Source organism: Bacillus sp. YC2 (genome assembly GCF_019891195.1).
GTDB lineage: Bacteria > Bacillota > Bacilli > Bacillales > Bacillaceae > Bacillus.
This window is the reverse complement of sequence record NZ_JAHXDO010000001.1, coordinates 864068-921738: the sequence shown is the minus strand read 5'-3', so window position 1 is coordinate 921738 and position 57671 is coordinate 864068. Positions and strand designations below refer to the sequence as shown.

General features: G+C 42.3%; 52 protein-coding genes, 4 tRNA genes, 3 pseudogenes and 1 riboswitch (2 of these 60 running past the window's edge). Of the genes and pseudogenes, 47 read left to right on the top strand and 12 right to left on the bottom strand.

Annotated elements, in window-relative coordinates; all coding sequences use genetic code 11:
- On the bottom strand, nucleotides 1-1121 hold the 5' portion of the coding sequence (locus tag KY305_RS04575) for a glycosyltransferase family 39 protein (protein WP_223061534.1). Its footprint begins 949 nt before the window's first position; 1121 of the gene's 2070 nt are visible here — the first part of the coding sequence; it begins with the start codon at nucleotides 1119-1121; its stop codon lies beyond the left edge, outside the window.
- A 162-nt stretch (nucleotides 1122-1283) separates the two neighbouring features.
- Nucleotides 1284-1427 (bottom strand): YycC family protein, encoded by a 144-nt coding sequence (locus tag KY305_RS04570; protein ID WP_214800273.1) that lies wholly within the window; start codon nucleotides 1425-1427, stop codon nucleotides 1284-1286.
- A gap of 120 nt (nucleotides 1428-1547) precedes the next feature.
- Here KY305_RS04570 and KY305_RS04565 point away from each other — a divergent pair, with 120 nt between their 5' ends.
- Nucleotides 1548-1757: a hypothetical protein gene (locus KY305_RS04565; RefSeq protein WP_223061533.1), complete on the top strand. Its 210-nt coding sequence runs from the start codon at nucleotides 1548-1550 to the stop codon at nucleotides 1755-1757.
- Nucleotides 1758-1786: 29 nt separating this feature from the next.
- Here the strand turns inward: KY305_RS04565 and KY305_RS04560 are convergent, their stop codons facing one another.
- A complete protein-coding gene (locus KY305_RS04560) occupies nucleotides 1787-1984 on the bottom strand; it encodes a DUF2188 domain-containing protein (protein ID WP_223061532.1) in 198 nt (65 codons plus the stop codon).
- Nucleotides 1985-2158: 174 nt separating this feature from the next.
- On the opposite strand from KY305_RS04560, the gene dnaB reads away from it, so the two are divergent.
- The 13 genes from dnaB (at nucleotide 2159) to KY305_RS04495 (ending at nucleotide 13374) form a co-directional block, all read left to right on the top strand.
- Complete coding sequence (gene dnaB / locus KY305_RS04555) at nucleotides 2159-3523, top strand: replicative DNA helicase (protein ID WP_214800345.1); 1365 nt, start codon at nucleotides 2159-2161, stop codon at nucleotides 3521-3523.
- A 120-nt stretch (nucleotides 3524-3643) separates the two neighbouring features.
- On the top strand, nucleotides 3644-4057 hold the full coding sequence (locus tag KY305_RS04550) for a VOC family protein (RefSeq protein ID WP_223061531.1): 414 nt from the start codon (nucleotides 3644-3646) through the stop codon (nucleotides 4055-4057).
- A 236-nt stretch (nucleotides 4058-4293) separates the two neighbouring features.
- Nucleotides 4294-5586 carry an adenylosuccinate synthase gene (locus KY305_RS04545; protein WP_223061530.1) on the top strand — a complete coding sequence of 431 codons (1293 nt, stop codon included), beginning with the start codon at nucleotides 4294-4296 and terminating at the stop codon, nucleotides 5584-5586.
- Nucleotides 5587-5790: 204 nt separating this feature from the next.
- Nucleotides 5791-5866, top strand: a tRNA-Lys gene (locus tag KY305_RS04540).
- A gap of 9 nt (nucleotides 5867-5875) precedes the next feature.
- Nucleotides 5876-5947: transfer RNA gene (locus KY305_RS04535), tRNA-Glu, on the top strand.
- 83 nt (nucleotides 5948-6030) lie between these two features.
- A tRNA-Asp gene (locus tag KY305_RS04530) sits at nucleotides 6031-6107 on the top strand.
- Between the two features lie 39 nt (nucleotides 6108-6146).
- Nucleotides 6147-6219 (top strand) — tRNA-Phe (locus KY305_RS04525).
- Nucleotides 6220-6558: 339 nt separating this feature from the next.
- A complete protein-coding gene (gene walR / locus KY305_RS04520) occupies nucleotides 6559-7266 on the top strand; it encodes a cell wall metabolism DNA-binding response regulator WalR (RefSeq protein WP_004393104.1) in 708 nt (235 codons plus the stop codon).
- Between the two features lie 6 nt (nucleotides 7267-7272).
- Nucleotides 7273-9108, top strand: coding sequence for a cell wall metabolism sensor histidine kinase WalK (walK, locus tag KY305_RS04515; protein WP_223061529.1), 1836 nt, complete (start codon nucleotides 7273-7275; stop codon nucleotides 9106-9108).
- Nucleotides 9098-10456, top strand: coding sequence for a two-component system activity regulator YycH (gene yycH, locus KY305_RS04510; protein ID WP_223061528.1), 1359 nt, complete (start codon nucleotides 9098-9100; stop codon nucleotides 10454-10456). The genes walK and yycH overlap by 11 nt, the downstream gene beginning before the upstream one ends.
- Nucleotides 10443-11282: a two-component system regulatory protein YycI gene (locus KY305_RS04505; protein ID WP_223061527.1), complete on the top strand. Its 840-nt coding sequence runs from the start codon at nucleotides 10443-10445 to the stop codon at nucleotides 11280-11282. The genes yycH and KY305_RS04505 overlap by 14 nt, the downstream gene beginning before the upstream one ends.
- Before the next feature lie 14 nt (nucleotides 11283-11296).
- The gene (locus KY305_RS04500) at nucleotides 11297-12091 is read left to right on the top strand and encodes an MBL fold metallo-hydrolase (protein ID WP_214800266.1); all 795 of its coding nucleotides are present in this window, start codon (nucleotides 11297-11299) and stop codon (nucleotides 12089-12091) included.
- 86 nt (nucleotides 12092-12177) lie between these two features.
- Nucleotides 12178-13374, top strand: coding sequence for a S1C family serine protease (locus KY305_RS04495; protein WP_214800265.1), 1197 nt, complete (start codon nucleotides 12178-12180; stop codon nucleotides 13372-13374).
- Between the two features lie 519 nt (nucleotides 13375-13893).
- Here KY305_RS04495 and KY305_RS04490 read toward each other — a convergent pair.
- A complete protein-coding gene (locus KY305_RS04490; protein ID WP_223061526.1) occupies nucleotides 13894-14805 on the bottom strand; it encodes a PepSY domain-containing protein in 912 nt (303 codons plus the stop codon).
- A gap of 210 nt (nucleotides 14806-15015) precedes the next feature.
- On the opposite strand from KY305_RS04490, the gene KY305_RS04485 reads away from it, so the two are divergent.
- The 5 genes from KY305_RS04485 (at nucleotide 15016) to KY305_RS04465 (ending at nucleotide 19610) form a co-directional block, all read left to right on the top strand.
- Nucleotides 15016-15699, top strand: a complete 684-nt coding sequence (locus KY305_RS04485; RefSeq protein WP_223061525.1) for a response regulator transcription factor — start codon at nucleotides 15016-15018, stop codon at nucleotides 15697-15699.
- Nucleotides 15700-15701: 2 nt separating this feature from the next.
- Nucleotides 15702-17120: a sensor histidine kinase gene (locus KY305_RS04480; protein ID WP_223061637.1), complete on the top strand. Its 1419-nt coding sequence runs from the start codon at nucleotides 15702-15704 to the stop codon at nucleotides 17118-17120.
- 241 nt (nucleotides 17121-17361) lie between these two features.
- Complete coding sequence (locus tag KY305_RS19895; protein ID WP_262417548.1) at nucleotides 17362-17742, top strand: hypothetical protein; 381 nt, start codon at nucleotides 17362-17364, stop codon at nucleotides 17740-17742.
- A gap of 27 nt (nucleotides 17743-17769) precedes the next feature.
- A complete protein-coding gene (locus KY305_RS04470) occupies nucleotides 17770-18960 on the top strand; it encodes an MFS transporter (protein ID WP_223061524.1) in 1191 nt (396 codons plus the stop codon).
- Between the two features lie 83 nt (nucleotides 18961-19043).
- Complete coding sequence (locus KY305_RS04465; protein ID WP_223061523.1) at nucleotides 19044-19610, top strand: cupin-like domain-containing protein; 567 nt, start codon at nucleotides 19044-19046, stop codon at nucleotides 19608-19610.
- A 31-nt stretch (nucleotides 19611-19641) separates the two neighbouring features.
- Here the strand turns inward: KY305_RS04465 and KY305_RS04460 are convergent, their stop codons facing one another.
- Nucleotides 19642-21027, bottom strand: coding sequence for a sigma-54 interaction domain-containing protein (locus KY305_RS04460; protein ID WP_223061636.1), 1386 nt, complete (start codon nucleotides 21025-21027; stop codon nucleotides 19642-19644).
- A 237-nt stretch (nucleotides 21028-21264) separates the two neighbouring features.
- Between KY305_RS04460 and KY305_RS04455 the strand changes: the two genes are divergently transcribed.
- From KY305_RS04455 to KY305_RS04405, 12 genes are all read left to right on the top strand, one after another.
- Nucleotides 21265-22470: an ornithine--oxo-acid transaminase gene (locus KY305_RS04455; RefSeq protein ID WP_223061522.1), complete on the top strand. Its 1206-nt coding sequence runs from the start codon at nucleotides 21265-21267 to the stop codon at nucleotides 22468-22470.
- A gap of 223 nt (nucleotides 22471-22693) precedes the next feature.
- On the top strand, nucleotides 22694-24097 hold the full coding sequence (locus KY305_RS04450; protein WP_223061521.1) for an amino acid permease: 1404 nt from the start codon (nucleotides 22694-22696) through the stop codon (nucleotides 24095-24097).
- A gap of 75 nt (nucleotides 24098-24172) precedes the next feature.
- The gene (gene rocF / locus KY305_RS04445; RefSeq protein ID WP_223061520.1) at nucleotides 24173-25063 is read left to right on the top strand and encodes an arginase; all 891 of its coding nucleotides are present in this window, start codon (nucleotides 24173-24175) and stop codon (nucleotides 25061-25063) included.
- 135 nt (nucleotides 25064-25198) lie between these two features.
- Entirely contained in the window at nucleotides 25199-26314 is a 1116-nt protein-coding gene (locus KY305_RS04440) for a response regulator aspartate phosphatase (RefSeq protein WP_223061519.1), read from the top strand.
- On the top strand, nucleotides 26301-26435 hold the full coding sequence (locus KY305_RS19890) for a hypothetical protein (RefSeq protein ID WP_262417547.1): 135 nt from the start codon (nucleotides 26301-26303) through the stop codon (nucleotides 26433-26435). The genes KY305_RS04440 and KY305_RS19890 overlap by 14 nt, the downstream gene beginning before the upstream one ends.
- A 47-nt stretch (nucleotides 26436-26482) precedes the next feature.
- Entirely contained in the window at nucleotides 26483-26953 is a 471-nt protein-coding gene (locus KY305_RS04435) for a GNAT family N-acetyltransferase (RefSeq protein WP_223061518.1), read from the top strand.
- A 196-nt stretch (nucleotides 26954-27149) separates the two neighbouring features.
- Entirely contained in the window at nucleotides 27150-27902 is a 753-nt protein-coding gene (locus KY305_RS04430; protein WP_396021503.1) for a hypothetical protein, read from the top strand.
- A gap of 11 nt (nucleotides 27903-27913) precedes the next feature.
- Nucleotides 27914-29077, top strand: a complete 1164-nt coding sequence (locus tag KY305_RS04425) for a hypothetical protein (RefSeq protein WP_223061517.1) — start codon at nucleotides 27914-27916, stop codon at nucleotides 29075-29077.
- A 376-nt stretch (nucleotides 29078-29453) separates the two neighbouring features.
- Entirely contained in the window at nucleotides 29454-29624 is a 171-nt protein-coding gene (locus KY305_RS04420; RefSeq protein ID WP_004393147.1) for a CxxH/CxxC protein, read from the top strand.
- Nucleotides 29625-29704: 80 nt separating this feature from the next.
- Nucleotides 29705-30184, top strand: coding sequence for a 23S rRNA (pseudouridine(1915)-N(3))-methyltransferase RlmH (gene rlmH, locus KY305_RS04415; RefSeq protein ID WP_223061516.1), 480 nt, complete (start codon nucleotides 29705-29707; stop codon nucleotides 30182-30184).
- Between the two features lie 40 nt (nucleotides 30185-30224).
- Nucleotides 30225-31481, top strand: coding sequence for a reverse transcriptase domain-containing protein (locus KY305_RS04410; protein ID WP_223061515.1), 1257 nt, complete (start codon nucleotides 30225-30227; stop codon nucleotides 31479-31481).
- A gap of 109 nt (nucleotides 31482-31590) precedes the next feature.
- Entirely contained in the window at nucleotides 31591-33681 is a 2091-nt protein-coding gene (locus KY305_RS04405; protein ID WP_223061514.1) for an RNA-directed DNA polymerase, read from the top strand.
- 306 nt (nucleotides 33682-33987) lie between these two features.
- Here KY305_RS04405 and KY305_RS20315 read toward each other — a convergent pair.
- Nucleotides 33988-34145: pseudogene (locus KY305_RS20315) on the bottom strand (fructose-bisphosphatase class III); the annotation flags it as partial.
- A 319-nt stretch (nucleotides 34146-34464) separates the two neighbouring features.
- Here KY305_RS20315 and KY305_RS04400 point away from each other — a divergent pair.
- From KY305_RS04400 to KY305_RS04375, 6 genes are all read left to right on the top strand, one after another.
- Complete coding sequence (locus KY305_RS04400; RefSeq protein ID WP_223061634.1) at nucleotides 34465-35481, top strand: FUSC family protein; 1017 nt, start codon at nucleotides 34465-34467, stop codon at nucleotides 35479-35481.
- A gap of 68 nt (nucleotides 35482-35549) precedes the next feature.
- Nucleotides 35550-36575 (top strand): XdhC family protein, encoded by a 1026-nt coding sequence (locus KY305_RS04395; RefSeq protein WP_223061513.1) that lies wholly within the window; start codon nucleotides 35550-35552, stop codon nucleotides 36573-36575.
- Nucleotides 36572-37192: an NTP transferase domain-containing protein gene (locus tag KY305_RS04390; protein ID WP_223061512.1), complete on the top strand. Its 621-nt coding sequence runs from the start codon at nucleotides 36572-36574 to the stop codon at nucleotides 37190-37192. Before KY305_RS04395 ends, KY305_RS04390 begins: the two co-directional genes overlap by 4 nt.
- Before the next feature lie 5 nt (nucleotides 37193-37197).
- Nucleotides 37198-39528, top strand: a complete 2331-nt coding sequence (locus tag KY305_RS04385) for a xanthine dehydrogenase family protein molybdopterin-binding subunit (RefSeq protein ID WP_223061511.1) — start codon at nucleotides 37198-37200, stop codon at nucleotides 39526-39528.
- Nucleotides 39515-40357, top strand: a complete 843-nt coding sequence (locus KY305_RS04380) for an FAD binding domain-containing protein (RefSeq protein WP_223061510.1) — start codon at nucleotides 39515-39517, stop codon at nucleotides 40355-40357. The genes KY305_RS04385 and KY305_RS04380 overlap by 14 nt, the downstream gene beginning before the upstream one ends.
- The gene (locus tag KY305_RS04375; protein ID WP_223061509.1) at nucleotides 40350-40814 is read left to right on the top strand and encodes a (2Fe-2S)-binding protein; all 465 of its coding nucleotides are present in this window, start codon (nucleotides 40350-40352) and stop codon (nucleotides 40812-40814) included. Before KY305_RS04380 ends, KY305_RS04375 begins: the two co-directional genes overlap by 8 nt.
- A gap of 155 nt (nucleotides 40815-40969) precedes the next feature.
- Here KY305_RS04375 and fbp read toward each other — a convergent pair whose 3' ends face one another.
- Complete coding sequence (gene fbp, locus KY305_RS04370; RefSeq protein ID WP_223061508.1) at nucleotides 40970-42895, bottom strand: fructose-1,6-bisphosphatase; 1926 nt, start codon at nucleotides 42893-42895, stop codon at nucleotides 40970-40972.
- Nucleotides 42896-44503: 1608 nt separating this feature from the next.
- Here fbp and KY305_RS04365 point away from each other — a divergent pair.
- The 6 genes from KY305_RS04365 (at nucleotide 44504) to KY305_RS04340 (ending at nucleotide 50756) form a co-directional block, all read left to right on the top strand.
- On the top strand, nucleotides 44504-44794 hold the full coding sequence (locus tag KY305_RS04365; RefSeq protein WP_223061507.1) for an uberolysin/carnocyclin family circular bacteriocin: 291 nt from the start codon (nucleotides 44504-44506) through the stop codon (nucleotides 44792-44794).
- Between the two features lie 1150 nt (nucleotides 44795-45944).
- Nucleotides 45945-46433 carry a hypothetical protein gene (locus KY305_RS04360; protein ID WP_223061506.1) on the top strand — a complete coding sequence of 163 codons (489 nt, stop codon included), beginning with the start codon at nucleotides 45945-45947 and terminating at the stop codon, nucleotides 46431-46433.
- Between the two features lie 22 nt (nucleotides 46434-46455).
- Nucleotides 46456-47070 (top strand): ATP-binding cassette domain-containing protein, encoded by a 615-nt coding sequence (locus KY305_RS04355; RefSeq protein ID WP_223061505.1) that lies wholly within the window; start codon nucleotides 46456-46458, stop codon nucleotides 47068-47070.
- Nucleotides 47049-47552, top strand: a complete 504-nt coding sequence (locus KY305_RS04350; protein ID WP_223061504.1) for a hypothetical protein — start codon at nucleotides 47049-47051, stop codon at nucleotides 47550-47552. Before KY305_RS04355 ends, KY305_RS04350 begins: the two co-directional genes overlap by 22 nt.
- 742 nt (nucleotides 47553-48294) lie before the next feature.
- Nucleotides 48295-48525, top strand: coding sequence for a hypothetical protein (locus KY305_RS04345; protein ID WP_223061503.1), 231 nt, complete (start codon nucleotides 48295-48297; stop codon nucleotides 48523-48525).
- Nucleotides 48526-49178: 653 nt separating this feature from the next.
- Nucleotides 49179-49258: riboswitch (glycine riboswitch) on the top strand.
- A 151-nt stretch (nucleotides 49259-49409) separates the two neighbouring features.
- Nucleotides 49410-50756 (top strand): amino acid permease, encoded by a 1347-nt coding sequence (locus KY305_RS04340; RefSeq protein ID WP_223061502.1) that lies wholly within the window; start codon nucleotides 49410-49412, stop codon nucleotides 50754-50756.
- A 280-nt stretch (nucleotides 50757-51036) separates the two neighbouring features.
- Here KY305_RS04340 and ahpF read toward each other — a convergent pair whose 3' ends face one another.
- Nucleotides 51037-52566: an alkyl hydroperoxide reductase subunit F gene (gene ahpF / locus KY305_RS04335; protein WP_223061501.1), complete on the bottom strand. Its 1530-nt coding sequence runs from the start codon at nucleotides 52564-52566 to the stop codon at nucleotides 51037-51039.
- Nucleotides 52567-52579: 13 nt separating this feature from the next.
- The gene (ahpC, locus tag KY305_RS04330; protein WP_003326173.1) at nucleotides 52580-53143 is read right to left on the bottom strand and encodes an alkyl hydroperoxide reductase subunit C; all 564 of its coding nucleotides are present in this window, start codon (nucleotides 53141-53143) and stop codon (nucleotides 52580-52582) included.
- A 288-nt stretch (nucleotides 53144-53431) separates the two neighbouring features.
- Here ahpC and KY305_RS04325 point away from each other — a divergent pair, with 288 nt between their 5' ends.
- A complete protein-coding gene (locus KY305_RS04325) occupies nucleotides 53432-54118 on the top strand; it encodes a VOC family protein (RefSeq protein WP_223061500.1) in 687 nt (228 codons plus the stop codon).
- A 115-nt stretch (nucleotides 54119-54233) separates the two neighbouring features.
- Here KY305_RS04325 and KY305_RS04320 read toward each other — a convergent pair.
- Nucleotides 54234-54524: pseudogene (locus KY305_RS04320) on the bottom strand (MFS transporter); the annotation flags it as partial.
- A 76-nt stretch (nucleotides 54525-54600) separates the two neighbouring features.
- On the bottom strand, nucleotides 54601-54912 hold the full coding sequence (locus KY305_RS04315) for an ArsR/SmtB family transcription factor (protein ID WP_223061499.1): 312 nt from the start codon (nucleotides 54910-54912) through the stop codon (nucleotides 54601-54603).
- A gap of 164 nt (nucleotides 54913-55076) precedes the next feature.
- Between KY305_RS04315 and KY305_RS04310 the strand changes: the two genes are divergently transcribed.
- Together KY305_RS04310 and KY305_RS20230 are read left to right on the top strand one after the other, a co-directional pair.
- Nucleotides 55077-55499, top strand: coding sequence for a DUF5391 family protein (locus KY305_RS04310; RefSeq protein WP_223061498.1), 423 nt, complete (start codon nucleotides 55077-55079; stop codon nucleotides 55497-55499).
- Nucleotides 55500-55677: 178 nt separating this feature from the next.
- Nucleotides 55678-55944 (top strand): annotated as a pseudogene (locus KY305_RS20230) (outer membrane protein assembly factor BamB family protein); the annotation flags it as partial.
- Here the strand turns inward: KY305_RS20230 and KY305_RS04300 are convergent.
- A complete protein-coding gene (locus KY305_RS04300; RefSeq protein ID WP_223061497.1) occupies nucleotides 55873-57210 on the bottom strand; it encodes an aldehyde dehydrogenase family protein in 1338 nt (445 codons plus the stop codon). The pseudogene KY305_RS20230 and the gene KY305_RS04300 overlap by 72 nt on opposite strands.
- Nucleotides 57211-57351: 141 nt before the next feature.
- Here KY305_RS04300 and KY305_RS04295 point away from each other — a divergent pair, with 141 nt between their 5' ends.
- Nucleotides 57352-57671, top strand: the start of a protein-coding gene (locus KY305_RS04295) for a TetR/AcrR family transcriptional regulator (protein ID WP_223061496.1). The gene runs 838 nt beyond the window's last position; the window shows 320 of its 1158 coding nt (coding positions 1-320); the start codon lies at nucleotides 57352-57354; its stop codon lies off the right edge, out of view.

Below are 57671 nucleotides of genomic sequence, written 5' to 3'. Positions count from 1 at the left end.
AGCATCCAGCTGATTTGGCCTGACAATTCAGATTGGAAGAGCCGAAGCGGGCCTGCCGTGCCGTTGCCGTACATGTTCATGCTTTGGCCTCCGCCGCCGGGACCTCCCTTTCCGCTGCCGCCGCCGGGACCTTGTGAGCCTCCGCCATTTTGCGCTGGCGGGGTTCCATTTTGTCCGGAAGGCTGCTGCGGCATTTGAGCCTGTCCGTTTTTGCCGCTGCTTTCTTTCCGGGAATTGCCGCTTGCTGCGGAGCTATTTGCTCCCGGAGGCTGCATGTTCATGCCGTCTTGCGCCGTGCCTTTCCCTCTGGCGTTCATGGCGCCGTGGGAAAGGCCTGTCGTTTGTCCGAGCAGCCGCTCTGTTCCGTTATAGCCGAATGCAAGCTCAAGTACAGAGTTTGTCTGGCTGCTGCCGATATAAGGACGGCTGGATGCAGAGATGGAATCAACTGTTACTGCCCACGAGACGGACAGCGCTGCGAGGACAACAAAAGATGTGAGAAGAGAGACGATTTTTTTCTTGATAGATGCTGCTGATGCAATAAGATAAAACAGCAGAAAAGCCGGAAGCACCATGCAGGCTTGCATCATTTTCATATTAAAAGCAAGCCCGACAACAGCAAATGCGGCTAATAGCCAAATCATCCTGCCCCGTTTGACAGCGCGCATTAAGCACCATGAACCGAAAAGCAGTGTAAAGACGAGCATGCTGTCGATATTATTCGTTCGGCTGACGGCTGCCGCAATCGGCGTCAGCGCCATGACAAGAGCGGCAATTCGGGCCGCGCCTGTGCCAAACTTCGGTTTGATCATGATGTAAAGCAGAATCACCGATCCGAGCCCTGCGAGTGCCTGAGGAATGATCACGCTCCACGTATGTACGCCGAAGATCAGCGCGAAAATCGTTTGAATCCATAATGCAACCGGCGGTTTATCCACCGTAACAAATCCTGAAGGGTCAAAGGATGCGTAGAAGAAATTGCGGAAGCTTTGCGTCATGCTTTTGACGGCTGCCAAATAGTATTGGTTGGCGGCATCATCCTGCCAAATGCCGTACATATTCAAAAAAGCCGCTATAAACAAAATGCCGATAAGGACTGTGTCTATTCGTTTTATTTTCAATGTTTTCACCTCTTTTGTGTCCCCATTGTAAAAAACAAATATGAAAATGTTATGAATAAACGATAACGATTCAAAGAACGTTTTACCAGAATTTTCTCCATGTAAAAAAGAGGCGGAAAGCCATTGCTTCCGCCTCCCGCACATATATATGTGAGAGCAGCCTTAATTGTTATCATTCTCTTTTTGGATTTCAGCTAATTTGGCAAGCAAAATGTGCTGAGGCATGTGCATGATCTGCTCGAGCGGCAGATTCAGTGATTCTGCAAGCTTTTGAGCCGTATCGGCGGAAATTTGCAGCGGTTTCATGGATATCACTCCTTCCGTTTCTCCATTGTACTAAAATCAGAAATCAATCGTAAGAGGATATGACAAAGGAATGGAGGTTTATACAGCAGGGCTTTATAACTTAAATGGGGGAGGTTTCACATGCAATCGCCATTACTGTTATTACAGCAAAAGCTGGCTGACTATCAAAAAAAAGCCGCAGAACTGCGCACGTTAGACGAATTTATCATGCTGAAACAGACATTACAGGAAATGATGAGGGCGTTTGCCGCCTATGAAGAATGGGATCTTTATCAAAAAACGGCCGATCTCATGGCGCAAACGGTTTTGCATATTCGTTTCAAGGAATAAGAAAAGCCCTCGCGGGGCGAAGGCTTTTCTTAAAACGTCCGTTCTTCTTGTATGTTTTTATGCTGATCATAAATGACAAGCTTAGACGGGCTGTTTTCTTTTGCCGTCTGCTCGGCTTTCTCGATAGCGGCGTCCTTTGATGTATATAAAGCCGTCGGCGCCACATTTTCTACTTTTACAAACCAGCCATCCGCATCAATACTGGGTGTTACCGCATACGTTTTCATCCTTCTAACCTCCTATTTCTCTGATTACTCATCTGTTTTCCCGGCGGTTGGTACAGCGAAACACATAAACAATCGGACTGACAAAAACAGGGAAAACGAGATAATTCTATTTTTTTTCTTGAGAAATGGTAAAATGGAGTTTGGATATTTTTTAAGGAGAGGACGGTGCTTAGCATGACAGACCTTCTGAATGATCGGCTGCCGCCGCAAAATATAGAAGCCGAACAGGCCGTGTTAGGTGCTGTTTTTTTACAGCCGTCTGCGTTAACACTGGCTTCTGAAGTGTTGATTCCAGATGATTTCTACAGAATGTCACACCAAAAAATTTACAATGCCATGCTGGTGCTTGGAGACCGCGGCGAACCGGTGGATTTGGTGACGGTGACGTCAGAGCTTGCGAATACCGATTTATTAGAAGAGGTGGGGGGCGTCTCTTACCTTACGGACATCGCAAATTCGGTTCCGACAGCGGCTAATATAGAATACTACGCGAAAATCGTGGAGGAAAAATCGATTCTCCGCCGTTTAATCAGAACCGCCACAACAATTGCCCAGGATGGGTATACGCGTGAGGACGAAGTCGAGGATTTATTAAGCGACGCGGAAAAAACGATTATGGAAGTCGCGCAGCGAAAAAATTCGGGCGCCTTTCAAAATATTAAAGACGTCTTAGTTCAAACATACGATAATATCGAGCAGCTTCATAATCGGAAAGGTGATATTACCGGGATTCCGACGGGCTTTATTGAGCTTGACCGGATGACGGCGGGTTTCCAGCGGAACGATTTAATCATCGTCGCAGCCCGTCCTTCTGTGGGGAAGACCGCGTTTGCCTTAAACATTGCGCAAAACGTCGCCACCAAAACGGATGAAAGCGTCGCGATTTTCAGTCTTGAGATGGGCGCTGAGCAGCTTGTTATGCGTATGCTTTGCGCAGAGGGAAATATTAACGCCCAAAACCTCAGAACGGGTAATCTGACGGAAGAGGATTGGGGCAAGCTGACGATGGCAATGGGAAGCCTGTCAAACAGCGGTATCTTTATTGACGACACCCCAGGCATCCGTGTCAGCGAAATACGCTCAAAATGCCGGAGACTGAAGCAGGAAAACGGTTTGGGCATGATTTTGATTGACTACTTGCAGCTCATTCAGGGAAGCGGGCGTTCAAGCGACAACCGCCAGCAAGAGGTATCGGAAATTTCCAGGGCGCTAAAATCGCTGGCAAGGGAACTTGAGGTGCCGGTCATCGCCCTGTCTCAGCTCTCCCGCGGTGTTGAGCAGCGTCAGGATAAACGCCCGATGATGTCAGACATCCGTGAATCGGGAAGTATCGAGCAGGATGCCGATATCGTCGCATTCCTGTACCGTGATGACTACTATGATAAAGAATCCGAAAACAAAAACATTATCGAAATCATTATTGCCAAACAGCGTAACGGCCCGGTGGGCACCGTCTCACTGGCATTTGTGAAGGAATACAATAAATTCGTTAACCTGGAACGGCGCTTTGACGACGGCGGTGTTCCGGCAGGTGCGTAAAGCCTCAAGCTATGTCTTGAGGCTTTTTTCATTCGAAAGAATGAGGGATTGCCGTTCGTCTGGCAGGCGAAAAAATGAAAGCGTTTTTATATAATGGAAGAAAAGGAGGAGCGATATGATATGACGATTACATTTCCGCAATTTCAAGCTGCACAAATCCGGGTGGCGCGGCCGACCGGACAGCTCAACGAAATCATCAGGTTTTATGAAGAAGGCCTCGGGCTGAAAAGAGTCGGCGAATTCTCCGAACATAACGGATACAGCGGCGTGATGTTCGGGATGCCCGGTACGCAATACCATTTAGAATTTACGGAAGAAACGGATGCATCCGCCCCGTCCCCCGTCCCGCACGGTGACAGCTTGCTTGTTTTTTACATGCCGGACCAACAGGAGGTCATTCGCATCAGCACGAAATTGAAGCAGATGGGGTTTAAGGAGAAAGAACCGGAGAATCCGTATTGGAAGGAAAAAGGCGTGACGATAGAAGATCCTGACGGCTGGCGGATTGTTCTGATGAATACGAGCGGAATCTAAGAGTTTTCTTTGAACCCGGGATTCTGGGTTCTTTCTCTTGGTAAAGTGTGAAAGTTTCAGGGGTAATAGATAACAATTTAAAGAGAAAACGCTTTTAATTAAGGTTAAGGCGAACAAATATAGAATGATAAGATTTTAATGTTCGGTTTTACGATTGACTTTCTGTTTCTGCACTGATACACTTAATTTGTTTGAATGAGATATCGTTTGAAAGGTTAACGGAGGTGCACGGATATATGTCTTCAGTAGTCGTAGTAGGTACGCAGTGGGGCGATGAAGGAAAAGGTAAAATTACTGATTTCCTATCAGAAAATGCAGAAGTGATCGCACGTTATCAAGGCGGAAATAATGCAGGACATACCATCAAATTTGACGGAGTCACGTACAAGCTTCACTTGATCCCATCAGGAATTTTTTATAAAGAAAAAGCATGTGTCATCGGGAACGGAATGGTTGTTGATCCGAAAGCGCTCATAACGGAGCTTGCGTATCTTCATGAACGCAGCGTCAGCACGGATAACTTGAGAATCAGCAACAGAGCCCACGTGATTCTGCCGTACCATCTTAAATTGGATGAGGTAGAAGAAGAACGCAAAGGGGCCAACAAGATCGGCACAACGAAAAAAGGAATCGGACCTGCTTATATGGATAAAGCAGCGCGAATCGGCATTCGGATTGCAGATCTTTTAGATCGTGACGTGTTTGCAGAAAAGCTCGAACGGAACCTTGAAGAAAAAAACCGTCTGCTAGAAAAAATGTATGAAACAGAAGGATTCAAAATCGAGGATATTCTGGATGAGTATTATGAATACGGCCAGCAGATCAAACAGTATGTATGCGATACATCTGTCGTGCTTAATGATGCACTTGACGAAGGCCGCCGTGTGTTATTTGAAGGCGCGCAAGGCGTTATGCTTGATATCGACCAAGGAACATACCCGTTTGTGACATCATCCAACCCGGTTGCCGGCGGTGTCACTATCGGTTCAGGCGTTGGCCCGACAAAAATCCAGCATGTCGTCGGAGTATCTAAAGCATACACGACCCGTGTCGGCGACGGTCCTTTCCCAACTGAGCTGAAAGATGAAATCGGAGACCAAATTCGTGAAGTCGGCCGCGAATACGGCACGACAACCGGCCGCGCCCGCCGCGTCGGCTGGTTTGACAGCGTCGTCGTCCGTCATGCGCGCCGCGTCAGCGGAATCACAGATCTTTCTCTGAACTCAATTGATGTGTTAACAGGAATTGAGACACTGAAAATCTGTGTCGCTTATCGTTACAAAGGGGAAGTCATTGAAGAATTCCCGGCGAGCCTGAAAGCCCTCGCTGAATGTGAACCGGTTTATGAAGAAATGCCGGGCTGGACGGAAGATATTACAGGCGCGAAAACGCTCAGCGATCTTCCTGAAAATGCACGTCATTATCTTGAGCGTGTGTCTCAGCTGACAGGTATTCCGCTTTCTATTTTCTCTGTCGGTCCTGACCGTTCACAAACAAACGTCATCCGCAGCGTTTACCGCGCCAACTAGGGTGATGAAGCAGACAAGCCTCCGGTCACGGAGGCTTGTTTTTTGATCTAGGAAAAAAATAATAGATATTTTTTAAAAAAGTTATTGCCACTTTCGAATGTTCTATGATATTATAAATCTCGTTGTTACGGAACAGCTTCAATAGAGTACCGCAATGAAATGCCTTTGTCTGAATGCTCTATGATACATAATCCGACACATCAAGAGCCATTAGCTCAGTTGGTAGAGCATCTGACTTTTAATCAGAGGGTCGAAGGTTCGAGTCCTTCATGGCTCACCATTTTGTTATGGCCCGTTGGTCAAGCGGTTAAGACACCGCCCTTTCACGGCGGTAACACGGGTTCGAATCCCGTACGGGTCATTGATTTACTTTAGCGTTATTGCTAACTCCTTATTTGTCTCGGAGGGCTGCCACGATACAGCGCTCCGGACAAATTACTGTAAGGTCCGGTAGTTCAGTTGGTTAGAATGCCTGCCTGTCACGCAGGAGGTCGCGGGTTCGAGTCCCGTCCGGACCGCCATTTTACTTTACTTTATATAGTATAGAAAAAGAAACATCTGGCTCGGTAGCTCAGTTGGTAGAGCAACGGACTGAAAATCCGTGTGTCGGCGGTTCGATTCCGTCCCGAGCCACTTACCCAAACGCATCTGCAATAGTAGGTGCGTTTTTTTCTTTGTATATAAAAAAAGGGAGAGCCGGCTTTTCAGCCGGCCCCAGAAGAAGACGTCAATCACTAGACGGAGATTTTTTTGGTGAGGTTTCAAAGAAATAAAATTTTTTAAAAGAACATAAAAAACATGACAAAAGAATGGCAGTTCAATACGTTTTTGCGCTGTTCTCTTTAATTTTTTTATCTTTTGACCTGAAACCGTTATAATAGACAGGGAACGTTTTTAAGCGGTCCGTTTTAGATTAGCATGAAACATCAACAGATAAAATGAAGTCATTCTGGCAGGAGGAAAATCAAGATGATGGATAAAAAGATCCTTGTAGTCGATGATGAAAAACCGATTGCAGATATATTAGAGTTTAATTTAAGAAAAGAAGGCTATGACGTGCATTGTGCGTATGACGGAAACGAAGCCGTGGAAATGGTGGAGGAGCTTCAGCCTGATTTAATTCTTTTAGATATTATGCTTCCGAATAAAGACGGGGTTGAAGTATGCCGGGAAGTCCGGAAAAAATATGATATGCCGATTATTATGCTGACGGCCAAAGACTCAGAGATTGACAAGGTCATCGGCCTTGAAATCGGAGCAGATGACTATGTCACAAAACCGTTCAGCACCCGTGAGCTTCTGGCCCGCGTCAAAGCGAATCTGCGCCGCCAGCTCACAGTTGCGCCCGCAGAGGAAGAGTCGGCTTCTAATGACATTCATATCGGTTCTCTCGTGATCTTCCCTGATGCGTATGTCGTATCAAAAAGAGAAGAAACAATCGAGCTGACACACCGTGAGTTTGAACTGCTTCATTACTTAGCCAAACATATCGGCCAAGTCATGACCCGTGAGCACCTGCTTCAAACTGTGTGGGGCTATGATTATTTCGGTGATGTGAGAACGGTAGACGTCACGGTGCGCCGCCTCCGTGAGAAAATCGAGGATAACCCGAGCCATCCAAACTGGATCGTCACGAGACGCGGTGTCGGTTATTACTTGAGAAATCCTGAGCAGGACTAACCAACGATGAATAAGGTTGGTTTTTTTCGGTCGATTCAGTTTAAGATCACACTGATTTATGTGCTGCTCATTATCATTGCCATGCAGATCATCGGCGTATATTTTGTGAAACAGGTGGAGAATTCCCTTCTCAAGTCCTATGAATTATCGTTAAATCAGCGGATTGACAACCTTTCCTATTATATTGAACAGGAATATAAAGGTGACAATGACAGCACCGTGATCAAGGATGACGTCAAGCGCATTTTAAATGATTTTACGAAAAACAATGAAATCCGTGAGATTACGTTTGTTGATAAAAGCTATGAGGTCGTCGGATCATCAAGGCCTTATGGTGAAGAAATAGCAGGCAAACAGACGACAGATCCGATTTTTAAACGGATTTTCTCAACAAAGCAGGCCTATTCAAAAAAATACTATGACCCTAAAAGCAAAAACAGGGTGCTGATTTCGGCAAAGCCGGTCATCACCGAGAATCAAGAAGTCGTCGGTGCGATTTATGTCGTGGCCAGTATGGAAGATACCTTTAACCAAATGAAGACTGTTAACTCGATTCTTGCTTCCGGAACAGGCTTAGCCCTTGTCCTGACGGCTCTTCTGGGGATATTCCTCGCCCGGACGATTACCCATCCGCTTTCGGACATGCGCAAGCAGGCGATGGAGCTGGCAAAAGGAAACTTCTCCAGAAAGGTCAGAAAATACGGGCATGATGAAATCGGCCAGCTTGCGACGACCTTCAACCATCTGACAAGAGAGCTTGAAGATGCGCAAGCAATGACTGAAGGTGAGAGAAGGAAGCTTTCCTCCGTTATCGCGTATATGACGGACGGAGTCATCGCCACGAACCGAAACGGCGCTATTATTCTCTTAAACAGCCCGGCACTGGAGCTGTTGAATGTTTCACGTGAAACGGCTTTAGAGATGCCGATTACGTCTTTATTAGGCATAAAAGAGAACTTCACATTTGAAGATTTAGTAGAACAGCAGGATTCAATGCTGCTGGAAATAGATCGCGATGATGAAACAACTGTGCTGCGGGTAAATTTCTCCGTTATTCAGAGAGAGCACGGAAAAATTGATGGATTAATCGCAGTTCTTTATGATGTCACAGAACAAGAAAAACTGGATCGGGAGCGCAGAGAGTTTGTTGCCAACGTGTCTCATGAGCTTCGGACGCCGCTGACGACAATGCGCAGCTATTTAGAGGCGCTTGCTGAAGGTGCATGGGAGAATAAAGATATTGCTCCGCGCTTCTTAATGGTCACCCAAAATGAAACCGAGCGAATGATCAGGCTGGTGAATGATCTGCTCCAGCTTTCTAAGTTTGACAGCAAGGATTATCAGTTTAATCGAGAGTGGATTCATATGATCCGCTTTATGTCATTGATCATTGACCGTTTTGAAATGACGAAGGAACAGCATGTCGAGTTTATCCGAGAGCTCCCGGACAGAAATCTGTACGTGGAAATTGACCAGGATAAAGTGACGCAGGTTCTTGATAATATCATTTCAAACGCGCTGAAATACTCACCGGAAGGCGGGCATGTGACCTTCTCAGTTGATGTAAATGAAAAGGAAGAGCTGCTTTACATCAGCGTAAAAGATGAAGGAATCGGCATTCCGAAAAAAGATGTGGAAAAGGTCTTTGACCGCTTCTACAGAGTGGACAAAGCCCGGACGAGAAAGCTTGGCGGCACCGGCCTTGGCCTTGCGATTGCCAAAGAAATGGTTCAGGCGCACGGCGGTGATATTTGGGCGGACAGTGTAGAAGGAAAGGGAACGAAGATTACATTTACTCTTCCATATAAAGAAGAGCAAGAGGATGATTGGGATGAGGCGTGAAAATATAAAAACAGTCATACTATCGGTACTTGTCATCATTAGTCTTGTTTTAACATGGGGGATTTGGACGTTTCAGCCCAATTTTTCAGAAGGTACGGCCTCAACCAAATCGACTGTCCGGGAAAAGTATAAGATTGATAAGACCAGTCAAAAAATGACGCAAACGATCAAGCCGCGGGATATGTTTATTCATACAAACGGCGCCCATTACAAGGTGAACGACGAGACAATGTTTAATGATTTATGGTCCGATTTGCCGAGATGGGAAATAAAGGGCATGAAGGACATTTCAGACCAATACGACAAGCTCGGTTTTAAAAACTGGCTCTACGGAAGAAACGGCAATTCGGCGAAGCTGGATCTGCAATTCAATGACACCATTCCGATTGATATCTTTCAGACGATGTTTAAATGGTCGAGCCAGTCGATGGAATACAGCTCATTTGATCATATTGTCATTCCGTTTCATGAGAATAAGGCTAATAAGAAGATTTACTTGGTGTCTTACAGCAAGCAGCTGATTCTGGAAGTGACCGTGGAATCGGCCAACTACCGCAACATGATGAACGAGCTATACAGCAAAAAATCCAGCATGCCGTTGTACCATATCTATTCGGTCGGGAAAAGCAAAGAATTTCTCATGCCGAATGAGCCGTTTGAAATGAAGGAAAAAGAATTTATTACAGAAACGATTAAGACGAATCTGTTTAAACAGACGCTCTTTAATGATCCGAGCACTGTAAGAGAAGATCCGAATTATAACCGGAATGTGTTGACTGACGGAATCAGCCGTCTGGAAATCAATTCGACGCAGCGCCAAATTCAATTCCAGCACCGCAATTTGGCGCAAAGCACCTCCTATCAAACAGGTGAGCTTATCAAGAAGAGCTATAAATATTTAGAGGATACCGGAAGCTGGACGGATCATTATCAATTTTTCAATGTCAGTGATAACCAGCAGCTGAGCTTCTACATGTTTAAAGATCAAATGCCCGTCATCAACAGCACATCTAAACCTTTTGGAACCGGGCCTGTATTGAATCTGCAATGGGCCAATGAAGAGGTGCTCAGCTACAAACGGCCGAATTACGTTCTCGGGCCGAACCCGATCAAAACAAAAGATGTGAAGCTGATGAGCGGCAATGAGGTTGTAGCATTGCTGGAACAGCAGCACAAGTACGATGTGAATAAGATTGACCAAATCTTCTTGTCGTATCAGATGGTATCGTCGTCAACGAATGATCTGGTCGAGCTTGAGCCGGTGTGGAGTATGAAAATTAACGGAAAGATCGTGCCGATCACGAAGGACTTGCTGGCGAAGGAGGAGGACAATAATGGAGTGGAATAAAACAAAAACAATCTTCATCATTGCCTTCCTCATCCTCGATATTTTTCTTGGATTTCAGTTTTTTGAAAAGCGCTCCAGCAGTGAATATGAAGTGATTAAAACGTCAAATGTGGAAAACGACATGGAGATGGATCATATCGTCTTCGGTAATCTGTCTGCTGATTCAACTGCCGGTTACCGGATGACAGCGAGCCAAAAGGTGTTTACTGAGGAAGACATCAACGGCTTAAAAGATCAAAAGCCTTTAATGGACATGCCTGCAGGTGACCATAAGGTAACGACATTGAGAATGAAGTTCTCCAACCCGATCGCCTTGTCGAAGCAAAAACCGCAGGATGACGCAGAATCGCTTGTCAGCTCGAAAATAACCGGCGGCGAAAAATATAAGCTGTGGAAAACCGACAAGGATAAAAAGCAGATCACTTTTTATCAGACATATGACGGCCAATATATTTATCAGGATTATGATTCGTCCTCGGATGCTATCGGCGAGGTGATTTTGCATCTGAATGATAAAAACGAGGTTGTATCGTACGAGCAGACCATGCTGGAGTCATTCAAACGAATCCAGACAGAAAGCCTGATTCCTGAGCTTGATGCCGTCGAGTTATTGTATTCTCAAAACTACTTAAAAGCGAACTGCACCGTAAAAAGCGTGAAATTCGGCTACATTGCCCAATATCCGCTGACGAGCACGCAGGTGCTGGCGCCGGTATGGAGAATTACAATTGAAGACAAATCAAAAGGATCGAAGAAAAAGACGCTGGAAACTTACACTGTCAATGCAATGGAGAGCACAGTGATTGATAACAATCAAAATAAATAATGGAGTGAGACACAATGGGCTTGCAATTTAGCGTGCTTGCGAGCGGGAGTACGGGAAACGCGTTTTATCTGGAAACAGAAGAGCATTCTTTTCTGGTGGACGCCGGTCTGAGCGGAAAAGCAATGGACGGGCTGATGGCGCAAATCGGGCGCAAGATAGACGATGTAGACGGCATCTTTGTCACTCATGAGCACAGCGACCATATTAAGGGGCTCGGCGTCATCGCAAGAAAGTACCAGCTTCCCGTGTATGCCAATGAAAAGACGTGGAAGGCGATGGAGAATCAGATCGGCAAGCTGGACACCGGGCAAAAGTTCATCTTCCCGATGGAGAGCGTGAAATCATTCAGCGGGCTTGACGTCGAGTCTTTCGGCGTCTCCCACGACGCGGCCGAGCCGATGTTTTATGTCTTTCACTATCAAGGCAGAAAGCTCGCACTCATGACGGACACCGGATATGTGAGCGATAGAATGAAAGGCATTATCCGCGAGGCGAATGTTTTCGTTTTTGAAAGTAATCATGACGTCGGCATGCTGCAAATGGGGAGATACCCATGGAGCATTAAGCGCCGGATCTTAAGCGATGTCGGCCACGTCTCAAACGAAGACGCGGCGCTCGCCATGACCGATGTGATCGGCGACGGCACGTCACGCATCTATTTGGCGCATTTGAGCCAAGACAATAATATGAAGGAACTGGCCAGAATGTCCGTTCAGCAGACATTAGCTGCGAAAGGATATGTCACCGGGGAATCCTTTGATTTATATGACACCGATCCGAAAAAACCGACACCGCTGTGTGCCGTGTAATTTTTTCAAATGAATCATGATTATTAATTCGCGTTCTAACCCACACTATAACCAAATTGAGTTCTCTTGAAAGGATTTGAGATAGGGTGGATTATAATCGCGAGGATGAACAGTATGCCCCTGAACGGCCTCGCCGCAGCAAGAGAGGATACTTCCTTTCAAGCCTGATCGGCGTCATCGTCGGGGCTGCGCTCATGGCCTTTTTGCTGCCGTATTGGACAGGCGGTGACCATGGGGCAACCAGCATGAACACAAATCAGAATATCGGCAGCGAACAGGTGAAAACAGTAAATGTGAACGTCAATGACGCTGTCACAAAAATGGTCAGTGATGTATCCGATACGGTGGTCGGCGTCCTCAATATTCAAAAGACGGATATTTGGGGAGAAAGCGGTGAAGCCGGAAGCGGGTCCGGCGTCATTTACAAAAAGAACGGCAACACCGTCTATATCGTAACCAATCATCATGTCATTGAAGGCGCGTCTCAAATTGAAATCAGCCTGAAGGACGGATCGCGGGTGCCTGCCGACCTGATCGGAAGTGATCGGCTCATGGATCTCGCCGTCCTGAAGGTGAAAACCGACAAAATCAAAGCGATTGCCCAGTTCGGCAATTCCGATAAAGTGAAAGTCGGGGAGCCGGTCATCGCCATCGGGAATCCGCTGGGGCTTGAATTTGCGGGATCGGTGACACAGGGGATCATTTCAGGGACGGAAAGGACGGTCCCCGTTGATTCAAACGGTGACGGACAGCCTGACTGGAATGCGGAAGTGCTGCAGACTGATGCGGCCATTAACCCGGGGAACAGCGGCGGCGCCTTGATGGATATCTCAGGAAAAGTCATCGGCATAAACTCGATGAAAATCGCAGAATCGGCTGTTGAAGGGATCGGCCTGTCCATCCCGTCTAAGCTTGTCATTCCCGTCATTCAGGATTTAGAGAAATACGGGGAAGTCAGACGCCCTTTCCTCGGCATCGAGATGAAATCATTAACCGACATTGCCAGCTACCATTGGAGCCAGACGCTTAAGCTTCCTAAAGGCATCAAAGCAGGAACGGTCATCATGGGAGTTGACGCTTTTTCACCGGCCGGAAAAGCGGGATTGAAAAAGCTCGACGTCATCACCGGATTTGACGGTCATAAGGTCAATGACATTGTGGATCTCCGTGAACGCCTGTATCAGAAAAAAATCGGCGATCGTGTGAAGATTACCTTCTACCGTTCAGGTAAGAAAAAAACAGCAGACGTCAAACTGTCGGAAGCAGAGCGATTACAGAAATAAAAAGCAGCCCGGGAAAAACCGGGCTGCTTTTTGATTACACTGCTGTTTGACAGCAGGCTTTACTTAAGGTCATCATTGAATTACATAAACTGGATATATTATAATGTTCGTAACAAGGGGGGTGGGAACATGAAAACGGCAGATATAATTATTGTGTTGAGTGAATTTGAAAATGAATGTGAAGGAAGAATTATATTGGAATGCAGAATATAACGGCTCATAAGCAGTTGCGATTCGCATTTTTCCGTTTGTATAGAAAGACTTGTCATGGAAACGTCCTTTTCGGGGCGCTTTTTTTTATGCCGTTTTTTAGAAGCTCAATTGTGAAGAGAAGAATTTCAAACCGTTATTTGTATTTACCATCCCTCTGATAAAAAAAGAACTGAACGCGGGTCACACACGTTCAGTTGAAAATAGGTATATTTAGAAAAAGGTAGACATGAACTTAGAACTTTTTGATTGAAACAGACTGATGGTACGAAATTGAAGCGGCAGTTGTAACTGCCGGCAAGTAGATTTTTATTTACAAATACTTCCGTTTTCAGCGTTTACTTTTACAGTTTGTTCAGTATGGTTTTGAGCAGTGATTTTCACGATGTACACGAAGCTGCCGTTTTCTTTCTTCATTTCAGAAGATTTCACAGTGCCTTTGCAGTGGCTGAGTGCGATGGAATGCGCTTTTTTAGCCGCGATCATGACTTGTTTTTTCTGAACGTCTTCTTTCAGAACTTTACCGCTTTTGCCATCCATGTGGAGGGTATGCAGTTTGCCGTCCTGACCGAAAATGCTGACAACGTATACGGATACGCCATTTTCCGTTTTCATTTTAGAAGACTTAACGACACCTTTGCAATGGTTCAATGCGAAAGATTCCGCTTTTGCACGAGTCATGTTTACTTTGTTTTCCTTTATGTCATGCTTTACGATTTTGCTGTTTTTGCAATTAATATGGAAAGTATGAAGTTTACCGTCTTGTCCGGCTGCTTGGACGATGTAAACCATCACGTTGTTTTCTTGCTTCAGCTCAGAAGATTTCACAGTGCCTTTGCAGTTTTTCAATGCGATTTTTTCTGCACTGGCTTTTGTGATGAATTGCTGTTTCTTTGCCGCGTGATGCTGCATGACTTTTCCGTTATCGCCATTCACATTGATAGTGTGCTGGATGCCTTTCACATCAAGTACGTTTACGACATATACGTAAGATCCGTTCACTTTCTTCATTTGTGCTGATTGAACGGCGCCTTTACAGCTGCAGTTGTTCAATGCAACTTGTTTTGCCTTCGCTATTGTGATGGAAGCTTGCTGTTTTGTTTCCACTTTCGCTTGCGCCGCATCATCTTTATGAAGGACAGCCGCGTGTGCAGAAGATAATGAACTGATTGAAATGATCGTTCCCAGTGCAGCTCCTGATAAAACTTTTGTAATACCCATTTTGTATTCCTCCTTAATTTCATTGTTGGCTTCCCAACTAAGGCTAATTGTATAGATTCAAACTGAAAATCAAATGAGGGCAAGCTGAAAACTTGCTGAATTCAGCGGATTTTCAGCTTAGATTCAGTTTGGTTTCAGATAAAAGCGAATAATAGAAGATGAAGCGAAAAAAATAAAGACAGGCGGATACATCTAAGGAGAGACTACATCATGGATAAGTTGGAAGGCATCAAGGTGCTGATTGTAGATGATGAGCCGGCCATCATTGATTTTTTAACGATGGGGCTTGTCAATGAAGGATTCGAAGTGATGTCTGCGGCAGACGGGATGGCGGCAATGAACCTTGTCAAAACATTCCAGCCTCATATTGCCGTTTTGGATATCATGATGCCGGGAATGGATGGGTTTGAGCTGTCAAGAATGCTCAAAAAGACTAGCAATACCGCTGTCATCATGCTGACTGCAAAGGATGAAGTGGAGCTTCGCGTGAAGGCGCTGATTGAAGGCGCGGATGATTATATGATAAAACCGTTCAGCTTCGAGGAGCTGCTTGCCCGGATTTACGCAAGAATCCGGAATCAATTTCCCCACCTCTTTGATGAAGTGGTCTTGGGGCCTTTTCGAATTGATGACAGAAGCAGAGAAATTGTGTACAAAGGAGAACCTATGAAGCTTTCCGCAACCGAATATGAGCTGCTGAAACTATTGGTGCTGCATCACGGAACGGTTCTCAGCAAAACGAGGATTCTGGATCAAGTGTGGGGCTATGATTTCTATGGTGAAGAAAATATTGTCGAGGTATACATTCGCTCTTTACGTGAAAAATTGAAGGACAAAGAGCATAAAGTGATTCGTACGGTCCGCGGCGCCGGGTACAGGGTGGATCTGGGATGAACATGAAAAAGCTGTATAGAACCCTTCGTTTTCAGCTCCTGTTTCGGTCACTGGTGATTTTAACCCTGCTGCTATGCTTCGTCGGCGGTACACAGTACATGTTTATGACACACAGGATGTATGAAAACCAAGCCATCAGCATCCAAAGCTATATTAATTCGATGGATCAAAATGTGTGGAAATCCATCAAGACACTTTCAAATTCTGAAAAACCGCTTCATCCGAATTTGCTGTACCCCGGGGGAACGGTTGCTTTTATCAGCAAATCAAACAAAATGTCTGTTTTATCAGAAGACCCTCACGCCGGAGCGCCGCCGTCTTTTCCGAAAAAAGTGTATCAAAATGCGCTTCAGGACACCATGGCGCTTCATTATCAGGTGGCTCATAACGATTCAGGGGAAGAAATCATTGTCGTGTTTCAGGCGATTTCCATTGACGGCAAACAGGCGGGAGTCATCCAAATGAGTACATTGACAGAGCCGCTGAATGATTTGCTTGTTCGGCAAATCAGTATTTTTGCGACGCTTTCCTTTGCGGCTCTGCTGATCGGCCTTTTTACATTTTTACCGGTTATTCGGCTTACGCTTAAGCCGTTATCGCGAATCGTCCATATGATGGGTGAAATTAATGCCGGAAATCTGAATAAAAGGCTTCCTATATATAAAAAGCAGGCGGAAATTGAGTCATTGGGGGTATCCATTAATCAAATGCTGGAGCGGATTGAGAGATCCTTCCGAGCGGAAAAAGAAGCAAAGGAGCGCATCCGGCAGTTTGTGTCTGACGCCTCCCATGAGCTGAGAACACCGCTTACCTCCATTCATGGCTTTATCGAAATTTTGATGCGCGGAGCGGCCGAGCAGCCGGAGCAGAAAGAAAAAGCGCTTCAAAGTATGTATGCAGAATCTGCCCGAGCGAATAAATTGATTGAGGATCTTCTGTTTCTTGCGAAAATTGACAGGGTGCCGAGCTTTGAAATGGAAAAAGGAGTGCTCGGAGCCGTCATCCTGGAAATGGAGCCTCAGCTGAAGCTGCTTGCGGGAAAACGAAAGCTGGAGTTTTTTGTTGATCAGGAAATTGAAATCGTCTTTGACCGGGACAAAATGAAGCAGGTCATTCTCAACCTCTTTTATAACGCGGTACAGCACACGGATGAACAGACGGGAATCATCACCGTATCGCTGCAAAAAGACGGAGGGATTATGTTCATGATTGCCGATAACGGTTCCGGCATCGCCCCGGAACACGTGCCTCATTTGTTTGATCGGTTTTACAGGGCAGAAACCTCACGTGCGCGTAAATACGGCGGCACCGGGCTTGGGCTTGCGATCACAAAAACCATTATCGAGAGCCATAACGGAACGATCGAAGTGAAAAGCGAACAAGGAAAAGGCTCCGTGTTTATCATTCGGCTGCCGGGATAAAACGGCTTTTCATAAAAGTTATCACGAATTATATATAAATTCAGACGTGACGTGCCATACCCAGTTTCACCATTCAAACATGACATATAAACAGTACACGGATTATGTTATTTACGTTAAAGGTAAAGGATGAAACGGTGCGGACATTCATACAGCGGCATTTTGATAAACAAAAGCTGGCTGTACACCCACTGATTAACTGATCGGAGTATGGGAGAGCAGGCAGAAGCCGCAGAAGGCATTGTCCGCACTCTCAAGAAAAGAACCGATCCGGATCGTCTATGCCGATTACTATCCGAACGGAGAAATCATTGAGAGAGTCGCACGTCTTTTTCAGCTTGCCGGAGCTGACGTATCCATTCGCCGCATCAGTCATTTCAATGATTATTATCACTTGGATAAAAAGGAGTTTGATATTGAGCTCCATTTATTCCTGCCGAGCTACATGCACTATTTGAGCCAATATTTCATCCGGGATATTCCCGATCAAAAAATGAAAAAAACGATCATTAATTTTATCAGAGATAAAAAAAGAAGGAACTTTTTGGTTTATTCGAGAATACAACTCATTATTACCCAATTTGTTTTGGGAAAAGTCTGTATCTGCAAGATCCATGTATAGAGGGTTTTAGTGTAAAGGGGTATTCATTTGCGAAATAGAAACTTACTGTACTTTTCTGGTTTTTTCGGAAACTTTTTTTTTGAACGGGGAATATGGATTCTGTATTTAACCAGTTTGAACTATTCCTTGTTTCTTGTCGGTGTTTTGCAGTCGGTCTTAAATTTGGCCATGTTTTTAGCGGAAGTGCCAAGCGGCGTGATCTCCGACAGAATCGGGAGAAAAAAATCGCTGCTGCTCGGACACTTTATGGTCATTGTGTACTTGGCCATGTTCCTGTCATTCCATAATTTCTTTGCGCTGCTGATCGCCCATATTATATACGGTATCGGGCTGACGTTTATCTCGGGAACGGATCATGCCTTCCTGTTTGATTCATTAAAAGTGAACGGGAAAGAGAAATTGTACGGAAAGTCCATTGGAAATTATAACGGACTCGTCATCCTCGGTTTGGCCATAGCCATGGGAATCGGGGGATACTTGCAAGAGATTTCATGGTCGTATGTTTTTATCGCGGGTATTCTGACACAGCTGATCGCAATGGCTGTCATTACACAGCTGACGGAAATCACATTTGAGAACAGTGAACATCAAACGCAAACCGTCGGTGACATCATAAAAGAAGTCAAAGATTTCTTCATGCTCAACAAAGCCTTTAAATATTTAGTCCTTTCTCTTTCTGTGTTCTTTGCCATTACATCGGTTTTTTATATGTACGGGCAGGATCTGTTAAACCAGGAAGGGCTTTCTGTACGTCATATCTCCATCATTTTTGCGTGTCTGTCCATTGTGCAGGCGCTATGTTCCATCTTTTCCTCAAAGCCGGCAGAAAAGTTCACACCGAGACGCGTGCTCCTTTTTACATTTTGCATCATCGGGACAGCATACCTGTTCATACCTTCGGGAAGTCTTTACGTGACGGTAGCGGCTTTTATCGTCATTAATGCTCTGTATGACATTATCGAACCTGTCTCCAGCCAGGTGGTGAATAATGAAATCCCTTCAAGAACCAGAGCTACGTTATTGTCCATTATCAGTTTAATGACATCTTTCTTTATGTTCATTGCGTTCCCGTTTGTCGGCTTCTTAACGGATTATTTTGATTCAACCGTGCTGCTGACTGTCATCGGGGTGTTATCAATCTTGCTGTCGCTATTTATGCTGCTTAGCTTTTACAAACTAAAAGCGAGTGTCGCCATCCAGAACAAAGTCGAGCTTTAATGAAAGAATGACAAAAGGATGATGTACGGTGTTAAATATTCATAATCTTACGGTAAATCTGGCAGGAGATATCATTTTCAAAAATGTTTCTTTCTTTTCGGAAATCAGATATTGAAGGGGTCAAAACGTTTAAACAAGTAAGGCTTTCCAACTATATCGAATATATTGATGAGAACGATGAAAACTGGTACTGTGACTGGAATTTTACGGCTTTAAACCAGAAAGATTTAGATCACGTCTACTCTTCACCCTATTACTTTACAAAAGATACATTAAGAGTGGATGACGAAACCGGACAAGATTTCAAATGGTTCTTCCTCGGTTCTCAACAAACAGGCACGCCGCTGCATCAGGATTTTAACCACACACACGCATGGAACGGCGTCATTTTCGGACAGAAGGAATGGATATTCTGCCATCCGGATGATACCCCTTATTTGTATGAGGGAAACATCAATGTTTTTGATGAAAAGGACATGGAGCAGAAACCGCTTGTGCAGAAAGCGAAGCCGATCCGCTTTACGCAAAAGGCGGGAGAAATCATTTACGCTCCCCGCAATTGGTGGCATCAAGTCGTGAATACAGAACATACCTTGGCGGTAAGCGAAAACTTTTGGTTTGCGAAAGAGCGGCTTGTTGACCAGCGGTAAATGTAAAAAGGCTGAGTATCTCAGCCTTTTTCTATTTCACCCGGTCCAGCCCGAATTTTTTCAGGCGGTATTGCAGGCTCTGTCTGCTGATCCCGAGCTCGCCTGCGGTTTTGGACACGTTATTGCCGTGCTTTCTTAAGATTTTTTCGATCATATATTTTTCGAAGCTTTCCATTTTATCCTTTAAATCGGCGCCGGGCTGGGTGCTTGCCGCGGGCGTTTGGCTGCTGTCAGCCGGTTTGATTTTCATGCGGTACTGATAAGGGAGGTGGGCTGCGGTCATGGTTGTCTCATCCGTCATAAAATTCATGGCGCCTTCAATGGTATGTTCAAGCTCACGAATATTACCCGGCCAATCATATTCCAAAAAGAACTGCTTCACATCCTCACTGATCGAATCCACATTCATTTGGAACAGGTGATTGTTTTTCTGAATAAATACCTCGGCCAGGGGCAGGATGTCCTCCTTACGCTCCCGGAGCGGCGGAATGATCAGTGTGACAACGCTCAGTCTGTAATATAAATCTTTGCGCAGCCGTTCTTCCGAAATCGCGGTGATCGGGTCTTCATTCATCGTGGCGATGATGCGGACGTCAATGGGCTTGTCTTGGGCAGAGCCGATCCGCCTGATTTTCTTTTCTTGAAGGGCGCGGAGCAGTTTTGCCTGAAGGCTGAGGTTCAAAGAGTTGATCTCATCAAGCAGCAGAGTTCCTCCCTGTGCCTGTTCAAATAAACCGGGCTGGTCGATCGCTCCGGTAAAGGCGCCTTTTTTCGTGCCGAACAAAATACTCTCCACAAGGCTGTCAGGCAGGGCGGCGCAGTTTTGTGAAATGAACGGCGCACCGGAGCGCTGGCTTCCGTTATGGATGCTTTGAGCGAACAATTCCTTGCCTGTACCGGTTTCGCCGGCCAGAAGCACGGATGACGACGTGCGGGTTGCCCGTTTTGCGTTTTCAATAACCTCGCGGATGACCGGGCTGTTTCCGAGAATGCTGTCAAATGTGTAGCTGTTCTGTTCTTTTCGGTGCATGTTCTCCCTGATCAGACGCTCCAGCTTTGTCACATCCTTTGCGATCTCCACCGCCCCTTTGATCTCGCCGTCCTTCACAATCGGGAAGGTGTGATTGATCGTCGTGATTTCCTGGCCTTTATTATTGAAATAGCTTTGTTTCACGTTTTTAATTGTTTTTCCTTCTTGAAGAGCCTGTACAAGGGTGCTGTCCTGCTGATTCGAAAACATAAACACATCTGTCAGGTTTTTATGCAGAACGTCCTCTTCGTCCATATCTTCAATCTGCATCATTTTCTTATTGTAAATGACGGTGCTGCCCTTCTCGTCCACCACATGCAGACCGACATCGATTTCCTCCAGAATGCTTTCTAAAACCAGTGTGAAAAATTCGCTGTTTGTGTGCAGAAGAATCCCCCCTTATAATAGTCTTAACATTCATTATTTTAAAATAAATGATGAAGGAAATGCAAAAAAATTTTGCGGTTATCCGTCCTTTGCACAGAAACTGCCTGAAATTTTTGCAGGGAAACCGAGAATTTTGACGAAAAACCTCGTTCTTTCGGATTGGCACGATACTTGCTTTATAAAAAGGGAAAGCAAGAACTTGTGTTGAATGTTTAGAAAACAAGGGGGAATCAGAACATGTCAGCTTTATCAAAATCTCAAGAAATTATCAGCCAAACTTCACATTACGGCGCGAACAACTATCATCCTCTTCCGATTGTGATTTCTGAAGCTCAGGGTGTTTGGGTAAAGGACCCTGAGGGCAATCAATATATGGATATGCTAAGTGCTTATTCTGCTGTAAATCAGGGGCACAGACACCCGAAAATCATTCAGGCGCTGAAAGATCAGGCGGATAAAATCACTCTGACGTCACGCGCGTTTCACAATGACCAGCTCGGTCCGTTTTACGAGAAAGCAGCCAAGCTGACCGGAAAAGATATGATACTGCCGATGAATACAGGAGCTGAAGCAGTCGAATCAGCTGTGAAAGCGGCAAGACGCTGGGCATATGAGGTCAAAGGCGTCGCAGACAATCAGGCGGAAATCATTGCGTGTGTCGGCAACTTCCACGGCAGAACGATGCTTGCGGTATCTCTTTCTTCAGAAGAAGAGTACAAACGCGGCTTCGGGCCGATGCTTCCGGGCATTAAATTGATCCCGTACGGCGATGCAGAGGCACTGCGTCAGGCGATTACGCCGAACACAGCCGCTTTCTTATTCGAACCGATTCAGGGAGAAGCGGGCATCGTCATTCCGCCGGAAGGATTTTTACAAGAAGCGGCCGCTATTTGTAAGGAAGAAAATGTGCTGCTGATTGCTGATGAAATTCAGACGGGGCTCGGCCGCACAGGCAAAACGTTTGCGATCGACTGGGAAAACATCGTCCCGGATATGTTCATTTTGGGTAAAGCGCTCGGCGGAGGTGTATTCCCGATCTCATGCATCGCAGCAAACCGCGATATTTTGGGCGTATTTAATCCGGGCTCCCACGGCTCTACATTCGGAGGTAATCCGCTCGCTTGCGCGGTATCCATCGCGTCTATTGAAGTACTTGAGGAAGAACGGCTGGCAGAGCGTTCCCTTCAGCTTGGAGAGTATTTTAAAGCGGAGCTTGAGAAAATTGATAACCCCGTGATTAAAGAAGTGCGCGGCCGAGGCCTGTTTATCGGCGTTGAACTGACGGAAGCGGCCCGCCCGTATTGTGAGCAGCTGAAAAGCGAAGGGCTTTTATGCAAAGAAACACATGATACCGTGATCCGGTTTGCGCCGCCGTTAATGATTTCCAAGGAAGATTTAGATTGGGCGATCCAAAAGATCACAAAAGTGCTTCAAAGCGCATAAAACCATGATGTGGCAGCGATTTCCCTCCGCTTGTATGGAATTGACAAATAAAAAATTCAGCACTCTCTATTTGCGCAGCGTAAGTATTTTAGTATAATGTATCTTTATGTATGAAAATGAATTTTAATATAAAATCCATATACAAATAGAGGCTCTTTGGACAGCAAATCGGTTTCTAGCGCCGGCTTGGTTCCAATACAAGTTGCTGAAGGGGTGCAGAATGGTGAATACAAATCAACAAAATGAGAATCAGCTTCAGCGTACAATGAAATCGCGGCACTTATTTATGATTTCATTGGGCGGAGTGATCGGCACCGGGTTTTTCCTGAGTACCGGATTTACAATAAATCAGGCGGGACCGCTCGGCGCGGTTCTGTCCTATTTAGTCGGCGGATTCATTATGTTTTTGACGATGCTCTGCTTAGGCGAGCTCGCGGTTGCCCTTCCCGTATCAGGGTCGTTTCAGACATACGCAACCAAATTTATCAGTCCCGCTTTCGGTTTCGCATTCGGCTGGCTGTACTGGCTCGGCTGGGCGGTCACATGTGCGATTGAATTTTTATCCGCGGGCCAATTAATGCTCCGCTGGTTTCCGCATGTTCCCGTTTGGGTGTGGTGTCTCGTGTTTGTCGGGCTGATGTTTCTTTTGAACGCCATTACCACAAAAGCGTTCGCTGAGTCAGAATTTTGGTTTTCAGGCATTAAAATTTTAGTCATTCTGCTGTTTATTATTTTGGGCGGCGCCGCCATGTTCGGCCTGATTGACATGAAACACGGCGAGCAGGCTCCTTTCTTCTCTCATTTTTATGAGGATGGATTGTTTCCGAACGGCATTAAGGCTATGCTTATTACGATGATTACCGTAAACTTCGCGTTCCAGGGAACGGAGCTGATCGGGGTTGCCGCGGGAGAAAGTGAAAATCCCGAGAAAACGATCCCTCGCTCTATCCGTCAAACGGTATGGAGAACGCTTGTCTTTTTCGTTCTTTCCATCATCGTCATTGCCGGCATGATTCCGTGGAAGCAGGCGGGAGTGGTCGAAAGCCCGTTTGTCGTGGTGTTTGAACAAATCGGTATTCCGTATGCCGCTGATATCATGAACTTTGTTATCTTAATTGCGCTGCTGTCAGTAGCCAACTCAGGCTTGTTCGCATCGACGCGTATTCTGTATGCCATGGCGAACGAAGGACAAGCCTTTAAAGCGCTTGGAAAAACGAATAAACGCGGTGTGCCGCTGAACGCGCTGATCGTGACGCTGGCCGTTGCCTGTCTGTCTCTGTTATCTAAAGTGGCGGCGCCTGAAACCGTTTATATGTTTCTCTTATCGTTAGCGGGATTAAGCGCACAGGTCGGCTGGATTACAATTTCTCTGTCCCAATTGATGTTCAGACGAAAATACATCCGTGAGGGCGGCAAAGTGGAAGACCTTAAATTCAAAACACCGCTGTACCCGGTGCTGCCGCTTATCGGGCTGACGTTAAACACAGTCGTGCTCATAAGCCTTGCATTTGACTCGGAACAGCGGCTCGCCCTTTATTGCGGCATCCCGTTTATGGTAATCTGTTTTATCGTATATCATTTATATGTGAAAAAGCATAAGCAGTCAGATAAACATTTAGAGCTATAAATCATTTTTGTGTCCAAGTCATCTTTGAGGAAACCCGCATAGGACAACATACGACATGTTGAGGTGGAAAGACAGATGAATAAGCAAATTTCAGTTATTGGTATGCCGATGGATTTAGGACAAGCACGACGCGGAGTGGATATGGGCCCGAGCGCCATCCGATATGCGCATCTCATTGAACGCTTATCTGACATGGGATATTCGGTAGAGGATTTAGGCGACATCCCCGTCAATCGTGAAAAACTCAAAGAAGATGAAGAGCTGAAAAACCTAAATTCGGTGCTCTCCGGCAATGAAAAGCTCGCCCAAAAGGTGGACAGCGTCATTGAGAAAGAGCGGTTCCCCCTCGTGCTAGGCGGCGACCACAGCATTGCGATCGGAACGCTTACCGGAACAGCGAAGCATTATAAAGAGCTCGGCGTCATCTGGTATGACGCACACGGCGACTTAAATACGCTGGAAACATCCCCGTCAGGCAATATTCACGGAATGCCTCTGGCCGTCAGCCTCGGCGTCGGGCACGACACACTTGTGAATTTGGGCGGTTATGCGCCAAAAATCAAGCCGGAAAACGTTGTGATCATCGGCGCTAGATCGCTTGACGAAGGCGAGCGCGAATACATCAAGAAAACCGGCATGAAGGTGTACACGATGCATGAAATCGACCGCCTTGGCATGACAAAGGTCATGGAAGAAACCATTAACTACTTGTCAGACTGTGACGGCGTTCACCTCAGCCTTGACCTTGACGGCCTTGACCCGAGCGACGCACCGGGTGTCGGCACGCCTGTTGTCGGCGGCATCAGCTACCGGGAAAGCCATTTAGCGATGGAAATGCTGTACGATGCAGACATCATCACATCGGCTGAATTTGTAGAAGTCAATCCGATCCTCGATCACAAAAACAAAACCGGACAAACAGCGGTGGAGTTGGTGGAATCGTTGTTAGGGAAGAAGTTATTATAAAAAAGAGACTTGCCTCCGCATTTTTGCGGGGGTTTTTTATTGCCACTAGGAAACTAGTCCGCTGTTACCCTCAAATCCGACCTGTAAATATGATATATTTATTACACAAATTGGGAAGGGGAGGTGTCTTATCAGTTGATTGAGGTGATCGCCCATGAAAAAGTGGCTAAAAAAATCAGTGACTGGTATGAGGAAATCAAGAAGCACAAAACCGAATCGGCTAAGGCGTTAAGAGAACAACTGCTTTCAGATCTGCAAAATATGACACAAAATCAAACGGTACTCCTGTATTTTAATTTGATTGATTCCCGCTATAAATTATTGATGGAAGAGTATGAGAAAACAGACGGCATTTTAAAAACGATTCAGCTGAACGCCGATAAAGAAAAAACGGATCAGATGATTCAGTACTACTACTATTTTTTCTCGGGCATGCATGAGTTTTACAAAAAACGATTTACGAAAGCGATTAATTTTTACCGTATTGCAGAAAGCAGGCTCCGGCACATACCGAATGAGATAGAAAGAGCAGAATTTAATTATCAAGTGGCGATTGCCTACTATGAAATCCGGCAAAATTACTTTGCCATGAATCACGCCGAGAAAGCGTTAGAGATTTACAGAGCCAATGAAATGTATGCTGTCAGAGAAGCACAATGTGTCATGGTGATCGGCTGTAACAGAATGGATTTGTTTCATTATCAGCAGGCCGAGGAAATCTTACAAACCGCCATTCATCAAGCTTCGAAAGCAGGTGACGGGCATATTGAGGCGCTCGCCCATTTTAATTTAGGGATTTGCTATGAACGGCAAGAGAAATTAGCGGAAGCCAGAGTCGAGTTTGAAACGGCTCTGGAAAAGAAAGAACATATGAATTCAGCCTATTCAGTGCGGAGTATGTATATGCTGTCCAGGGTGTTATTAAAGCAGGAACAAACGGACGAAGGGCGGTTCTGGCTGCATAAAGCGCTGCAAGCAGCCGAGGAAAAAAACGAATCAAGCTACAAGCATAAGCTCCGCATCTTACAGCATGTATTCATTGATCATAACGAAGAAATGCTCGCGGCCGCATTTGACGAGCTGAAATATCATGAGCTGTGGAGTGACGTAACGGATTTGACCTGCCAAGCCGCCAAGCATTTTAAAAAACAGGAGAATTACAAACTGGCGGCGAAATATTTCCAAGAATCAATTGATGCCAATGACCAAATTTTGAGATTGACGGAGGGGATTCGTAATGAAAACATGTAAATTCATTTTACTCTCAGTAACAATGGCAAGCCTCATCTCTATTGGACTCTTTACAGAAATTGATTCAGCAGCACAGACGGCACAAACCATTAAACCGGCAGAAAACGGCGCTTTCGGATAAAATGACACGACACAGCTGTGAGGCTGTGTTTTTTAAGGAGTGAATTCATGACCATTACCTTACAGCCGATGACGGAGCAAGAATTTCAATCCTACCTCGTTTATACAACAAAGCATTATGCTGAAGAAAAGATCAAGGCGGGAACATGGCTGCCTGAAGACGCGCCTGAATTGGCCGAGCAAACCTTTCTTGATTTGCTCCCTGACGGCCTGCAGACGGCTCATCATCATTTGTGGAGCCTGACACTGGGCGGGAAGGAAGCGGCTGGCTGGCTGTGGCTGCACGCTGATCCGGCGCATCCGCAGCGCGACGCGTTCATTTATGACTTCGGCCTCTATTCTCCTTATCGGGGCAAAGGGTATGCGAAACAGGCGCTCGCAAGGCTGGATGAAAAGGCCCGGGACATGGGAGTCCGTAAGCTGTCTCTGCATGTTTTTGCTCACAATGAAACAGCGCGGCGGCTTTATGAGAAGACCGGATTTCTGGAGACTGATATTATCATGAGTAAAAAGATATAAGGAAAAGAGGCCCTGAGTGCGGGCCTCTTTTTTCATTATCTAACGTTCATTTCCCGGGCAATCGTTTTTAAACGCAGGAGATGCCTATTTTGTTATAAAATTTTTAAAAATCTGTAAATTGACTATTATTCCGCTGCTCTTCTGTCATATAATACATATATGGAAAAAATTATATCTTGAGAAAAGAGGCGAAGTTATGAAGTGTAAGAAAATGTTCAAAGCTGTCATTCCGTTTGCACTGACGTTTGCCATGGTTCTATCTTTCTCCGGTATGAATGTAAAAGCCAAAGAATCAGAAACGGCCCGCTACGCAAAAGAGATCGCGGAACTCCAGCAGGGCACGACCCCGCAAGAGGTCATTCAGTCTGCAAAAGAGCTGGCCAAACAGAAGCATGTCACGACAGAAGCCATCCTCAAGCAGTTTCACAGCGAAATCACCTCTGACAAGGCGCAAGGAAATGTAAACGCTTCCAAAGACGGGTTGTCGGTCATGGGCGGTTCTTCAGGCACCAAAAAACTTCCGAAAAGCGTAAAAGGCAACATTTATTACACCAACTCTTACACAGCCTTTTACAACCACGGCCACGTCGGCATGTATTCGGCCGCTGATAAGATCGTAGAATCAGTCCCGGGAGACGGCGTCCGGCAAATCGCCTATAACGGAAGAGAAGTAGAAGACAATTCAATCGTTCAAACCGTCAGCGTCACGGACACCCAAAAACAAGCCGCCGCTGACTGGGCCGTATCAAGAGTCGGCGACGAGTACTCCTTCAACTTCGTCAATAACAGAAATACAGGCCATGAAGGCGCCAAAAACTGCTCGAAACTGCTGTGGTCAGCGTTCCTCCTAAAAGCAGGAATCGATATTGACTCTAACGGCGGCCTGGGTGTATATCCGCGCGATATCACAAGCTCACCTTATACGAAAACGATTCTGACCATTAACTAAGGAGAAAAACGGTGAAAAAACTCATCTGGATGCCTCTTGTGATCATCGTCGCCGCAGCGGTCTTATGTTTCTTTCACTTTCGGACAGAAGACCCTGCGGAGATCACAAGGGACGCACTGAATGACCCCGATTTTCTAAAAGATAAAGAGGCGCTGCTGTATTTCTCCACGACGGCCGACCAAGACGCCTTCGGAGGCGGAAAAAGCTATGCCCTATTCGCCGATGAAAAAGGACGGCTCTCTTCCTATCAAATGAAGGGGCTTGAGCTCGGATCGGCCAAGGTGCATGACGGCAGCATGCTGCTGGAGGACAAAAAAGGCATCTATACCGTAAAAGACGGCCTTCACACGTATAAAAGAGCGTATCAGCATACGGGAGACAGCGCAGGGTATATCGACCGCACGAAAGGCTTCTACACGCTGTATAATTCAGGCTACGACAAAAGCGGCGGCAGCTATCGCTCAGAGCTGTACCGCCAGCTTGACGGCAAGTGGAAGCAAGATATCATCCCGCACTACATCCGCGCCTCAGGCTTTTTGAAAGGCCATATTTACGCGCTCATACCGACAGCTGACGAAAAAGGCTATCACGTAAATGATATCCAGGCAGATAAAGAAAAGCTCAGCACCAAAACCATCGCAACATGGAAATATAAAGAAGGCGCATCGGTCGAATCCCAGCTCGCCGCGGACGATACCTCCATTTACTTCGTCACAAGAGGAGAAAAAGCCGATAACATGTATCAAATGGTGAAAATCATGAAAAAAAGCGGAGCCATCAAAACGTATGACATCGCCTCGTATCAAGATGACGAACAAACCCTTTACGGCTCCATGCCGTTCAGCTTCAAAAAAAGCTTTTTCATGGAGAAGCGCAGCCTCTATTTCGTTGACGGCTTCGGAAACGTATACCGCATCAATCCTGAAACGGGAAAAAGCAAAAAAGTCTTCACGCTCCCCGCATCAGGAATGAAGGCCGACTTCAAAGATCTGACCCATCAAAACGGAAAGCTATATCTGTTCACATACAGCTACAAAAAAACCGCCAAAATCGAATCCTTCGACCTGAAAACGGGCAAAAAACTGAACGACCGGGCCATCCCAAACCTGAAAGACATCGTCACGCTGAACAGCCATCTCAAGCTGTATGATGTTCAGGTGATGGAGGATTTTTGATTGATAAAGCAGAAGAAGTCAGGGTGAAGGAGGCAGATGACTGAAGAAAAAGCTTGCTGCGGTGACCGTGTCGATCCTGCTGACATCCCTGCTTATTGGATATTTTAAAAATGGCAGAAAGCTGGACTGGATTGATCTGCTTTGTACATTCATTGCGTGTGTATTAGGAATTTGGTTCATGTATCGGATGGAGAAAAGAGAGAATCAGCAATGAGCCGGACGTGACAGAACGCCGGCTTTTTTTGCGCCTATCAACAGCTTCTTATGCCGAATTGTGGATAATACTCAGCCCGAAGCACTACTAACATGTGTACAAATAGGTTATATTGAGAAGAGAACAATTGCCGTGCGCAAAAGAAAACCGGAGGATGTAACAATGAAAACCGCTTATTATTCTTGTGAAGAACATATCGAAACCGTGCTGGACATGTACATAGATGATCATGAGCTTCCGCCCGAAATCAGAAAAATCGAACATACTAACAGTTTATCCACAGCCTGTGAATTATGTGGGGACACCGCAACATATCTAGTAGGGAACGAATGATCTTACACAAAATACAGAAGAGATATCCACAATTGTGGATAAAATATATGAATAACTTGTTTCTAAAGTGGGGATGACCTGTGAATATTAATATTGTGACAATCGGAAAACTAAAAGAAAAATACCTCAAGCAAGGCATCGAAGAATACAAAAAACGACTTTCAGCCTACGCAAAAATCGACATCATCGAACTCCCGGACGAAAAAGCCCCGGAAAACCTAAGCGATCAAGACATGAAAATCGTCAAAGACAAAGAAGGCGAACGCATCCTGGCCAAAATCAGCCCGGACACCCACGTCATCGCCCTCGCCATCGAAGGAAAAATGAAAACATCCGAAGAACTGGCCGATACAATAGATAAGCTGGCGACTTATGGAAAAAGCAAAATCTGCTTTGTCATCGGCGGCTCACTCGGATTGAGTGACGCAGTGATGAAGCGAGCGGATGAAAAGCTGTCGTTCTCGAAATTGACGTTTCCTCATCAGTTGATGCGTCTCATACTAGTCGAGCAGATTTATCGGGCTTTTCGGATTAATCGTGGGGAGCCTTATCATAAGTGAGTGGGGTTTTTATTAAAAATGTAAAAAGAGGTTAGAAATAATGAGAGAAAGAATAATCAAAGAAATTTCCAATATTTACGGTGAAGATCCGGCCCATATTTTACAAATAATAAACTCTTATGATCATATAACACCTTTTATACTTAAAAAAGTAAAGGAAAAAGAAGTTATTGATAAATACTCAATTTCTTTAGAAGAACAAATAGTGTTAGATTACTACAAAATTCTCTTAAACGTTAATTACAATATCAAATTCCCCAATAGATCTTATATAATGACAGAATTAATGAATTTATTACCGAATTTACATTTATATAAATACTATACAATTTACAAGTTTGACTTTAAAAATTTTTTTAATAATGTGTCTCCTGCTCACAGTTATAAGTTATTATCTAGTTCAACTACTCTAAGATTAAAGGAGCTCAAATTCTTTGAAAAATATACGAAGGAATTAGATTGCTATAGACCTGGAATAGGTTTGCATAACTCGCTGATAGAAATATGTGGAATGAGATTTGACCAAGAGGTCAAATCTAAATTCAAAAATAGAGGTTTATTATATTATTCAAGATATGTGGATGATTGCATTATTATTTTAGATGAGACAAGTAAAAAAACTGATTTAGAAAAAATCATTTTAAAAATAATGAAAAAGCATTTTGGGAAAAAACTAGAGCTTAATAATGATAAAACAGCCTTTCATTCTACTAACCATACAAATTATGCATTCAGTTATTTAGGCTATTGCTTTCAAAAAGGACAATTTTGGAAAAGTAAATATAAAATTGGTATCGATAAGGAAAAACTTAAAAAACACGTTAGTAAGCTTAATACAATAATATTAGAATATGGTCAAACTGAAAATATTGAATTATTAAGTTTTAGGCTAGAGTTGTTCTTCAAAAGAATAGTTTTTTTTGGAGATAGAAATAATGATGGTAATTACCGATGGCAAGTAAGAGGGATAAGTGACAGTTATAAAGAATTGAAACGATTTATGCATAAAACTAATTTAGACAAGCTAATTACAAGAGATACTCTTAAATTATTTAAAGAGGAAATCACAAATTGTTTTAAAAAAAATAATATAGAAATACCTCCTAAAATTAATAATCAAATAAAAAACAATAAATTTATTTCTTGTTTTAAAAACAATAAGGCTTTTTTAATACACCCTAAACTGGGTCTTAACAAGGAAGATTTAATAAATCATTTAAGCAAATTTAATGAAAAAAATATAGAAAGTCTTAGCTATAACGAATTAGCAAGGTTATTACTGGTAAAGATAAAATAAATAGAAACAGCGGAATGAAATTCCGCTGTTTCTTTTAAGAATATGCTAAGTGCATATTCTCGATATTGTGTATTAAAAGAATACCAAAAAATATTATGGGAGTCAAAACATGAAATCTAAAAATAAGTTTAATCGACAAACAATTGATTTTTTGCTTACTGAACTTCTCCCCTATGAAAAAGGAAACCATTTTACACATTTGTTTCTATATGAATATCTTCAAAAGAATAAGAATAAGGTAAATAAAATTGTAAAAAAAACTAAGGAGAGTGATACTTTTTTTGATTCCACTTGGCATTCATCACCATTAAAATTTAAGATATCTAAAACAAATGGTGGCTTTAGAGAGTTATCTTTAATAAATCCTCTCGGGCTTATTGAGTCACTGGCTTTTATTAATGTATTTGAAGATGACTTAATTAATATAAGTCACAATAAGGTAGATTTTTCAACCAGAAAAGCAAGAAGGGTTAATAGCTTAACTTATAAAAAAAATAATAATCAGACAGTTTTCTATACAAATGATCTCGATTCTAAAAAGCAGTTACTTCTTTCTTTGGAGTCAAAAGGAACGTATTTTAAACATTACCCTTTTAAAAGTATGACTGAACTTTTAAATAGTAACATGTTTATTTATTCAAGAGATAAATATGATTTATTATTAACTATTGATATACAAAATTGTTTTTCTAGTATATATACTCACTCTTATAAATGGCTAATTTCTAATAAAACCTATGACTCTAAAAACTTTAAAGAATCAAATAGTATATATAAGAACATAGATGCATTTTTGCAGAATTTAAATGGCTCAAAAACAAACGGTATAGTTATCGGACCAGAATTAAGTAGGTTCTTAGCAGAATTTTTATTGATACATATTGATCAGCAATTAATAGAACAGTTAGCTGAAGAAAATATAACAAAAGAACTTGATTATGAAATATTCAGATTTGTCGATGATTACTTTGTTTTATCTAATAATAAAAATACACTTAATATAATAAAAGATAAATTAGAATTTATCCTTAATAAATACCAACTTAAAGTAAATACTTCTAAGGTCAATATATACGATAAGGAAGATAACCTTAATGAATGGATTCTTGAGCTTCCACACATATTAAATTTAATCGATAAAGCGTTTATATATGTAAAGAAACCTTTAAAAGATTATAATCAGCTGTTTGAACAAAATGAGGAGATTAAAGTTGGATATCTTGAAGCTGCAACGACCACTGAAAAGTTAAATACAATAAATAATTTTGAACAAATAAAAACAAATAAAATCAGATATGTTGAACTAAGAAATAACATTAATTTTCTTATTAAAAAAACAAATGAAAATTCTTTTATTTGTTCTTATATTTTAAGTGTAATTTTAATAAAGATAGAAGAAGATAAAAGTGATGCCCTTCATATAAATATGGAAGAGAATGATCTTGTTAGGTTGATATTTTTCATATATTCAAAAAAGGTTTCATATGTTTCTACTCAAAAAGTAATAAGGATTTTCACATTGTTATTTAAGACTAAGGAAAATATAAAGCATTCAATTGAAGACTGTATCGAAAGCTTTAAAAATAATATATTTAATAATTATACAGGCGATTGGATAGATCTGTTGCTGTTTATTTCGAGTTATAAAATAGATATATCTAATAGTTTGTTAAAACAGATAACAAATAAGATATTAAGTGAAGAAAATCCAGTACATATTGCTTCAGTATGTTTGTTTTACGAAACAAATTATATTGAGTTATCGAATTTTGTACGAGATTTAAATCAAATAGTAAAAAGAAAACTTGAACAGTTAAATTGGGAAGACTTTTTTCAAGATGAATTTTCTTGGTGGGTATTTATTTTTTATAGTTATCCGAATTTAAGCAAAAATAATAAAAATTTTATAAAAAAGAAAATTTGTGAGGTTAAAGATAAGTTAGAGTGTACGTCAAGGAATTGTGAGGTTAAAGATAAGTCGGAGTGTACGTCAAGGAATTGTAAGGCTAAAGATAAGTTGGAGTATACACCTAGTGAATTGGCTAAATGTTTAATACTAGACTATTTGTTAGAATCAAAAAATCATTTTATAGAATGGAGTTTCACAAAAGAAAGTTATCATAAAAAATTTTATTTTTATACAAAGGATAGAACCGTTTTTAATCCAGATATTATAGATCCAATAAATATTTCGAGATAGGTGCTAAAACTTTATTCAAGAGATTCTTTCGATAACTAAACGATTTTTTGACTAATATATTTTGAATCAATGTTTTTCATTTATAACAGTCGATCCTCAATATATTATTCACATTTGAGTTTTTACAAAAAAGTAAATTCAACCTAAAGACCAAGAACTATCTTGGTCTTTTTTTCAGTGAATGCCAGACTGTGCTTTTTTACAAATCTGAAGTTGGTTTTTGGTTACAATAGTGCCCAACCAGTTCGGTGATATTTCACTGAGAGTGTTGTCTAATCCGGATAAGAAGTCCTTCGCGGAAGCGTGTCACTCATTTTCTCTCTTCATATATCGATACTCCCGCAGCCTCTCCAAAATAGCAAACTTCTTGCATCAATTCTTCACCCACGTTTATTTCTTTTACTTCCGCTCCAGTCTTTGTCGACTAATCGTTTCACTGTTCAGACATCAGTTCCGGTGCCCAGTTTAAAAGTGTCGATAGTTACCAAGAGTCTAATTGGCGGAACTAGGGAAATAGGAGGTAGACTAAAAGAGAACCGAGCTGATTTTGAGAAAAGTAGAGTTCAAACCTGCCACCTCACGTTTCTTAAAACACCTTTGCTCCAAAGAGTGGCCAAAGATGCATCGTTTTCTAATGTTTTCCCAACCCCAAAAAAGAAGCAGTCATTCAAGGCTTTCCCCCTTTGAATAACAGCTTCTTTTCGCTTTTTCCATATGACAGTATAAATCCCTCTGAGTCACGGAAACCTAATAGAAAAGGTTCCTGAAAGGAGGGGGAATATGATGAAGAAAAATAAAAAAATCCAAAACAAAACATCTTTGGTTTGGAAGATGGCGATTGCATCTGCGGTTTCTTGGGAAGCGGCAAAACTAGTGGGCTCTAGTCACCCATATTTAGCGCCTCTATCTGTTATATTATGTTTGCAATCCACCATAGATCAGTCGGTTCGATTTTCTTTTCATCGTATTGCGGGAACTGCAATTGGGGTCGTTTTAACAGCTTATATTGTCAGTCACTTACAAATGAATGGCTGGATGTTGGGTCTGTTACTATTAGGCGGGACGTACATTGCAAAGTGGTTAAGAATAGATGAAACGGTTTTACATCAGGTAGCGCTCACCATTTTATTGGTATTTACGTTTGAACGACACTCTAAAGATTATGCAATGGATCGAATAATCGATACGATGATCGGCGTCATCATCGCTATTCTGGTTCATATGTTCTTTTTTCCGCCAGACTATACAAAAAAGGCAGCGGACTCTTTTCGAACATTGGCTCGTCAGCTTTCTGACACACTTTCAGAACTTTCCAAATGGGTTCAATCAGAGTGGGGACAAGGAAAAGGGAGCACCATGGAGTATAAAATAAACAATCTTCTGCAGGAGCTGCATACGGCAAAAGAGATGCTGCAAACAGCCTCTGAGAGCTTGAAATTCAACCCCATCAGAAAAAAACATAAAATCATTGTTTCAAGATATCAAATAGAGATGCAAAAGATGAATGCAGGATATGAGTATATCTCAAATATAGTGAAAACGTTAAAAGAATGGGAAAAAGAAGGAGCTTTATCTTCAAGTGACAAAATGGAGTTGAGCAATGATTTAAAGGTTTTAAGTGAATTTTTTGATGATTTTAAAGGAATACAACAGGGTGAAACAGACAATTGGAAACAGAAGGAACAGAACATGTTATTGGAATCTCTCCGTTCAAAAATGCTGTTGTACCCGCAGCCAAGTCATAAGGTCTATAAAGACTCTTTTTTTTTAGAAACAATGAAATTGCTGAAAAATTTGTAATGTCTTCTAGAAAAAAGAATATGGATATACAGATGCAGATATAAATTGGGTAAAAGCGGGGAAATAAAATGGATGATATGCACCGAATTTTGGATGTCATCGCCAATTCTAAGAAGGCTAAGGTACTGGCCACCATCATTAAAACAGAGGGGTCCGCTTATAAGAAAGAAGGGGCCTCCATGTTGATTTTAGGGGACAAAACAAGAGTCGGAATGTTATCTGCCGGTTGTCTGGAAGAAGATCTTGTTGAAAGGGCAGAGCAGGTTTGGGCTGCAGGAGAGCCGTTGATTGTTCACTTTGATATGAGTGCGGAAGACGATTTATCCTGGGGGCAGGGAGTTGGCTGTAATGGTGTTTTGACGGTTTTACTCGAGCCTGTAAAAGGGGAATTGGAAAGAAATCTGAGGACAGTCAAGACATGCTTAGATGAAAAAAAGTCTGTGACGCGAATGAAACGATTCACTAAAACGTTAGAGCCCAAGGAAGATCTGTATATAGCTGAAGACGGCAGAGTGTTTGGTAGCGGGGGTGTTATGGAACAAGGCTGTATTCAAAAAAAGGCACCCCTTTATGAGACGGAAAAGGGAATCAAAAGGGATGAACATACATCTGATTTATTTTTTATCCATCAGATGGTTCCAAAACCTTGTTTATATGTCTTTGGAGCAGGGGAAGATGCGAAGCCGTTAGTTTCTTTGGCGGCTGGTACGGGCTTTCATGTGACGGTGATTGACTGGCGCCCTGCTTTATGTCATTACGGCCATTTGCCTGAAGCCAGCCATTTGATTACAGGAGCACCGGAAGAAGTCATGGAAGGCCTGTGCATGACCCAAAGAGATTTTGTTGTCATTATGACGCACAGCTTTCAAAAAGATCAGATCATTTTACATACATTAAAAAATAAGAATGTGTTTTATAAAGGTGTATTAGGCCCCAGAAGGCGCACCGAGCGGCTATTAGGCGGAGCGGAGATTCCAGAGGATATTCATTCCCCTATTGGGCTTCCCATCGGGGCACAAGGGCCTGAGGAAATTGCTGTAAGCATTGTTGGCGAGATGATTAAAGAAATGCGAACACAAAGGTCTCGCTTATGAAAACAGCAGCCATTTACCTGGCAGCCGGTACAAGCAGACGCATGGGGACGGATAAGCGAAGTTTATTTCTGAATGGAGTCTCTCTAGGAAGTATGGCTTTTAAAAATGCCTTGTTATCTAAATTAGATCATATTTTCGTTATAACGGGAAAGGGAGATTCACTGCATTGGCTTTCGGATTTTTTCTTTTTAGATCCCATATCAAATAAGTGGAGTCAGGAAGAATGTGAGCAAGCGGATAAGGGCCAAAGCCACTCCATACAATGCGGTTTAAAAAGAGCATTAGATTATAAGGCTGATGCCGTTATCATTCTCCTTGCAGATCAGCCATTTGTCACCACAGATATCATCAATACGTTAATTGATTCCTATCGAAGGGAACATCACTATTCATTTATAGCTGCTGAAAATCAACATCTTCCTATGCCCCCCATCTTATTCTCAAATCAATGTTTTCCATTATTACATCAGTTAAAGGGAGATCAAGGCGCTCGGTATGTCATCCGTGAACGTATGATCAATACGGGAAAAATGATCAGCTTTCAAGACCCTTTGCTTTTTTATGACGTAGATACAATTGAAGATTATACGCTGCTGCTGAATAAATTCGGGGAGTGAATGAGTTGGAGTATATCGGGAAAAGTGTGATTCGAAAAGAGGCCCTTGAAAAAGTGACAGGTAAGGCGAAATATACAGATGATTTTCAAGAAACAGGGACATTACACGCAAAAATGTTGATCAGTCCATATGCTCATGCTGATATTGTGTCTATGGACTTTTCAGAAGCTTGGAAGATTCCCGGAGTGAAAGCGATATTGGGTGATGAACCTTTTCCGCTTGCAGGTGAAGAAATTAAAGACAGGTCGCCGATTGCTTATAAAAGAGTCAGATACCACGGTGAGCCGGTTGCTGTTGTTGTTGCAGAAAATCCTATCATAGCTAAAAAGGCAGTGAATGCCATCAAAGTGTCCTATGAACCTCTTCCCGTCGTCAATTCCCCCCGTGAGGCCTTCCAAAAGGATGCGCCCCTCGTCCATGAAAATGTGGACCGCTATGAGAAGACGGAAGGTGTATTCCCGGTTCCGAAGACAAATATCGCAAACCTGGATAAAATTAGAAAAGGTAATATTGAAGACGGATTTAGGGAAAGTGATGTGACAGCAGAATTCCAAATTTCCTTTAACCCTTCTGATCACGCTGCTATGGAAACAAGATGCTCGATTGTTGAAATTCGGGCGGATGAGGAGATTATTATTACAACATCCTCTCAAGCCCCTTTTGCCATTAAAAAATTAATGCAGTGGTATTTTGGAATTGAACCTGGAAAGGTGATCGTCAAAACCCCTTTAGTAGGAGGGGCATACGGGGGAAAAGCAGCAGTTCAGTTAGAGGTGATTGCATATTTGGCATCAAAAGCAGTTGGAGGCCGGCCCGTCAAATTATTTAATTCGAGAGAAGAGGATATGATCACATCTCCTGTTCATATAGGATTGGATGCCATTGTCAAATTAGGAGCAACAAAGGATGGAATCTTAAAGGCGGCAGACATTCAGTTTTTATTTGATGGCGGAGCGTACTCTGATAAAGGAGTGGACATCAGCCGGGCTGCAGTGGTTGATTGTACGGGTCCATACGCAATCGACCATATATGGTGTGATTCATATTGTATGTATACGAATCATCCATATCCCAGTGCATATAGAGGCTACAGCCATGCTGAAGTTTTATTTGCCTTTGAGCGAACGATGGATGTATTGGCAGAAAAGCTGAACATGGACCCATTAGAACTCCGCTATAAAAATGCCATTCGGCCCGGTGATACTACACCTACTCAAGTTCTTCTCAATTCAAGCACGGTCGGAAATGTACCAACATGCATTGAAAGATTGAAGGAATTAATGAATTGGGACGAGGGACAGAGAATTGAAATTGATGATCGGAAGATACGGGCAAAGGGGATCAGCTGTATTTGGAAAACCTCAACATTTGATACAAATGCAACATCCGGGGTTATTTTAACCTTTAATCCTGATGGAAGCATTAATTTGATGTCAGGGGTAGTGGAAATTGGAACAGGGACAAAAACAGTGCTAGCCCAAATCTTAGCGGAACGAATGAAAATGGATATAAGTCAAATTCACGTAAAAATGCTTGTAGATACACAAACAACACCTGAGCATTGGAAAACTGTGGGCAGCAGAGGAACTTTAATGGGAGGAAGAGCCGTACTGAATGCAGCTGATGAAGCCATTCGAAAGCTTAAGGACGTGGCATCATGTGTTTTAAGGGTTCCTGTCGAGGAATTAGAAGTGGCTGATGGAAAGGTTTATTTTATAGATCATCCTTCTGTACATGTTGAAATAAAAGACATTGCTTACGGATATACGTTTCCAAATGGAAATACCATTGGCGGACAAATCATTGCGAGCGGCAATTACACATTAACCCGGATGACGAATTTAGACCCGGAAACGGGAAAAGGAAAGCCGGGACCCGAGTGGGCTGTAGGTGCTCAGGGAATTGAAGTTGAGTTAGATAGACGGGATTATACGTACCGAATTACAAAAGCCTATTCTGTTGTGGATATGGGGACTGTATTGAATGAAAAAGCTGCAAGGGGCCAAGTGATGGGGGCGATGAGTATGGGAATTGCATTTGGAGGAAGAGAAACCTTTGTATTCGATTCATATGGAAGAGTATTAAATCCTCAACTTAGAACATACAGACCCCTTCACTATGGAGAGCAGCCTGAATATATCATTGAATTTGTTGAAACCCCGCATGTTATTGCGCCTTATGGAGCCCGTGGCGGCGGGGAACATGGACTGTTGGGGATGCCGGCAGCATTAGGGAATTGCCTTTCTGCCGCTTTAGGTGTCCAATTGAATCAACTTCCTCTTATTCCTGAACGATTATGGAGGACGCAAGAGGGGTGGAAAGATGATACCGTTTGATTTTGAATATATTAAACCGAAGACAATTCAAGAAACAACCCATCTATTTCACTCTCTTGCGGCCGAAAAGAAAACACCAATGTATTATTCTGGCGGCACAGAAATTATAACGTTAGGAAGGCTGAATCTCATCTATACGGATGCAGTGATAGATATTAATGCACTTCCAGAATTTCATACCATCCGTTTTTATAAAAATTATCTAGTGATCGGAGCAGGTGTGTCATTAACGAAAGTGGAGGAAGAAAATCCATTTCCGTTATTAAGTAAAACAGTAAGTGAAATTGCGGATCGGACGACTCGAAATAAAATCAGCCTGGGCGGAAATATTTGCGGGGGCATATATTACCGTGAGGCAGTCTTGCCGTTGTTAATTTCCGATAGTTTGGCAGGGGTTGCAGGGCGATCAGGGATTCATTACCATCCTATAAATAAAATTTTTAACAGGGAAATACAATTACAAAAAGGAGATTTTTTATTTCATATTCTTATCGATCAAACGTATATAGACGTGCCATTTGTAAGTATAAAAAGAAGACAACAGTGGAATGTCGGATATCCATTGGTGACAGTTTGTGCACTAAAAAAAGATGAAAAGGTTAGAATGGCCTTTAGCGGCGTATGTCCATTTCCTTTTCGTTCTGTTGAAATGGAGGCTATGTTTAACGATAAAAGCCGCTCATTAGAGGATAGAGTACGGAGGTCTTTGCAGTATGTACCCAAACCTGTTCTTGATGATGCAGAAGGCTCAAGTGAATATCGAATATTTGTCTTGCAGCATACAATCTTAGATGCCTTACATGAATTAGAAGGAGGTTCCAATGTCTGATCCTATTACGTTGAAAGTAAATGGCGAGGAAAGACAGATTACTGTCAGGCCAGCCGATACTTTGTTATATGCCCTTCGTCTTCGTCTTGGATTAACTGGTTCAAAGCCAGGTTGTTTAAATGGTGATTGTGGCGCCTGTACGGTATTAATGGATGGGGTACCGATGAAATCTTGTTTAATGCTTGCAGTAGAAGGGGAAGGAAAGGAAATTACTACAATTGAAGGACTTATCAATACGCCAATTCAAAAGGCTTTTATTGAAAAATTTGCGTTTCAATGCGGTTATTGTACACCGGGTTTTCTCATGAATTGTCATGCTTTAGTTCATACTGAGCCGAATGCTGGTGATGAAACGATAAAAAATTGGCTGGAGTCCAATATTTGCAGGTGTACGGGTTACAGGGAGATTGAAGAAGCTGTTAAATCTGTTTTAAATTCAGTGGAAGGGACTCATTAGCCCGTTTATCTTTCCGGCTCCCAACTTTCTTTTTCGCTATTATTTACGCGTCGATGAACAAGCAGAAAACCAGACCTCTGTTAGCACTTTGCTGTACTAAGTGGAAAGCCGTAAAAAAGAGCCCAGAGAAAGTAATCCCTGAACCCCATGTTCCATCACTTCATATACCGATACTCCCGCAAGCTCTCCAAAATAGCCACTTCCTGCATCAGTTCTTCACCGACATTCGTTTCTTTTACTTTCTTGCGCTCAAGCTCTTTGTCCACTAAACGTTTCACTGTTAAGACATCAGTTCCGGTGCTCAGCACTTCGGCCTTTGAATTAAAGTGTTTGTGGGCGACGAGCTGCATGCCGTAGGAGTTGTATAAGAGCGTGTAGCCGGCGATGCCTGTTGTGGATTGGTAGGCTTTGGAGAAGCCGCCGTCGATGACGATCATTTTTCCGTTTGCTTTGATCGGGTCTTCGCCTTCGATTTCTTTTACCGGTGTATGGCCGTTGATGATATGGCCATGATCCGGGTTGAGACCGAATTCTTTCAGGATGTTTCGGCAGGTTGCCTCGTCTTCCCGCAAATAGTAATACGGGTTTTTCTTTTCTTTATGCGTTTCCTTCTCTTTAATGAAATAACGCTCAAATGTCGTCATGGCGCGTTTTCCGAAGAGGGAGGAGTACTCGCCTGTCCATAAATACCAGGCCATATCTGTCGCCAGATCATCGGTTTCTTCCGGGTGGGCGAAGGCTTTCCGTAAGAACTGTTCAAATACATCGAGCAGCTCACGGCCCGCGTAGGCCTTATCCTCTATCATCATTGTTTCCATGTTGCCGTTTTCGTCGACAGGAATACAGCCGTGAATCAACAGGTTGCCGTTATATTTTAAATAAAGGCTGCCTTTTTTCATCATAAAATTCATATGGCGGCCCAGCTTTTCGGAATGCTGGACAGAGAACAGCAGCTTGTCCATGACCTCTGCCTCTTCCTCTAATAGCTCATCCGGCTGTTCTGGATTGACTGTCGCAAAGCAGGTGTTTTCCAGCTGATATGTTTTTCCGTTCAGCGTGATTTCATTTTTATCATAATCAATCTTTTCCAGTAACAGCCGTTCCTCCATATTAAAGTTCGGCCGTCTCTTGATTATTGGGCTTTCAAGCTTGAATTGGATCATCGCGATCGCCTGATGAATTTTTGTGATTTGCTTAATCTCATCTTCCGGTCTGTTTTCGTCCGCTTTTGGACGGAACGCTGGATTATCGTCATAATATTTTTCGGCAAGGTTCAAGAGCGGTCTTAAATTGATGCCGTAGACGTCTTCAATAATATCCAGGTTATCATAGCGGGCACAGATACGGATAATATTTGCCAGGCATACTTTGGAGCCTGAATAAGCGCCTATCCAGAGAACATCGTGATTTCCCCACTGAATATCCACCGAATGATAGTTGATCAGTTCTTCCATGATCTTATCCGGCTGCGGTCCGCGGTCGTAAATATCGCCGACAACATGCAGATGGTCGACCACCAATCGCTGCGTGCTGTAGGCAAGACCGGTGATCAGCTTATCGGCCTGGCCGAGTGCTATGATCTGATCTATGATTTCGGAGTAATATTGTTCCTTGTTGGCAGCTTGTTCTGTTTTATATAGCAGCTCCTCCGTAATATAAGCAAACTGGGCAGGCAGTGCTTTGCGCAATTTGGAGCGGGTATACTTGGAGGAAGAATAAGAAACGAGCCTAATCATTCGGTTAATCGTTTCTTTATACCAATCGTTTAATGCTTCTTTCGTATCAAAGTCATGTTTGATTAACTTCAGTTTGTCTTCCGGGTAATAGACCAATGCTGCCAGTTCATCAATTTCTCTATCATAAATGACGCCGCTGAAAATATCGCGTATCTTCTCTTTGACTCTTCCTGAACCATTCCGCAGCACGTGCTGGAATGCCTGATACTCCCCGTGCAAATCACTGACAAAATGCTCGGTGCCTTTTGGCAGGTTCAGTATTGCTTTCAAATTAATGATTTCCGTTACCACTTTTTCTTCACAATCGTATTTTTGAGCGAGCAGATCTAAGTATTTGGTTTCCAAAATCGTCCATCCCCTTTTTAGATAAGAGCTGTCCCTATTTATGAGCATTTGCATGATAAGATGAATTTAAAAGTATGACATTATTTTTACATCATTGGACCTTATATGATAGTACCGCATAACTCCTTTTTGAGACAATCAAAACGAGATACGCGAGAATAAAGAAAAAGCAGAAAACAGGAGGGAAAGCTTAAGACAGCAAGAGCAAAAAAGCCTTTCAGCAGTATCCACGGAGAAGATCTTGCGGATTTGATCAGGGGCTTAGGCTGAAAGGGACAGGTATCCTGATTCTTGTCGTCAATTTCCATTCACATTTATTAATATGGTGTTGACAATTATTTGTTTGCCCTATCATTACTTGCTTAACTAAGAGTGGGAGCAGTTGCCTTAGTTTCAACTAATTCAGTCGGAATGGATATTTGTATATATTCACCTAATGACTATTGCAGTCTAATGATGTTTTGATTTTCGTACTCCGGTCCCTTCGGAAGCTTTTAATCTATATAGTAGGTGCCGCAAGTGATCTTTGCAGAAGACAAAAAATGATTATGTGCCAAGACACGTACCGCAATCAACGACAAGCCAGAAAACAGCAGCTTCTCTGAATAAACAAACCGTTTCAACCAAAAAGGCCGTAACTATAGAAAGCCTTTTTGGTTTTTCGCACCTTTTGTGTATGCTAGAGAACGAGTACAATAAAATATATATTTTTCTATATTTTTTTTCCTGATCACCATCTCTGCAATAGAAGATTAAGAATCCAGCATAACAAGACTGCTATTGTATAAGCATTTGCGTAAGAAAGGTTCATTGCGTGATGAGCAATGGCTGTGTGGATCGCACTATAGCAGGAGTAGCTTCTGAAGAGACCGCATATGTATTTGTTATTCTTATGAACGTGAGATGGAGGACATCCAATCTCTTTTTTTATGGGCTTTATTTATTGCACGTCGTTTCACAGTAAAGAGGTAAGGAGGAGTTTGATGTGGAACAGCGAGAATTAAAGAGGGACTTATCGAATCGGCATATGCAGCTTATGTTTACAAACCAATTTTATTGAGATGATTGGAATTTCTTTTGTACCCGGTTCTTATTTATGGGAACTACTACCCTTTAATTGTAATTGTTTTCGCTTCGATACCCAACGATTCTTTCACCAGTATATTCCCCTTGATTCTAACCAAGCTTGTATCTTTGATTTGAGCAATTGAGGATAAAATGTTGAATTGCGATTGTCCATTAGGCAGGTGGCCCATATTGACCTTCCTATATTGATATAAATTTAACAATGCATTGTGTATTTCTTCGAGAGTGATAAAAATCAAAACACTTCCTGCTCAACCCTAATACTTTACAAGTTATGACAGCATTCAAATTCTTTTTTACATCTCTCATCATACGATCAAAATGTTTCTGGTATTTGTAGATTGTGCACTGGTCCTTTCATCTACGCGTGACCATATAATAGAAAGGTAAGGTTAATAGTTTGTTAATATAGTAATTATTTTCTTGTAAATGAATTTAATAGGTTTTTTTATAAATTATTGAATTTTTTGTTTTGTTCGTTTATACTAAAAATGTAGTAAATAATATATAGGAGGTAATTTCATGGTTAAAGTAAAAGATTCAAAGTTTTATGCTCTACTATCCGTATCACTTTTTGCAGTTACATTAGGAGCTTTAATTCTTGGTAACGGACCACTCATAGCAGCTCAACTTGGACTTAGTACAGCGACTGCAGCAACAATAGTCAACTTTTTAGATGGTGTTTCATCTGTAACTACTGTAATAACGATTATTGGAATGTTTACTGGTGTTGGAACTATTGGATCAGCGTTTGCAGCGACTGTTCTTACTTTAATTAAGAAACAAGGAAAAGCCAAAGCAGCTGCTTTTTAAAAGAGCTTATGCACATGAAAAAAAGACTATTTAAACTTTATGATCAAAGTATAATGGGTCATCTCAATTATATTGGGATGATTCTTTTTTCATCACTCTTTATTCTAGCACTTATTTTTTATCATGATTTGGTTTCCGTTCACCACCTTATTATATTTTCTTTTATTTCTATATATATTGTAGCTACAGCAAATATCAATCGGTGTATATTACCATATAGAAAACAACAACCTGGTCTGGTTTTTACTTCTAAACGCTTATTATTAAAGCACTTGTTTTTTACAATTAGACAAGGGTATTCATTACAATTACTTCTGACTTGTTTAATGTCTACAACCTTTATGTTGATAGTAAATCAATATTTGATTATTATATTGGCTTTAGTTACTGTTGTAATTTCTTTTTTGTCTCAGTTAACGCATGGCCTGTTTAATATCATAATCAGATCCCTTTTTTTGTTGCAAACTTGGTTCATTTTAACGTATTCGTTTGAGTTATCTATACTAGTTTTAATTATACAATCCTTTCTTATTTATTTCTGTATAAATAATTCTCACCGTATACCAATTGGATTGTCATTTTTAAAAAGTACTGATAAACGATATTCATCCGGGGATATTTTACATATATTCTCCGCTTATATAACTAATAATAAGATATTATTGGTTTTGCTTGGAGCCTTGGTATCAGTGATAACATACTTTGGTCAACTGTTCTTAACTAAGATACAGGGGCTCCCGGCGTTAATAATCGTTTATGTTAACTTTATGACTATCTTAGAGATTTTCATAGGGTCAAAAAGCGAAGAGATTATGCTGGATAAAGCACGAGTGGAAACTTTGCAATCCTCTTTAATTGTTAGTTCATTTAAAAGGTTTAAATCAAGTTCCATTTATTTAATATCTCTTATGTTATTTGTTGTATGTGTTTGCGGGTTAGTAGGGGTTGTATTAAATACGTCTGATATAACAATAATTCTTAAGAATCTCTTATCAATTCCTTTAATATTTTTTATAGGGGTTGTATATTTTAGAAAAACTGAGTTGTTAACTAGTGGCTATGAGTACAAGTTATTAAAGTTAACTCTGCCTATTTTAATGCTGATATGCATCACGATTTTCACTATTGTTTCATAAAAAGAGGAATAGAAATGATACATAATAGAGTCAAATTTTTTCTATGTTACTATTTTATCTTTTGTTTATCAACTATAAGTATAGGAGTTTTTTTAGGATCGATAGTTAATAAAAATTTATTTAAACCAGAACCACCTTCTTTGGAACATGATTTTATGTTTCTGGTTTTATCACACAATTTAAGAAACTTTGCAATGTATTTACTGGCTCCTATATTTTCGCCAATACTACAGTTATTGGATTTTGCAGGTTCGGCCTTTCAAATTACTGTAGGTTTTAGGACTTTAGGGATACAAGGAGCCTTAAATAAATTATTTCCACATGCTCTATTAGAATTTCCAAATATGTTGCTTTATCAAGGAATTAGCCAGTATATGCTCTTTACATTAATTATTACTAGGTCAATAAAGATTACTCTGAGTGTAATGAAAAAAATGATTCCTCTTTATGTACTATCATTAATAGTATTAATAATAGCCGCTATACTTGAAGGATATTTTTAAAATAAAGAAGAGGGGATTCATAATGAGTTTGGAATTTGTGGAATTCACAAAAAAATTTAAAGACAATTTAATTTTAGATAAAGTTAATTTTAAAATATCAACAGGTCTTTTTCAACTAACAGGTCGAAATGGTGCGGGGAAGAGTACTCTTCTGAGAATAATTTCTGGCCTTGATAAAAACTATTCAGGCAGTTTTATTGCAAATAAAGGATCTACTTTATATTTAAATGTTGATCCTATTGGTATTCATCCTTTCACTATCGGTGAAAATCTAGAGATTCTATGGAACACATTTAACATTACCCCATCTACAAAACAACTTTCCAAAGTTAATAATTTTTTTGATGGTAATTTAGATGTTTCATATAGTAGAGCATCTACGGGAATGAAAGCTAAACTTGGTTTATCATTGGTTTTTGTGAAGGATTGGGAAACAATATTAATTGATGAAACTATGTCATCTTTAGATTCAGAAAGTATTAATATGCTTTCTGAAAGTCTAGTAAATCTTTCAACAAAACAAATATCAACCATAATATATGTCTCTCATAGCATGGTAAATAAACATCTAAACGATAATTCAAATGTTATTACTATAGGAAAGGGGGGCCTTTCGTGGAAAAACATGCAAGATTAACATCATTTGTCTCATTGATTGTATATGTGTTCTTGAATTTTTATTTTATATCTCTTGTTATTGAAATGAATGGATTTTCTGAAGAACTAAAAGATCTGCATAATTTATTGGATAATTTTTCACACCGAAAATTAGTACTGATAATATCTGTAGTTACCACAGTCATAACAATGATAAGTCTCTTGGTGCAATATATTATTGGGAAATTTTTATTAATTATCTTTGCCTCTAATGTTAAAAGCCACTTATTTTATGCTCTTATTCCTAAAATTTTGATCATGATTATTAATATAATTTTCATAGGGATTTGGCAAATACATAACTCATGGTTTTATTTATTTACTGCTCTTATGGGATCAATTGTAATACTGCTCTTCTTCCATTATAAAAAAGAAAACTGGAAAGCATCCATTCTCTTTGCAGCATCTTTTATAATTGACGCTTTATTTTCATTAGGGAAATCAATATTTTCATTGTTATGATGAGAAGAACAATGGGGCTTTAAAACAAAGGGGTATTATGCACCGTGCATGGTGGTTGGAAACGGTAATCACAAGGAGGGCGGTTTTCCTAGCGTAGACGAAATATAATGTCTAAAAAACCGCTCCTAGAGGGATTGGGTAACAACAAAATCTTATATAAAATGACTATTCATTTATGGAATATTGTTGCTCATACGATAATGTAAAGTGAATTTAATCGTTAATACACATATAAAAATATATAAATTAGGCGTTGAGCTGAGTTAGACAGCTCTAAACTGTGCCAACCATTATGTGTAACCTAGTTTTAGTCCTTAGTGAACCGGAATGGGATATTTATATTTTTAGTAAAATATTAAATAATTATTCTTTTCACTTTTTTGTGGAGAAACTTTAAACCCTTAGAGATGGATTTTGTGCTAAAGTATATAAGGGGAGTGTTAAATATGTCTGTTTCTTTTATAAATATTACTTCTATAGCAGCTATAATTATATGGGTTTTGGTATTCTTGGAGCTAAATAAAACATCAAAAGAGAATGGACGAAAAATAATAACTTTAGTATCTGTAGGTTCCATATTAACACTAGTTGTGACCATTTCACTTATTAGAAACATCCAATTTTAAAAAAAATTGCATTTTAAAGCAGTTTATTGCTTAAAGGGTACATAATTGGACGCGATAATCGAATGAAAAATTGTCCTAACAGAGCAATTATAATATTTATTAAGGGGGAGTTTTTGATGTTATGGCTTTTTACACAAAATAAACAAAGTTTAGTGAATGTAAAAGAAGTTACTGTAAAGGGGAAAAGTATAGAAGGTATTATCGGCAGTGCATCTTTGGATCAATGGAGTAAAACTTTAGGAAAGTACAAATCGGACGAAAGAGCATTGGAAATTCTTAATGAAATATTTATGAAAATTGAAGAAAGCAATGGGAGTTTTGTGATATTCCGTATGCCCCAAAAATAAGTATCAACTTAATCAGTTTAAGTAGTAAGGGAGTGTTACGGTGCAACTTCCTCATCGACTGGATTGCCAACACTTGTTTAGACAATCTTGTGTTGACAATCCAGCGTTTTAACTCATATGGTTAAGGAATCTTGAAAGGCATACAACAAATCATGGTCTTTGTTTAAAGTTCGTTTTTATTTTGACTATTACTTTTCCACATATTATTTCATCGTTTAAAAGAACATCGTTTGACAGATCTTTATATAAAAATTTTTAATCAATGATCCTTTTTGTCCTTAGCATTTCTTCACTATTTGAATAGGCATTAATATTATTTACTAGAAATGTAACTTTATCATTTACATCATCGTCACACCCAATCCATTGTGTTTTAAAGAGTTTTTTTGTTTCACCAAATATGTAAATGCTATAAATGTTTCTTTTACTTGATGAATCTTCACTGGATAAATGTCATCTCCTGAGGTGAATCCCTGTATCCTTATATATTTTTGCTATAGTTGACGGAAGGACTAAGAATGACTTGAACAATAACAGTCTTACCATTGACAAATCACCCAATCCCTATTAAAATAAAAAGTTATCCGATAGTAATAATCTATCGAAAACTCAATACGTAGCAAGCTATGATTGCTGTGGGTCGCACTACAGCAGGAGCAGCTTCTGGAGAGACCGCGGAATTCCGCGGCGCCGAAGGGTTCACAATCTCAGGCAAAAGGACAGAAGAGTACCGAATATGTATTTGTCGTGCTGATGATTGTCAGCGGCACAAATATAATTTGTTATTCTTATGACCACGAGATTGGAGGACATCCAATCTCTTTTTTTATGGGCTATTTTCATTGCTCGTCGTTTCACAATAAAGAGGTAAGGAGGAGTTAGACTTGGAACAGCGAGAATTAAAGAGGGACTTATCCAATCGGCATGTGCAGCTTATCGCCATTGGCGGGACGATTGGCACCGGGTTATTTTTAGGCTCCGGTAAGGCGATTCAATTGGCGGGTCCTTCTATCATCTTTGCGTATTTCATTGTAGGTATGGCGCTTTTTTTCGTGATGCGGGCGCTGGGAGAACTGCTGTTATCTAAAGCGGGGTATCAATCGTTAACAGATATTGCGGAGGAGTATTTGGGGCCGCGGGCCTCGTTTGTCACCGGCTGGACGTATTGGTTTTGCTGGATTATGACGGCTATGGCGGATGTGATTGCCGTCGGGGTATATGTGAAATATTGGTTTGATATTCCGCAGTGGATCCCTGCACTTATCTGTTTACTCATTTTATTAGGGCTCAATCTATTAACGGTCAAGCTTTTTGGAGAATTGGAATTTTGGTTTGCTTTAATAAAGGTGATCACGATTCTGGCGTTAATTGTCATCGGGGTTATTTTGCTGGTGATCGGATTTAAGACGCATACAGGAACGGTTTCGGCGGCAAACCTATGGGAGCACGGCGGCTTGTTTCCAAATGGATTTTCAGGCTTTTTGCTTTCTTTCCAAATGGTGATCTTTGCATATGTCGGTGTGGAATTAGTAGGTGTATCGGCAGCGGAAACATCGAATCCGAAAAAAAATATTCCATCGGCTATTAATAAAATTCCTTTGCGGATTTTATTTTTCTACGTCGGCGCGCTTATCGTCCTATTATGTATTAACCCGTGGATGGAACTGAATGCGGCAGAAAGTCCTTTTGTGAAAACCTTCAGCTTAGTCGGTATTCCGCTTGCCGCGGGAATCATTAATTTTGTCGTCTTAACGTCAGCCGCGTCTGCTTGTAACAGCGGGATGTTTTCAACAAGCCGGATTTTGTATAACTTAAGCAAAACGAAACAGGCACCGGCAAGTTTCGCGAAGCTGAATAAAAACCATGTGCCGAGTCACGCGTTATGGGTATCGACCATTGTCCTGTCAGGGGGAGCTCTTTTAAGCAAGCTGATACCGGAACAAGCCTTTGGCATCGTGACAACCATTAGCGCGATTTGTTTTATATGGGTGTGGGGTGTGATTCTTGTTTGTCATATCAGATACAAGAAAACCCGTCCGCAATTACACGCAAGATCAACATTTAAAGCGCCACTCACGCCATTTATCAATTACGCTGTTCTGGCTCTGTTTGCCGCCATTCTTATTATTATGCTGTTTGCGGATGCAACCCGCCCGGCTTTGCTTCTGACGCCGCTGTGGTTTATTTTATTATTTATTCTATATTGGGGGAGCAAGAAAAGAAGGGCCTGATGAGTCATATTAAATGGTGATTCCATAAATCCCTAATCATTAAAAAGACGGTGTACTGCATGCAGTATGCCGTTTTTCTTTTTGTTAACCGCTTCTTTTTTCAAGACATAAAGTTAACAAAGTAATGGATTATTTAGAGCAGCAAGGATTTGTTGAGCTGGTGAGCAGAAGACCAAAATCTTATAAAATCAGCGAGGAGTGTTTAGAAGAAATACTGCCTTCTTAATTCAACGGGACATATCAAAAAAGCCGCCAATCAGCTAATATGGCGGCTTTTGTATTAGTTCCGGATCAAATAATCAAACGCGCCTAAAGCGGCATTTGCGCCTGATCCCATTGAAATAATGATTTGGTTGTACGGGCCGTCTGTGCAGTCTCCTGCGGCAAATAGGCCTGGGACGCTTGTGGCGCCGCGTTTGTCGACGACGATTTCGCCGATGCGGTTGCGTTCGACTGTTTCGTCTAACCATTCCGTGTTTGGCACGAGACCGATTTGGACGAAGACACCTTGGAGTTCAACGTGTTTTTCTTCGCCTGTTTCACGATCAATGTACGTGATGCCGTTTACGTTTTGGTCGCCTGTGATTTCTTTCGTTTGTGCGTTTTTCACGACAGTGACGTTAGGCAGGCTGTAAAGACGTTTTTGCAGGACTTCGTCTGCTTTCAGCTCCGGCGCGAACTCTAGCACAGTAACGTGATTGACAATACCTGCAAGGTCAATTGCTGCTTCGATTCCAGAGTTTCCGCCGCCGATAACCGCTACGTCTTTGCCTTCAAACAATGGTCCGTCACAGTGCGGGCAGTATGCGACACCTTTGTTTTTGAACTCTTGTTCACCAGGTACGTTTACATTGCGCCAGCGTGCACCTGTTGAAAGGATGACTGTTTTACTTTTCAGAACAGCGCCGTTCTCGAGTTCGAGTTCGAAAAGGTCTTTTTTCTCAAGGCGTTTTGCGCGCTGCAGGTTCATGACATCAATATCATAATCCTTCACGTGCTCCTCGAGGCTTGCAGCGAGCTTCGGTCCTTCTGTCGCTTTTACGCTGATGAAGTTTTCGATGCTCATCGTGTCGAGAACCTGTCCGCCGAAGCGTTCAGCGACAACACCTGTGCGGATGCCTTTACGCGCCGTGTAAATGGCCGCACTGGCGCCGGCAGGTCCGCCGCCGACAACAAGCACGTCGTACGGCTCTTTGTCAGCAAACTCAGATGCATCTGCGCCGCTGCCCATTTTCGCGAGAATCTCTTCGAGGGTCATACGTCCGCTTCCGAAGGATTCGCCGTTTAAGAAAACAGTCGGCACGGCCATGATGTTTTTGCTTTCGACTTCTTCTTTAAAAGCCGCTCCGTCAATCATCGTGTGTGTGATGTTCGGGTTGAGCACGCTCATCATGTTTAAGGCTTGGACGACGTCAGGGCAGTTGTGGCACGTCAGGCTGATATAAGATTCAAAGCGGTATTCTCCGCTGATCTTCTTAATCTGGTCAATGACCTTTTGATCAACCTTAGGCGCTCTGCCGCTCACTTGCAATAGCGCCAGCACTAAAGATGTGAATTCGTGTCCCAGCGGAACACCGGCAAATGTGACGCCGGTCTCCTCTCCGGCACGATTGACGCTGAAGCTTGGCGTTCTGTTTAACTGTGCTTTTTCAACTGTGATTTTCGATGACATGGAAGCCAGCTCATCAACGAGAGCCAGCATGTCCTTCGAGGTGTCATCATCACCTGCGCTTACTTTGAGAACAATGTCATTCTCAATTAGCTGCATGTATTGATTTAATTGTGCTTTGATATTTGCTTCAAGTACCAATGGAATGCACTCCTTAGATTTTACCTACTAGGTCAAGGCTTGGTGTTAGTGTTTCAGAACCTTCTTCCCATTTAGCCGGGCAGACTTCACCTGGGTTTTGACGGACATATTGAGCCGCTTTTACTTTGTTTACAAGGTTGCTTGCGTCACGGCCGATACCGCCGGCGTTGATTTCAACAGTTTGGATCACACCGTCCGGATCGATGATGAATGTTCCGCGATCAGCAAGACCTTCTTCTTCGTTAAGAACATCAAAGTTGCGGGAGATCGTTTGAGAAGGATCACCGATCATCGCGTAAGTGATTTTGCCGATTTTTTCAGAGCTGTCATGCCAGCCTTTGTGTACGAAGTGAGTATCTGTAGATACAGAGTACACTTCAACTCCAAGTTCTTTAAGAGCAGCGTATTGATTTTGAAGATCTTCAAGCTCAGTCGGGCATACGAATGAGAAATCCGCAGGGTAGAAGCAGAATACGCTCCATTGGCCTTTCAGGCTTTCATTTGTTACATCGATGAATTCACCGTTTTTGTAAGCTTTTGCTGCGAATGGTTGTACTTCTTTTCCAATTAAAGACATAATATATCTTCCTCCTGAAATGTGATTTGAAATATTAAAAAAGACAAAGAATACACTTTATCTTTCAATAATAATTCTAATTATATATGAATTATTAAATAACATTTATTTTTTGTCAAGGCATATGGCATATTATTTTATGCTTTTTTTGCTTTTAAGGTATGAAAACGCTTGGTATGAGCGGTCTGTCCCCGTTTTGAAATGGAGGAGGGGTGTTTCTCAATTGGCGAAGCAAAATAGTGGGAATCCTCCCGGCCGATGGTAAGATAAACCAAAGGGGTGATCACGATGCTGATAAACAAGGTAATGCTATACAGTGATGCTTTGGAGGAGACGAAACGCTTCTATGTACAGAAGCTTGGTCTTAGCTTGATCGAAAGTACGGGCGATTCGTTTACAATCAAGGCGGGAGAAAGTGAATTAATGTTCAGGCTGGCCGATTCTCAATCTCATCCGTTTTATCATTTTGCTTTTAACATTCCGAACAATCATTTTCGTGAAGCTAAAGCGTGGGCGAAGAGCAAGGTGGCGTTTCATACAGAAGATGGTGAGGATGAGGTGTATTTTCCCCATATCAATGCACGTTCTTTTTATTTCTCAGATCCGTCTCACAATCTTGTGGAATTCATCGCCAGAGATTCGTCGCCGGCCTCTGAAGAAAGCTTTTCCATTCAGTCCGTATTGAATATTGGCGAAATCAATGTGACGGCTGCTGAGGTGGTGTCAACAGGGGAGACATTACAGCGCTTCGGCATTCCGGTGAGAAAACATGCGCCTCTTACCGAGGACGGATTTCACTTTATGGGTGATTATAAGGATGGGGCGTTTTTGCTTTTGGGACCGAGGGGGCGCCGCTGGATTTTTTCTGATCAACACGCGGAGTTTCATCCGCTTTCGATCACCGTGAACGGGACGACACATATTGAAGCTGACGGTGAAGGCGGAATAGACATCACGCGTGCGCACCCGTCATAAAAAGTCCGGGCAAAAGCCCGGACTCAGTAGATCTCAGTTTTCTGCGAGTTTTCTGTTTCCCAAGGCCAGTCGCCCCATCATCAATCCGAAAGCCAGCAGGGCAAACAACATGCCGCACCATGAAATGCACCGTATACGCATAGACTGTATTTGAAACGGCAAACATCAGCACGGCCAGCAAAAGAATATATTTTCGATTCAAACCTGACGCGAGCAATGTCAAAAACGGGCCGGACACAGCGACGACTAATGCAAAAACGCTGACAAGCCACCCTGCCTTTGAAGCGGTGATATGAAATCTGTCCGCCGCCTGAGGCAGAACACCGATGATCCCCATTTCGGTAGTGATAATCCCAAAAACCCCTAATGCCAAGAAAATAATGAAGATTGAGCTGTTCTTTTTCACTTTTATGTAAGCCTCCTTTTATAACTACATATACAGAAAAATAGATATGTTATAACAAAAAAAGCCCTCCTTTCAATTATAAATGTTGTTGAAGATAGTCTGAAAAGGCTTTGATGTTTTTTTCGTTGCGCCTGTAATATGTCCATTTTCCGATCCGTTCAGATTCTAACAGGCCGGCTTTTTGCATCGTCAGCAGGTAGCTTGAGATTACGGACTGGGCAAGCCCTGATTTCTCCTGAATATCGCCGACGCAGATTCCGGTGCGGAAGCTGAGGCCCTGCTCAAGATATGGACTTTCATCAAAATGTTCCGCGGGATGTTTCAGCCATGTCATAATATCACTTCGGGTTTTGTTAGATAACGCTTTATGAATAAGTATTGGTTCCATACAGCTTATTATATCTATTTTTCTGGATTTGTAAATTCGTTTTCAAAAAAACCTTTCTCACAATGGAGACAGACCAAAATTTCGCAAATAATTGTGTTAAAATATAACATATTATCAGATTCCCGGTAAAACCAATACCAGGATGTCATCAGGAGGATATTCTCATGAATCAAACAAACAAAAAAGGTACAGTCACGGTGACCCTGTTTTCCGCTGTGATGTTTTGTTTATTGCCGGTTATCGGCTCGCTATCTCCGTTTGCAGAAACGGGGCCGAACGCGAATTCGTTTAACTCTGCCGGCATGTGGACGTCTGTCGGTATGATGCTTGTCTTCTATCTGATTCCGCTTGCTCTTTATGTTCTCGGTGTAAATGCGATGAAGATTATTATGGCTGTTTTTTGCGGAATCGGGCTTATCATTTCTACGGCTGTCGTTTTGGTGACGATCGCTGTCGCTGCGGCTTCAGGACAGGAGCTGTCTCCCTTTTCCGGCGTTTTGGCTTGGTCAGGCGCGGCTTTTATCGTTAATGTACTGTGGTTTGTTGTCGCGTTCCGTTCGGCTCCGAAGCGTCAGCAGGCTATATGACAATTGTTCTGTAAAGGTTTATTATGGTATGTGATAGCGGTTTAGCTTGTTTAAAAAAGGAAATTGACATTGAAAAAAGACAGTTCATTTCATAGGAAAACTTTGGCGGCCGGGGCGTGGCTTTAACTGCAGGAGCGATTTCTGACCTGCCGATGGGGAGGGTGCCATTTTGATTCATTCAAGGGACGGAAAGCTGACGGCGCTTGACCCGGACGGCAATGAAACATGGCACTATCAAACGGACAGCAATGTCATTTCTTCACCGGTTCTCGCTGAGGACGGCACGCTGTACATCGGCACTTATAAAAAACTGTTTGCTTTCGGTTCAGCGACATAACAAAAAGAATCCGCGTCACATGCGCGGATTCTTTTTCTATTTAGAGGCTTGAATAAATACGCCTTTTTCATGAGAAAATTCTTTAAAGCCGTACACGCCGTGATATGAACCGATTCCGCTCGTATTGACGCCTCCGAACGGGAGATTCACGTCAGTGAAATGAACGACGACATCATTGATAGAAGCATTGCCGGACGTCGTATGCTGCAGCACGTAATCGATAAGCTTTTGATTATGGCTGAATACATATAATGCAAGCGGTTTGTCACGGTCTGTGATGTATTCTGCCGCTTCGTCTATGTTTTCGTAATTCATGAGCGGCAGAATCGGTGCGAAGATTTCTTCCTGCATGATCTTCATGTCAGGAGTGACGTTTGTCAGCACGGTCGGAGAAATCGTGCGGTCATGCGCATCAAATACACCGCCGAATGCGACTTCCGCCCCTTTTTCAATCGCGTCGTCAAACAGGGCTTTGACACGGTTAAAGTTGCGTTCATTGACAATCTGCGTGAATTTATCGCGGTCAACCGTATGGTCATCTTCCATAAAACCGGCGTTGACAATGGTCTGCAGCATATTTGTAAATGCATCCTGTACGTCTTTCTTAATGAAAACATAATCAGGGGCGATACATGTCTGTCCCGCATTGACAAATTTGCCGACCGCGATTTTTTTCGCCGCGTCCATCAGGTCGTACTCGCTGTCGATAATCGTCGGGCTTTTTCCGCCAAGCTCAAGCGTGACGGATGACAAATGCTTCGCCGCAGCCGTCATGACGATTTTTCCGACGTTTGTGCTTCCGGTGAAGAAAATATGGTCGAACGGCTGGTCGAGGAGTTCTGTCGCGACATCGACTTCGCCTTCAAAAATAGCGACCTCTTCTTCATGAAATGCCTCGCGAATCACTTTCGCGGCAATATGGCTTGTTTTCATCGTAAAGTCAGACAGCTTCACAATCGCGCTGTTGCCTGCCGCAATCGCTGCTGCAAGCGGAGCCATCGTCAGCATAAACGGGTAATTCCAAGGGCCGAGAATCAGGGCCGTGCCTTTTGGCTCGTACATTAACACGCCGTCAGCCTCCGGGTTCAGGGATGAGCCGACTTGTTTTGGAGCCATCCAGGCTTCTAGATTGTTCATATTATCTTTGATGGCTTTGATCGTTCCCTGCGTCTCCGCTCTTTTTACCTCATGATAAGGCTTGCGGACGTCTTGTCTGATCGCTTCAATGATTTCCTCTTCGTGAGTGGTGACGGCCTCTAATAAGCGGCTGAGCTTTTCTTTTCGCTGCTCCGCCGTTGAAGCGCGCAATGCTTTCTGGTTTTTCTTCTGCAGCTGAAAGACGCGCTGAATATCTGCTTTTACTTGCTGGTCCATCTGTAATTCCCCCTGATTTGCTTTTTTGTTTCTCTCGGGCCTATTATAAAATGATGTGATTCCGTATCAAAGACAGCGGGAAAGCATCTATACGTTACCGTACAATAACAGGACATCTGTCTAATGAAAGGAGTGTCTCTTATGCCTGATTCTGTGACGGCTGACATGAAACAATCGCTGCTGGCGCTATTGCAGGAGCGGGATATCCGCCGGATCACAATGAAGGAAATCGCCGGGCATGCGAACGTAAGCCGGGGGACACTGTACCTTTATTACGAGGATAAATATGCAATTATAGAAGATATTGCAGAAGAAATGAAAGAAGGACTGAGCGAAGCGCTCTATGATTCGCTGAAGCATAAGGATTTTCTTAATTTAAACGGGACATGGCAAAAGGTGCATCCGACATTGTCATTTGTTGATCAGCATCGGGTATTTTTCCAAACCATGATGGATCGCAA

Coding starts and splice junctions, on each gene's coding strand:
- yycH (WP_223061528.1), top strand. CDS start 9,098: ATGAGGCGTGAAAATATAAAAACAGTCATACTATCGGTACTTGTCATC.
- KY305_RS04360 (WP_223061506.1), top strand. CDS start 45,945: ATGATACATAATAGAGTCAAATTTTTTCTATGTTACTATTTTATCTTT.
- KY305_RS04505 (WP_223061527.1), top strand. CDS start 10,443: ATGGAGTGGAATAAAACAAAAACAATCTTCATCATTGCCTTCCTCATC.
- KY305_RS19890 (WP_262417547.1), top strand. CDS start 26,301: ATGAAAACATGTAAATTCATTTTACTCTCAGTAACAATGGCAAGCCTC.
- KY305_RS04485 (WP_223061525.1), top strand. CDS start 15,016: ATGGATAAGTTGGAAGGCATCAAGGTGCTGATTGTAGATGATGAGCCG.
- walK (WP_223061529.1), top strand. CDS start 7,273: ATGAATAAGGTTGGTTTTTTTCGGTCGATTCAGTTTAAGATCACACTG.
- KY305_RS04365 (WP_223061507.1), top strand. CDS start 44,504: ATGGTTAAAGTAAAAGATTCAAAGTTTTATGCTCTACTATCCGTATCA.
- KY305_RS04545 (WP_223061530.1), top strand. CDS start 4,294: ATGTCTTCAGTAGTCGTAGTAGGTACGCAGTGGGGCGATGAAGGAAAA.
- KY305_RS04395 (WP_223061513.1), top strand. CDS start 35,550: ATGGATGATATGCACCGAATTTTGGATGTCATCGCCAATTCTAAGAAG.
- KY305_RS04325 (WP_223061500.1), top strand. CDS start 53,432: ATGCTGATAAACAAGGTAATGCTATACAGTGATGCTTTGGAGGAGACG.
- KY305_RS04315 (WP_223061499.1), bottom strand. CDS start 54,912: ATGGAACCAATACTTATTCATAAAGCGTTATCTAACAAAACCCGAAGT.
- KY305_RS04380 (WP_223061510.1), top strand. CDS start 39,515: ATGATACCGTTTGATTTTGAATATATTAAACCGAAGACAATTCAAGAA.
- KY305_RS04405 (WP_223061514.1), top strand. CDS start 31,591: ATGAAATCTAAAAATAAGTTTAATCGACAAACAATTGATTTTTTGCTT.
- KY305_RS04550 (WP_223061531.1), top strand. CDS start 3,644: ATGACGATTACATTTCCGCAATTTCAAGCTGCACAAATCCGGGTGGCG.
- KY305_RS04565 (WP_223061533.1), top strand. CDS start 1,548: ATGCAATCGCCATTACTGTTATTACAGCAAAAGCTGGCTGACTATCAA.
- KY305_RS04435 (WP_223061518.1), top strand. CDS start 26,483: ATGACCATTACCTTACAGCCGATGACGGAGCAAGAATTTCAATCCTAC.
- KY305_RS04430 (WP_396021503.1), top strand. CDS start 27,150: ATGAAGTGTAAGAAAATGTTCAAAGCTGTCATTCCGTTTGCACTGACG.
- KY305_RS04345 (WP_223061503.1), top strand. CDS start 48,295: ATGTTATGGCTTTTTACACAAAATAAACAAAGTTTAGTGAATGTAAAA.
- walR (WP_004393104.1), top strand. CDS start 6,559: ATGGATAAAAAGATCCTTGTAGTCGATGATGAAAAACCGATTGCAGAT.
- KY305_RS04300 (WP_223061497.1), bottom strand. CDS start 57,210: ATGGACCAGCAAGTAAAAGCAGATATTCAGCGCGTCTTTCAGCTGCAG.
- KY305_RS04310 (WP_223061498.1), top strand. CDS start 55,077: ATGAATCAAACAAACAAAAAAGGTACAGTCACGGTGACCCTGTTTTCC.
- KY305_RS04400 (WP_223061634.1), top strand. CDS start 34,465: ATGAAGAAAAATAAAAAAATCCAAAACAAAACATCTTTGGTTTGGAAG.
- KY305_RS04490 (WP_223061526.1), bottom strand. CDS start 14,805: ATGGGTATTACAAAAGTTTTATCAGGAGCTGCACTGGGAACGATCATT.
- KY305_RS04455 (WP_223061522.1), top strand. CDS start 21,265: ATGTCAGCTTTATCAAAATCTCAAGAAATTATCAGCCAAACTTCACAT.
- ahpC (WP_003326173.1), bottom strand. CDS start 53,143: ATGTCTTTAATTGGAAAAGAAGTACAACCATTCGCAGCAAAAGCTTAC.
- KY305_RS04480 (WP_223061637.1), top strand. CDS start 15,702: ATGAAAAAGCTGTATAGAACCCTTCGTTTTCAGCTCCTGTTTCGGTCA.
- KY305_RS04355 (WP_223061505.1), top strand. CDS start 46,456: ATGAGTTTGGAATTTGTGGAATTCACAAAAAAATTTAAAGACAATTTA.
- dnaB (WP_214800345.1), top strand. CDS start 2,159: ATGACAGACCTTCTGAATGATCGGCTGCCGCCGCAAAATATAGAAGCC.
- KY305_RS04420 (WP_004393147.1), top strand. CDS start 29,454: ATGAAAACCGCTTATTATTCTTGTGAAGAACATATCGAAACCGTGCTG.
- KY305_RS04500 (WP_214800266.1), top strand. CDS start 11,297: ATGGGCTTGCAATTTAGCGTGCTTGCGAGCGGGAGTACGGGAAACGCG.
- KY305_RS04375 (WP_223061509.1), top strand. CDS start 40,350: ATGTCTGATCCTATTACGTTGAAAGTAAATGGCGAGGAAAGACAGATT.
- KY305_RS04570 (WP_214800273.1), bottom strand. CDS start 1,427: ATGAAACCGCTGCAAATTTCCGCCGATACGGCTCAAAAGCTTGCAGAA.
- KY305_RS04390 (WP_223061512.1), top strand. CDS start 36,572: ATGAAAACAGCAGCCATTTACCTGGCAGCCGGTACAAGCAGACGCATG.
- KY305_RS04560 (WP_223061532.1), bottom strand. CDS start 1,984: ATGAAAACGTATGCGGTAACACCCAGTATTGATGCGGATGGCTGGTTT.
- KY305_RS04410 (WP_223061515.1), top strand. CDS start 30,225: ATGAGAGAAAGAATAATCAAAGAAATTTCCAATATTTACGGTGAAGAT.
- rocF (WP_223061520.1), top strand. CDS start 24,173: ATGAATAAGCAAATTTCAGTTATTGGTATGCCGATGGATTTAGGACAA.
- KY305_RS04465 (WP_223061523.1), top strand. CDS start 19,044: ATGTTTCTTTCTTTTCGGAAATCAGATATTGAAGGGGTCAAAACGTTT.